This is a genomic window from Kitasatospora sp. NPDC051853, from assembly GCF_044452665.1.
In the GTDB taxonomy this organism is placed as follows: Bacteria; Actinomycetota; Actinomycetes; order Streptomycetales; family Streptomycetaceae; genus Kitasatospora.
In genome coordinates this window covers 53,350-109,947 of sequence record NZ_JBITBY010000017.1, presented here as the reverse complement: position 1 = coordinate 109,947, position 56,598 = coordinate 53,350, and the positions used below count along the sequence as shown (strand labels likewise).

Sequence of the window (56,598 nt, the reverse complement as noted above, 5' to 3'; positions counted from 1 at the left end):
GCTGCTGGACGCGGGCACCACCGACTACGACGACAGCGACAGCAAGCGCAGCTGACCGGTTGTCACGGCGGCGGTCACCCCGGGGAGGGGGTGGCCGCCGCTTGGTCGTGGGTGGGGACAGGCCGTTCCGGCCGGCCGGGTTCATCGGGATGGCCTCGGCATCCGTCACGGGCGTGGGCGTGGGCGTCGGTGCGGGTCCGGCGTGCTCGGGGGGATGCCGTGGTCGGCCGCGTAGGCGTGCAAGGCGCCCCATTCGGCTTTGGCGAGGGGTCGGCCGGTGCGGGTCCGAGGGGGTCGGCGGTGGTGATGCGGTTGCGTACGCGCCAGTGGACGCAGGAGGCGATCAGCCGTGTGTGCAGTTGCCTCTCTTGGGCGTTGCCCGCTTCGGGTGCGGGGATGGTGCTTGCCCAGAGGTACGGATCGGCATGGCGCGGCTGGGAGAAGCGATCGTTGACGGTGGCCTGGTGGCGAACTCCTTGGCCATGGTGGTGGCGCCGGTGCGCGTCGAAGCGTCCGGCCGGGCACGACGGAGCGATCCGGGTGCGGGCAGTCAGTCAGGCAGGGGACGCTCACGAGTGGTTGATGCCAGCCTCGTTCAGGTACGTGAGGCATGTGGGGTGGCGTCGGGCGGGTGTAACGGGTTGGTCGTTTGTCCGGCTTCTGGAGCGGGTTGGTGGGTAGCGTCCGGGACGGTGTCGTCGGCTGGTGGGGAGGGGTCGTCCGTGGACCGTGGCGCTGAGGGCGACGAGGCTTCCTCCTGTACGGGGGCGGGTCCGCACACCGGTGACCTCTCGGCGGTCGCGAGCGGCGACGGGTCGGTGGCGGCGGGCAGCATCCACGGACCCGTGACGATCAGCACCGGCCAGGTCGTCCACGCGGCGCCGCGCCAGCCGGCATCGTGGCCGCACCAGGTCGGCCGGATCCCGCCACGGGCTGGCTCGTTCCAGGACCGGGCGGAAGCCGCGCGGTTGGCCGCGGTGCTGGAGAGCGGCGGGACGGCGGTGGTCGGTTCCACCGGTCAGGTACGCGTGGGTGGGGTGCTGACGGGGTTGGGCGGGGTCGGCAAGACCCAGCTGGCCGCCGACTACGCCCGCACTGCCTGGACCAGTGGTCGGCTGGACGTGTTGGTGTGGATCACCGCCGCCAGCCGCGCCGCGATCGCGGACGGGTTGGCGCAGGCCGGCTCCGAACTCCTTGGCGCCGAACCGGAAGTGGCGGTGCAGGCGTTCTTGGCGTGGCTGGAACCCAAACCGAACGAGCGCCCCTGCCGCTGGCTCATCGTCCTGGACGACGTCGCTGACCCGCAGGACCTGCGGGGTTGGTGGCCGCCGCAGAGCCCGCACGGCCGGACCCTGGTGACGACCCGCCGCCGCGACGCCGTCCTGGCCGGTGGCGGGCGCCGGATGGTCGAGGTCGGCCTGTTCACCCCAGACGAAGCCCTCGCCTACCTCACCGACATCCTCGCCGACCACGGCCGCCACGAACCCGACCACGAGCTGCGCGCACTCGCCGCGGACCTCGGGCACCTGCCGCTCGCCCTGTCCCAGGCCGCCGCCTACCTCATCGACGCCGGCATCACCACCACCGCCTACCGGGCCCTGCTCGCCGACCGCACCCGCACCCTCGCCGACGTCATGGATGCGCTGCCCGACGACCAGCCCCGCCCCCTCGCCGCCACCTGGACCCTGTCCATCGAACGCGCCAACACCCTGGCCCCGGCGGGCCTGGCCGCCCCGATGCTGCGCCTGGCTTCGTTCCTCGACCCCAACGGCATCCCCGAGAGCGTCCTCACCACCGCTCCCGCCCTCGTCCACTTCGCGCTCTCGCGTGGCGTCCTGGCCGGGGTGCGCCGCCGGTGGTGGTGGCCGGGCCGGTGGCACACCGTCACCGCCGTCATGCCGGCCGAGGCCGCCGCGGCCCTGCGGGTCCTGCACCGGCTCGGCCTCATCACCCACGACCCCGACACACCCCACCAGGCGGTGCGCGTCCACCAGCTCGTCCAACGCGCCGTCCGCGACACCCTCACCCCGGCAGAACACGACCACACCGCCCACCGCGCCGCCGACGCCCTGCTCGCAGCCTGGCCCGACATCGAGACAGACACCGCTCTCGCCCAGGCCCTGCGTGCCAGCACCGACGCCCTCACCGGTCACGCCTTGGACGCCCTTCACCGGCCCGGCGCCCACGAAGTACTGTTCCGGGCCGGAAGCAGCCTCGGCGAGAGCGGCCAGGTCGCTGCCGCCCGCGACTACTTCCACCACCTGGCCAACAGCACCCACCACCACCTGGGCCCCGACCACCCCCACACCCTCGCTGCCCGGCACAACGGCACCTACTTGCGGGGGGAGGCGGGGGATGTGGCGGGCGCCGCGGCCGCGCTCGAAAGAGTGCTCGCCGACCAACTGCGGGTACTGGGCCCCGACCACCCCCAGACCCTCATCACCCGGCACAACCGCGCCCGCTGGCGGGGCCAAGCAGGGGATGCGGTGGGCGCCGCGGCCGCGTTCAAGGAACTGCTCGCCGACCAACTGCGGGTACTGGGCCCAGACCACCCCCAGACCCTCAACACCCGGCACAACCTCGCCCGCTGGCGGGTGGAGGCGGAGGATGCGGCGGGGGATGCGGCCGCGCTCGAAGGAGTGCTCGCCGACCAGCTGCGGGTACTGGGCCCAGACCACCCCGACACCCTCAACACCCGGCACAACCTTGCCGTTTGGCGAGGGAACACAGGGGACCTGCAGGGCGCCGCGGCCGCGTTCGAGGAACTGCTCGCCGACAGCCTGCGGGTACTCGGGCCCGACCACCCCGACACCCTCAATACCCGGCACAATCTCGCCACTTGGCAAGGGACCACGGGGGACCTGCAGGGCGCCGCGGCCGCGTTCGAGCAGCTGCTCGCCGACAGCCTGCGGGTACTCGGGCCCGACCACCCCGACACCCTCAATACCCGGCACAGCCTCATCTACTGGCAGACCCAGGCGGGAGAGGTGGCCGACGGGTAGTCACAGAGCTCGGCATCCAGAGCCAGACCGGTATCCCGACAAGCCCATTCGCCTGACTGAGCGGCCGACGCCGCCGTGTCCGCACGGGCGATCCGGTCGTTGGCCGGCCATGGCCGCACCTGAGCTGATGCCGCGGCCGCATCAGCTGGCCTACCGGCACCGACTCCTACCGCCTCGCCGGCCCCGGGCACGAACTGAAGCATCTGCCAAGGCCGACCGGCGGTTGCAGGCACCGGGTCGACGACCTGCCGGCAACCGCATCGAGGTCAACGCGCCTGAACAGGCCGCCGCTGTCCCCGCAGGCTGACGTACTCTCACCCCAAACGAACGGACGTGCGACGGGGGGATCGGCGAGTGCTGCGCAACATGACGGTGCGCCAGGCAGCGGTGTGGGGGCCGGCGGTCCTGGCCGGTGGCCTGGCGCTGGGGGCGGTGGCCGCCCATCTGGCCGCGCGGGACGGCGGGTTGGTCGTGGTGCGGTCGCTGGACCGGCCGTTCCTCGCCTTCGTCTTGGTGGCGGCCCTGACGGTGGCGGCCCTGCTGACCGGCGTGCGGAGCCTGCGCGGGCGGATCATCGTGGGGCTGGGCACCTTCGTGGTGGCCCTGCTCTGCGTCCCGGTCGCAATGATCGGGATCATGGACGGCGGCCGGACCGAGAGCCTGCGCCGGGCTGCCCCCGGCCAGGGCGACCGGACGCTCGTGGTGGAGACCGGACACGCGATGATCGACCCGCTCTGGTGGGTCTCGGTCGAGCAGGGCAGCGGGCTCACCGCCCGCCGCTGGCACGTGGGTTACTTCAACGGCGACGCGGTGGGCAACGAGATGGTCGAGGCGGCCTGGGACGGCCCGGGCCGGATCCGGCTGACCACCGGCGACGGTGCGGTGCACCTGGTCGAGCTGGCCACCAACGGCCGGCCCCGCACCACGGTCTCCCGGGGCTACTGAGCTCTTTCAGCGGTGCGGCTCCAGGGTGAGGACGGCTTCGGCTGCTGACGTGAGCCAGTTCGGGCTGCAGCGTGCGTGGCGAAGGATCCGCCATCGCTTGAGCGTCGCCATGCCTCGTTCGACGGGGTACCGGAGCCGGGCGTGGGCACGGTTGAGTGATCTCTGGCTGGCGGTGAGCTCCTTACCGGGCTTTCGCCTGGTCGAACGGCTCCACCACCTTCGCCGCCTGCGAGAAGACTCCGCAAGGCACTTGGAGAACGCCACCCTCACTCCGGTGCCCACCCGCACCGTCGACGCACGGATCGACACCGTCCACGCGGCCCTGCCCCTGCTCCTCGAAGGACTCGCCGGCGACCCGGCACGCTTGAGGGCACGGCGGACCGACGAGCGGACGGCGGTGGAGCAGGGCGCGTCCTCGGTCCGTGAACCTTTCCGGCCCGGACGCCGACTCTCATGGTGAGGGTGGGCGGACCGGGAGGTGCGGTGGACGAGGACAAGCACAGTGGGCTGCTGGTGGTGCGCTGTCGGCTCGGGGAGCGGGAGGCGTTCCGCGAGCTGGTGCAGCGGTGGCACACTCCGCTCTGGCGGTACGTACGGGGGATGGTGGGATCCGGGCACCTGGCGGACGACCTCGTCCAGGAGGCGTGGATCGCCGTGGTGCGGGGGCTGCCGCGGCTGCGGCAGCCGGAGCGGTTCGTGCCGTGGCTGTTCACCATCGCCCGGCGCACGGTGGCCGACCACCTGCGGCAGGCGTACGGCTCGGTCGACACCTCGGCGGTGGAGGGGGAGGACCTCGCCGACGACGAGGACGTGCTCGCCGCCGTCCTGACCACGATGGAGATCGAAGCGGGCCTCTCCGGGCTGCCGCCGCTGGAGCGCGAAGTGCTGATCCTGTTCCACTTGCAGGACCTGCACCTCGCCTCCTGCGCCCAGGTGCTGGGCGTACCGCCCGGGACGGTCAAGAGCAGGCTGCACCGCGCGCGCCGCATGCTGCGCGCCGTCCTGATCGAGAGGGGATACGAAGCATGAGCGAGCACGACCACGGGGCAGGCGGGGCAGGCAGGGCGGTTCCCGAGGGGCTGGAGCGCGCGCTGGCGGCGGAGGTCTCGCTGCGCTCCCGGATGCGCCAGGTGGTCACCGGGCTGGCGGGAGGGTGCGGAGCGGCGCTGATCGCCGTGCTGTGGGCGACCGAGCCGCATCCGCTGCCGGTGCGCACCCAGGCCGCCTTCGCGGGGCTGATCGCCATCGGGCTGGCCTGGGCCGTCCTGGCCGGCTGGGTGCTGTCCAGGCGGCGGCCGTTGTACGCCCGGGACCAGGTGCTGGGCGCCCGACTCGCCTTGGTGGCGGCCACGGTGACCGGTGCCGCCGGGACGGCCGTGGCCGCGGTACGCGGCACGGCGGCCGGGGCGCTGGCGGTCGCCCTGGCCGGCGCGGCTCTCGCCGCGGTGGCGGGACTGCTGCTGGCGCGGGCGCGGGCGCGCCGCCGGGAGCTGCTGCGGCTGCGCGACGCGTTGCGCGAGGAGATCTCGTGAGCTGGGGCCGGGCGGCCCGGTCCCCGGGCCGGGAAAGGGCGTTCGAGGGTCACGTGTTCTCGGTGGCCCGCTCGCCCCGGGTGGTCCAGCGGGAGATCTCGGCGAGCACGTGGTCCGCGTGCGGCCGTACCTGCGCCTGCAAAGCTTCGCTCCAACTCTCCTCGGAGTAGTGGCAGTTGAGGTAGAGGTGCTTGGCATGCCGGAGGACGGGTCGGTGCTCGGGCGGCAGGTGGGCGAGGGCCCAGTCGGCGGCGGCGTCCTTGGGCTCGATCCGGCCGGTGGCGAGTGTGGTCCAGATGCGGGCGAGGGTCAGCAGGACGTTGCGGGTGTCGCCGTCCAGGTCGTCGAGCAGGCCGGGGAGACCCCCGACACCGGCCCGGACCAGGTCGGCGTGCGGGACGGGGTCGAGGACCGCCGCCGGGGGAGGGCCGGTGAGGGGGTGGTCGCCTGCCAGGGCCATGGTGAGCAGCAGGGCCGGATCGGGCATCGGCTCCGGCCGGGGACCTCGCCCGCCTCGTACTCGGCGCGCAGCCACTCGCCGTACTGGAAGTCGGCGGTCGGCGGGTACCGCCAGGGCCGGACCTCGGCCTGGACGACGACGGTGAGTTCGACCGGGCGGGCGTGGTGCCGGGAGCCGGAGATGCCCAGCAGCCCGCCGAGGAGTGCCCGTCGCTGCCGCTCGTCCATCTGCCGCCGGGACACCACCGGCACGTCCACGTCGCCGGCCGGCCGGAGGCCGCCGAGCACCGACGACCCGTGCAGGTAGGCGCCGACGACGTCCTCGCCCAGCGCGCCGCCGACCGATGCCACGATCCGCTCGATCTGGTCCACCGTGCCGGTGTCGCCCACGCCCGAGGTCACGGAGCGAGGTCACGGGGCGAGGTCCGGGACGGCGAGTTGCCGGGCGAAGCGGCGGACCGCGTCGGTGAAAGCTGCTGGATCGTCGAAGTTCGCGAGGTGCCGGGCCCGGGGGATCAGTTCGATGCGGGCCTGCGGGTGGGCACGGGCGAAGTCCCTTTCGCCGGAGCGGAAGACGGTGTCCCTCTCGCCGTTCAGGATGAGCACCGGAGCCGCCACCCGGCGCATCGCACCGGCGTCGAAGCGGCCCAGCACCTCGCCCCAAGCGGCCGGGACGGTGTGGAAGGCGTAGCCGGATCGGATGGTCGCCTCCACCACCTCGGAGGGATAGAGCCGCCGCAGCAGCCGGTCGTTCCACCGCGTCAGGCGGTCGTGCGGCAGACGGGGGACGAGCCCGGCGGCCCACCGGTACGGCACCGCCCACGCGCCGCGGGTCGAGGCGCTGGCCCCGGCCAGGACCAGCCCGCGCAGCAGTTCCGGGCGGCGCCGGGCGAACTCCAGCGCGGCGTACCCGCCGAGCGAGTGCCCGACGACCAGCGCCGGGCCGCGGTCGAGCGAGTCCACGGCGGAGGCGATGACCTCCGTCGCCGCGGCCAGGCTCCACGGCTCGGCGGAGCGGGCGCCGTGGCCGGGCAGGTCGACCGCGGTGACCGGGAAGTCCGCTCGCAGCGCCGCGAGTTGGGGGCTCCACTGCCCCGCGCTGAACCGCGTCCCGTGCACCAGGACGATGGGCGGTACCCCCACTGCCGTCATGGATCCCCCGATCATGGTCGTCTCGTCGCGACTCTACCCGCAGGGCCGTCCCGGGGTTTCGCGCGAATCCGCCCGGCCCCGAACGGACCGCCCGTACGGTCGGCGTGACCAAGAACAGCGCGCCGGCCTCCGTCCACCGGGTGGAGTCGGGGAAGCGGATACCGGAGACCACCGAGGAGGTGCGGGGGCGTTTCGGCCGGGGCAGCTACGCCACCTGCATCCGGTACCCGATGGCGTTCTTCGGCGGCAGCAGAAGTTCCGCCCGGACCCGCTGGTCTGACGGTCCGCCGGCGAGCGCCCGCCCCGGCGCCGCCGGGGGGGTGAGGCGGCATCAACGGACCATCGGTTCGTATGACTTCCCTCGGAAGGCGCCCGGCTGGCGGGTCGTTCGTCCAGGGAGTGGATTCCGACGGGGACGATGGGTGCATCCGAACGGAGGTGCCGGGCAGCGTGCGGCTGCCGGTCCTCGCGTGCCCGAAATCCCCGTCGAGAGGGTGCCGTTGATGCTGCCAGCCATGTCCGTCGGCGAACGCGAACGCTTCCTGGCCGGACTCCACGTCGGCGTGCTGGGTGTGACCGACCACCGGGGGGACAGCGCGCCGCTGCTCGTCCCGGTCTGGTACCGGTACGAGCCCGGCGGCCAGGTCGTGGTGCAGACCGGGCGGGAGACCGTCAAGGCGGCCATGGTCCGGGCCGCCGGGCGGTTCAGCCTCTGTGTGCAGGACGAGAACCCGCCCTACCGCTACGTCAGTGTGGAGGGCCCGGTCAGCGCGATCGACGATCCGCTGGAGCCGGCCGAGCGCGAGGCGCTCGCCCACCGCTACCTGCCCCCGGCGGAGGCCCGCGCGTACCTGGCGGCGACCGCCGAGCAGCTCACGGCGGACGTCCTGCTCCGGATGACCCCGGAGCGGTGGCGCACCGCCGACTTCACCGCCTTCGCCGCCGAGTTCGGCGGCACGGAGCCGGGCGGGGCCGACGGCGCGGCCGCCGTCGCCGAGCCGGCCGGGGCGGGTGCGCATGCCTGACGTACGGCGAACCGCCGCGGACGGGTACGCGGCCGCCTACCCGCGTAACTCCCGCCTGCACACGGAATTCGAGCAGCAGGTGGCGGCCCGTCCGGACGCGGCCGCGGTCCGGTACCGGGACCGCACCGTCAGCTACGCCCAACTCAACGCCCACGCCGATCGGTTGGCGTCCCGGCTGACCGCCGCCGGAGTGCGGCCGGGCACGGCCGTGGGGGTCTGCGGCGGGCGCTCACCCGAGGCGGTGGCGGCCTTCCTCGGCATCCTCAAGGCGGGCTGCGCCTACGTGCCGCTCGACGAGGAGCAGCCCCCCGCCCGGCTGCGGGCGATGGCCGAGGACGCCGGGGTGCACACGGCCGTGCTGCTGCCCGGCAGCACGCGCCGGGTGCGGGGCCTGCGGACCGTCGTCGAGGCCGGTGAGCTGGAACGTATCTGCCCGGAACCGAGCCTCGTCCCGGTCCCCGGCGGCGAGCGCGGCGCCCCGGCCGCCACCACCGAGTGCGCGTACGTGATGTTCACCTCCGGCTCGACGGGACGTCCCAAACCGGTGGCGATCCCGCACCGGGGCGTGCTCCGGCTGGTGCGCTCCGACCGGGAGCTGACCCCGCCCGGACCGCAGGACCGGGTGCTGCACGCCTACGGCCTCTCCTCCGACGCCTCCACCATCGAGATCTGGGGCGCACTGCTCGGCGGAGCCTGCCTGGTGCTGATGGACCGTGAGGAACTGCTCGCCCCGCAGGCGTTCGCGGCCCGGCTCCGGGCCGAGCGGGTGACGGTGGCCTACCTCACCACCAGCGTGTTCCACCTGATGGCCCGGACCGACCCGGCCGCCCTGGGCGGGCTCCGGTTCGTCTCGGCGGGCGGCGAGGCCATGGACGCCGCGCTGGCCGCCGCCGTGGTGGCGGCCTGCCCCGGGACGACCGTGGTCAACTTCTACGGCCCGACCGAGAACACCGTCGTCTCCACCGCCCACGTGCTGTCCGGTCAGGCCGCGGGCGATGGCGTCGGCGACGGCGGCGCCGTTCCGATCGGCCGGCCGTTCGGCGCCACCAGCTGCCACGTCCTGGGCCCGGACCGGACCCCCGTCGCCCCCGGCGAGGAGGGCGAACTGTACGTCGGCGGTGACGGGTTGGCCCTGGGGTACCTCGGTGACCCCCGGCTGACCGCCGAACGGTTCGCCGACCTCCCGGCGGTGGAGCCGGGCGGGCGGCTCTACCGGACCGGCGACCGCGTCCTGCTGCGTGCGGACGGACTGCTGGAGTACCGCGGGCGCCTCGACCGGCAGGTGAAGCTGCGCGGCCACCGGATCGAACTCGACGAAGTGGAGGCCCGCCTGCGCTGCCACCCCGAGGTCGGCGAGGCCGTGGCCGAGCTGGTGGGGCAGCACCTCACCGCCTACCTCACCCCGGCGGCGGCCGGCCGCCGGCTCCCGCTCGCCGCGCTGCGCCGGTACTGCGCCCAGTGGCTGCCCGCGCAGGCCGTTCCGGTGCTGATCGCCCGTGAGCACTTCCCCGTCACCGGCGCCGGCAAGGTGGACCGCAGACGGCTGCTCGCGGAGAGCGCCGCCGCACCCGCGCGCGGGAGCCAGGTGCCCCGGCCGGCCCGGGCCGGGAACCTCGCGGACTCCGTCGCCGAGGTCTGGCAGGTGGTGCTGAAGGTCCGTCCGCAGGCCGGGGACGACTTCTTCCTGATCGGTGGCGATTCGCTGCTGGCCGCCGAGGTGGTGACCCGCACCCTCGTGGCACTGGGCCTGGAGGCCGGGCTCGGCAGCACCCTGGTCCGGCTGCTGCTGGAGCGCCGCACCCTGGCGGGCTTCACCGCCGCCGTACTCGGCCTGTGCGGCTCGCCGGTCCCGGCCGGACCGCTGCACCGGCACCGGGACCGGGACCGGGACCGCGACGAGGACCGGGAGCGCGATGAGGGCCGGGAACCGGACGCGGCGTCCGGGCCGCCGCCGGAGACCGACTTCGCCGCCGAGACCGCCCTCGGCTTCGAGCTGCCGCCCGCCGAGGGGCCGGCCCCCCGCCCTGACGACCCGTCGGACGTCCTGCTCACCGGCGCCACCGGCTTCGTCGGCGCCTTCCTGCTGGAGCGGCTGCTCCGCGCCACCTCCGCCCGGATCCACTGCCCCGTCCGGGCCGTCGATCCCGCCCACGCCGAACGCCGGGTGCTGGCCGCGATGGCCGGCTTCGGCCTGGAGCCCGGCCCCGCCGACCGCGACCGGCTGGTCTGCTTCCCCGCCGACCTCGCCCTCCCGGGCCTCGGTCTGCCCGAGGCCCACGCCGCCGAGCTGGCCGCCCGGCTCGACCTGGTGCTGCACAACGCCGCACAGGTCAACTTCCTGTATCCGTACCGCTCCCTGCGCGCCACCAACGTGGACGGCACGCGCGAAGTGATCCGGCTCGCCGCACGCCGGAGGGTGCCGGTGCACCTGATGTCCACCGTCGCGGTGGTGGCCGGCTTCGGCACCGCCGGGGTGGCCGAGGTCGGCGAAGACCTCCCGCTGGACCACGCCGACCGCCTGACCATGGGCTACGCGGAGAGCAAGTGGGTGGCCGAGGGCCTGCTCCGGCGGGCGGCCGAACTCGGCCTGCCGACCGCCGTGCACCGCCCCTACGAGGTGACCGGCGACCGGCGGCGGGGGGTCTGCAACACCGACACCGCGATCTGCTCGCTCTTCAAGACCATCGCCGAGACCGGCCTCGCGCCCGACATCGCACTGCCGATGGACTTCGTGCCGGTGGACCACCTGGCCGAGGCGGTGGTGCACATCGCCACCACCCGCCCGGCCGACGGACGGGTCTACCACCTCACCAACCCGCGCCCCGCGATGCTCGCCGACGTGCTGGAGCGGATGCGCGCCGCCGGGTGCGAGCTGACGGTGCTCCCGTACGACCGCTGGGTCGGCGAGCTGGTCCGGCACGTGGCCCGGCACCCCACCAGCCCCACCGCGCCGTTCGTCTCGCTCTGCGTGGACCGGGGGCGCCACACCGACATCTCGGTGAAGGAGATGTACCTGGCCGGCACCTTCCCCCGGCTCGGCCGCCGCAACACCGAGGCCGCGCTGGCCGGTTCGGGGTTCAGCTGCCCGCCGGTGGACACCGAACTGCTCGACCGGTACCTGGAGTACTTCTTCAGCTCCGGCTACATCCAGCGCCCCGCCCGCCGGCCGGTGGCCGCCGCACCCAGGACGGAGGCCCCGTGAACGAGACACTGGCCACGGCCGACGTACCGTCACCGGCCGTTCCGCCGGACCCGGTGACGGCCGACGCCGCGTTCCCGATCCCCGTGCCGCCCGCCGACCCGCCCTGCGCCTACGCCCGGCTGCGGGCGGAACGGCCCGTGGTGCTCGGCCGGCTGCCGAACGGCGAGACCGGCTGGCTGGTCACCCGTCACCAGGACGCCCGGGCCGCCTTCGCCGACCCCCGGCTCACCCGGCCGCTGCTCTCCGCCTGGCCGCCCCGCGACGGCCCGGGAGCGCCGCCGCCCTGCCCGCCCACCTTCCTGGAGATGACCGGCGAGCACCACGAGCGGGTCCGGCGCACGGTGCAGCCGCTGTTCACCCGCGCCCGGCTGGCCCGGGACGCCCCGCGCATCCGGGCCACCGCCGGAGCACTGGTCGACGCGATGACCGCGGGCGGACGCCGGGAAGCCGACCTGGTCGCCGAATTCGCCGAGCCCTTCCCGCTGAGGGTGCTCTGCGACACCACCGGCCTGCCGTACGAGGAGCGCGAGCGCTACCTGCCGCACACCCTCACCCTGCTGAGCGCCGCCGGACTCGGCACGGACGAGATCCTCGCCGCGCTCTACGCCCTGCTCGACTACGCGGAGGACCTGGTGCGGCGGCGCGAACGCGACCCCGGCGAGGACCACGTCAGCCTGCTGCTCGCGGAGAGCCGCCGCCCCGGCGGCGGGGTGACCCGGGACGACGTGCTCAGCTTCGTGGTCACCATGCTGATGGCCGGCTACAAGACCAACATCCAGCACACCGCCAACGCGCTGCTCCTGCTGCTGACCCACCCCGAGCAGCTCCGCCGCCTGCGCGAGGACCTGAGCGGCACCGGCACCGCCGTGGAGGAACTCCTCAGGTACGTCCCGCTGATGAACGCCATCAACGTGCTGGTCGCCCTGGAGGACCACAGCCTGCAGGGGCAGCCGATCCGGGCCGGGGACGCCGTCCTGCCGGTGATCGCCTCCGCCAACCGGGACGCCGCCGTCTTCGACGGCCCCGACCGCCTCGACCTCACCCGCACCCCGAACCCGCACCTCGCCTTCGGCCACGGACCGCACTACTGCACCGGGGCCCAGCTCACCAGGCTCCAACTGACCATCGCCGTCCAGGTGCTGACCGAGCGGCTGCCCGGCCTCGAACTGGCCGCCCCGGCCGAGTCCCTGGACTGGGACGAGACCACCCCGCTGCGCGCCCCGGCCCGGCTGCCCGTCCGCTGGTGACCACCCCCGAGAGGACCACCCACCCATGACCGACACGACCGTCACCCTCCCGCACTACCCCTTCAGCGACCGCGGCGACGCCCTCGCCCCCGAGCTCCGCAGCCTCCAGGACCACTGCCCGGTGGCCCGCGTCACCACCAACTCCGGCGGCGAGGCCTGGCTGGTCACCGGCTACCGGGAAGCCCAACACGTGCTGCGCGAACGGAAGTTCGCCCGATCCGTGCTGGCCGACCCGGGCGGTCCGACCCAGGACACCCCGATCCTGGCCCCCGAACTCCTCGACGCCATGGAGCACCTGAGGCGGGCCGGGCTCCGGGACGAGGTGCTGCGCGCCCTCAGCCGCGAGCAGCCCGACCTCCCGGCCGACTGGGTCGCCTCGGCGACCCGCGAGGGCCTGGACGCGATGGTGCGCGAGGGCACCCCCGGCGACCTGCAACGGCACTTCGCCGATTGGGTGGCGGCCCGCTGCATGTGCCGTCTGCTCGGCCTGCCCTTCGAGGACCGGGAGTGGCTCGCCGCCCGGGCCGACCTCGACCTCACCATGAAGACGCCCACCGCGCAGCAGCTCGCCGACAACTGGGAGGAACTGCGGCGCTACATGCACGACCACGCCCTCTCCCGCGATCCGGCCGCCCCACGCGGACTGCTGGACCGGCTGGCCGCGCTCAACACCGGCCCGGCCGCGCTCGACGAGCGTCAGTTCTCCAACATCTGCGCGCTGCTCTTCGTCACCGGCTACGAGGACTTCGCCTCCTTCCTCGGCGTCGCAGCCCTGAACCTCCTCCAACAGCCGGCGCTGATGGCCGAGTTGGCCGAGCACCCGGAGCGCATGACGCGCTGCGTGGAGGAACTCCTGCGCTGCAGCGTCGTGCTGGGCAATGCCATCCCCCGCTTCGTCACCGAAGACACCGAGCTGGCGGGTGCCCCGCTGCGGACCGGAGAGCTCCTCCTGCTCTCGCTGGACGCGGCCAACTTCGACCCGGCCGCCTTCGACGCCTCCGACACCTTCGACCCCGCCCGCTCGCCCAACCCCCACCTGCGCTTCGGCTACGGCCGCCACCACTGCCCCGGCGCCCACCTCGTCCGCCGCCACACCGAGACCGCCTTCCGCGTCCTCCTGGAGACCCTCCCCGGCGTCCGCCTCGCCGTCCCGGCGGCGGAAGTCCCCTGGCAGCCCAACCGCATGGCGATCATGCCCGCCGCCCTCCCCGTCACCTGGTGAGCACGCCGCCCGGGCCGGGCCAACTCCAGTGCTCTGACCGGTATGGTTCGCCGGGTTGGAGCGGAGGGCTGTGGTGTTCATCGAGATCGTCTTCGTAGGTCTGCCGATCGACCGGGAGGAGGTCGAGGAGGCGCTGGAGGCCGCGTTCGACTCCGATGGCGAGATCACGGGAGCCGGCAGCGGAACGGGGCGTTGCCATCTCGACTTGGAGATCGAGCCGAGTCTGGAGCGGGACGCGGCCTTGGAGCGGCTCCGGAGCGTGTTGGCCGGTCTCGGCGTCGAGGAGTGCGCGACGCTCAGCGTCGGCGATTGATCAGGCAGCGGCCGGCCTTCCACCCCAGCGGATGCCCTTCTCACTGCGGATGCGGGTGCGTCCCCGTGCTGGGCGGACTCAACCGGTCAGCGCAACAGGGCCAGCTCCTCGCGCTCGCCGGCGTCGGCCCGGGTCTGGTTCGCCCAGGCCCGCACGGTGGTCTCGGTCAGGTCGCAGTCCTTCGCCTGCGTCTCCTGGACCACCCCCGAAGACAACGCCGCCGTACTCCGGTGCAGCTGCAACGCCGCCTGGAGCGACCAGGTCTGGAGCATCTGACCCACCCTCACAACCGGCTCCACGCGGTCTGCCCCGTCCCACCTGGGCCGGAGCAGGTCATGCCACGCAGCCGGCTTCGAGCTGCGGCTCCTGCCAGTGCCCGAACCGCGTACGCCCTCGGCAGCAGCCCGCCGACCGCAGATCGACGCTTGGGAGCGGCGGGCTGAGCCTGGGTGTACGGGCAGGCAAACCGTTACCACGACAGTCGCGGGTCCTGCTCGTGCTCGGGGGAGTGCGGCGGCAGTGCCGTGGCGTTCGGTGTGTCCGTCCGCCACAGGTGCCCAGGCCGTGGACCGTCGTCGTACCAAGCGGGCGGCATGTGGAACCGCTGGGTGCCCGCTATCGGCACCTCGACCAGCACCCCGTCGTGGAACATCCACAGTCCGAAGCAGTCGTCCTCCTCGTCGTGGAGCATGACCTGGACGCACTGCGGCCGGTTCCACGGCAGCGCTTCCAGGTCCGCGAGCACCCCGTGACGCTGGTACCACCTGTGGAACTCGAGATGCCACCCTCCGACGAACCAGTCGGGTATCCGCGTGAAACTGCCACTCCAGGTGCGCGCTTCGTCGGGACGCGTCAGCGGCTCCATCACCTCGTCCTCGTACTGTGCCAGGACCAGGACCTGCGCCATTCTGCTCATGCGGGCATGCCACCCCATCGGGCAGGCCTTGTGCAAGTCGGTTTCGCACCGCGGCTCGTGGCCTCTTCCGTACTGCCCGAACCCTCGAAACGGCCCGGTCCTGTCGCTGATCTCTGTATCGGAGACCGTTGGCACCGACCCCAGCTCGCGCGGGGAGGACCGTCAGCGTCCGCTTCGGTCTGCACCCGCTGGAGCAACACTCCCACGTCCCATCCGTCGACCAGCGGCGATGTCGCTCATGAACGGTCTTCCACGGCCGGGACTGTCCGAAAGTTGGCTCTGTCCCGTAATCGGTGGTGACGGGGCGTCATGCGAGGAGGATGCGGTGGCGGAGGAGAGCGGAGCCCGCGCGGCCGTGCATCTTCCTCATGATTCGCTTGGTGCGGGTGTTGACGCCTTCGGCGCGGCCGTTGTGGAAGGGGAGGGTGAGGGCGGCGTCGACGGCGGCACGGTCGATTTCGAGGCCGTTCGCGAAGGAGTGCAGGTGGGGCAGGCCGACAGTACGGACCATGGTGATCCAGTCGGTGAGCTTGGCGTCGTTGCCCTCCGCCGGCGTCAGTAGCTGAGCGAACTTGCCGGTAAGACGTGCGAGTTCGCTCATCTCGGGGCAGGCTTCGGTGAGTTCCCGCAGGAGTGCGGCGTCCTTGTCCCGCAGGTTCTCGGGGCGGGTGAGCAGGAGGCGGGCGAAACGCTGCGGGGTGGTGACCGGTTTGTCGCCCTCGGCGCGGCGCCTGCGCAGGTGGTCGCGGTAGGGATCGACCAGTGTGGGCTTGTAGCTGGGTGCGCGGCGCTCGCCGGTGGGCTCTTCCGTGCTCTCGCTCGCCCGGGACCAGGAGGACGCCCAGCAGCGGGCCGCCCACTGGCTCCGCCGCGCCGGAGCCCAGCTGGCACGCCGTGCCCTCCGCTGAGCCGAACCCCGAGCACGCCGTCACCGCCCTCGCGGGCTCCGGCGGCCCGTCCTTCGAGACCGGGGCTTGCACCTGCCCCAGGGGCAGCCGCCACTGTGGTCCGGTGAACGAGAACCTGATCACCATCGGCGAGCTCGCGGCGAGAACCGGACTCGGCCTGAAGGCGTTGCGGCTCTACGGGGCCCGGGACCTGCTGCCGCCCGCCCAGGTGGACGAGCGCTCGGGTGCGCGCCGCTACGGCCCGGCGGAGACCCGGCGGGCCGGCCACATCGCGCTGCTCCGCGCGGCGGGCCTGCCGCTCGCCCGGATCGCCGAGGTGCTCGATGCGGACGGCGAGGACCTCGGCCATCTCCTCGACGTCTACCGGCGGGAGCAGGAAGCCACCCACGCGGCTCGGCTCACCGCACTGTCGTACGCCCGAGAAGTTCTGTCCGGAAGGACGCCCACCATGTTCACCGTCGCCGAACGCGACCTGCCCCGGAGACACGTGCTCTGCATCCGGCGGAGCGTGAGCGCCCACCTCCTCGCCGACTTCCTCGCGGAGGCGAGCGAGACGCTCTTCGGTCACCTGCTGAGGACACGGTCGCACCTGTCCGGGCCGGTCTTCGCGGTCTACCACTCCCTGGTGAGCGAGGACTGCGAGGGCACGGTCGAGGTCTGCGTCCCGACCGACGGCCCGGTCGACCCCGGCGGGTCGGTCGAGTCCCGCATCGAGTCGGCATCCCGGGAGGCGTACGTCGCGCTGCCGAAGCGACACGGGGGATACCAGGCGATGGCGGCCGCGCACGACGCGGTCGGTGCCTGGCTGATCGAGCGGGGTCATGCCCGTAGCGGCCCCAACCGGGAGGTCTACTACCCCCGTTGGGCGGATGCTGCCGACGGAGAACACGTCGTGGACGTCGCCGTGCCGTTCTGCCCGAGGGCGGCCTGAGACATGGTCTGCGCGTCCTCGTCCCCGGCTTCGGGCGCTGTGCCGGAGACACCGGGGAACGTGCCGCTCACCCCGGGACCGGGCAGGTGTCGGCGTGGGTGTCCCGTTCCATCACCGGAAGGGTCGGGGCGCGGGTGTGGCCCGGAGCGTGCTCCGGGCCACACGTCGGCGGTCTGTCGGATCTCAGGCGAAGCGGAACCAGTTGAGGTTCATGATGCCGTTGGTGCTGCCGGTCTTGCGGAAGACCAGGTAGAGGTCGTGGCGGCCGGTGACGGGGCTGACGGTCTGTGAGGTGGTGGTGTAGGTCTGCCAGGCTCCGGTGTCGGTGACGGTGGCGGTGCCCAGGAGCGGGCCGGTGGGGCTGTCGGTGCGGATCTCCACCTGACCGGAGGAGGCGGTGGTGGCGGCGCGCAGGTCGATGCGGGTGATGCCGGTGCCGAAGTCGAGACCGGTGTACCTGGTCCAGTTCCCGTCGGCGATGTAGCCGATGTTCTGGCCGCCCTCACTGCTCGGTTCGGCCTGCACGGTACCGGACTTGGCGTCGAAGGACTCGGCCTCGGTGGTGGCGCGGGCGTCCCGGGCCGGGGCGGACTCGTCGGCGTAGAGCTCGAACTCGTTGACGTTGACCACCCCGCTCATCCCGGTGACGTTCAGCCGGACGTACCGGGAGGTGACGGGGGTGAAGCGGACCGGCACGGTGTTGAGCGCGGAGCCGACCGGGCCGATGCCGTTGGCCGTCGTGCCGGGGATGTCGGTGAAGGTGACCCCGTCGTCGGAGCGCTGGAGCACGATTCCGGTGGCGTGGCCCGAGGTGGTCCTCGCCTTGAGCACCGCGCCGACGTAGGTCTTGGGGGTGCCGAGGTCGACTTGGAGCCAGGCGGTGCCGTTGGTGGTGTTGGGGGCCCAGAGAGTGGTGGTGTCACCGTCGAAGGCCTTGGCCGCCGCGTTGTCCGCGCTCCAGGCGGAGGAGGCCGAGTACGTCTTGCCGCGGGCCAGGTTGTCGCTGCCCGGCAGCGGCGGGGCGGTGGGGAGGGAGACGGTGGCGGTGCCGGGGGCGGACTGGTTCCCGGCGGTGTCGACGGACTTGACGGCGAGTTGGTAGGAGGCCGGGCCGGTGAGGTCGGTGCGGCCGTAGGAGGTGGCGGTGGTCGCGGTCCAGTCGGTGACCACCGCGCCGTCCTTGGTGAGCCGGACCAGGTAGGAGGAGGCGCCGCTGACGGCGGGCCAGGTCCACTGGGCGGGCTGGTACCAGGACGGGGTGTTGCCGGTGACCGTCGGCACGGCCGACGGGGTGGTGTCGACGGTGGCGGTCGCGGTGGCCGCGGCCGTCCAGGCGCCGTTGACGAAGGACTGGACGCTCAGGGTGTGGGTGCCGTCCGGCAGCGGGCTCGCCGGGGTGTACTGGTGCTGGGTGGTCTCGGTCCAGCTGGTCGGCGAACTGCCCGGTGCGTAGCGGTCCTTGGTGGCCCCGGCGGCGCTCAGCCAGGTCCAGGTGGGGGTGGTGTCGTTGGTGGTCCCGGCGCCGGTGACCACCGGCAGCGGGCGCTGGAAGGCGCCCGGGTCGACCAGCGGGTCGTCCTCCAGGTAGAGGTGGGCGTAGCTCGCCGCCGGGCCGGCCGCGTTGATCAGGCCGCTGACCGTGGCGGGCGGGTTGCCGACGGCGTAGGTCTGGCCGGGGACGTAGGACGGGCCGCCGTAGTTGGAGTTCGGGACGTAGCGGTTGTCGTACCAGTTCGTGCCCCAGGTGGCGGCGCTCATGCTGACGCCCGCACCGGCGTTGAAGTGCAGCGGGATGAACGGGACGGCGGCGGTGACGTTGTTCGCCACGTTCCAGCCGCCGGAGCCCTCGTCGAAGTAGACGCCGTTGGCCAGCCAGCCCTTGGCGTAGTGGTCCATCTTGATGTCGTGGAAGTAGTTGCCGGTCAGCTGGGAGCCCGGCTGGCTGCCGAGCATGTAGAGGCCGCCGCCGTCGGTGAGGGTGCGCATGACGTGGTGGACGTCGTTGTTCTCGATCCGGGTCCTCTTGGCGCCGATGTCGTTGGAGCGCCAGTTCCAGCCGGCGCTGATGCCGCTGTAGGGGCCGCCGGCGATCTCGTTGTTGGCGAGGGTGGTGGAGTCGGTGATGCCGACCCAGATGCCCACGCCGCCGACGTACATCGCGCCCACGTCGTGGATGTAGTTGTGCGAGACGGTGGTCGTGGTCGGCAGGTCGGAGGCGTTGGCCCAGGGCGCGCCGGGGGAGTGCTTGGCGGTGTCGCCCCACCAGCCGACGCTGACGGCGGTGCCGCCGATGTCGAAGAGCTCGCTCCCGTTGAGCGTGGTGTTCCGGGTGCCCGCCCCGAAGGCGATGCCGCCGCCCCCGGTGTGGGCCACCTTGAGGTCGGTGAGGGAGAGGCCGGAGGTGTTGGTGAACTGGAGGGCGTGGCCCATCTCGTAGGAGGCCCAGTCGTCGTTGCCGAGGGTGCCGTCCTCGACGTAGTGGGTGGCCTGCTGCTCGTTGTAGCCGCCGGCCGGCAGCTTCCACTCGGAGAAGCCGAAGTCGAGGCCGCTGAAGGTGAGGCCGGTGACCGGGTTGGCGGGGGAGGACCCCTGCACCACGATCAGCTTCTCGGCCACCGGGGCGACGGCGTTGGCCGCGTTCGGGTCCACGCCGCTCGGCAGCACCAGGTGCAGGCGGTTGGCGGCGGTGTCGAGGTACCACTCCTGCTTGGCGTCGAGGAACGCGTAGGCGTTCTCCAGGAAGGAGTTGTACGGCCAGAACCTCTTGCCGTTGAACTCCACTCCCTCGTCCTGGACGCGCAGGTACATGCTGTCCAGGCCGACCGCCATCCCGCCGGGCTTGGGCGCGAAGTTGAGGTTGTGGGCGTCGGAGGAGACCACCTTGTTGCGGAACTCGCTCCACACCGCGTGGACCACGAACTCCGCTCCGGTGCCTGCCAGGTTGGCCACCGGGATGTTCTCCGCGACGGTGATCCGGCTCTTGTCGGTGTTGGTGCCGGTCATGGTCAGGTACGGGTTGGTGGCGGCCTGGCCGAGGTCACCGACCGCGCGCGGCTCGTTGGGCCAACGGGCCCTGGTCATCCGCTGGTTGTTCAGCCAGAGCTCGCGGAAGTCCCAGGCGGCGGCGTTCGGCACCGGCACCGACCAGTGCACGCCGTTGCCCAGCGTGCCCTGGTTGCTCCAGGCGCCCGTGATCGACTTGCCGCCGCTGAGCAGCACCTTCTCGCCCTGGTAGGCGCGGTAGGCGGTGCCCGAGTCGCGGTTGTCGAAGGTCAGCGGGCCGGCCAGGGGGTAGGTGCCGCCGCGCAGGTAGACGGTGCCGCCACCGGCCGCGCGGGCGGCGTCCCGGGCCCTGGCGGGCGAGGCGAACGGTGCGGCCAGGGTGCCCGGGCCGGCGTCGTTGCCGTCGGTGGCGACGTAGAAGGTCCCGGCGGCCCAGGCCTTGGTCGGGGTGATCGCGGCCAGGGCCGCGAGCAGCAGGGCGAGGATCAGGGTCAGGGGCAGCGCGCGCCTGACGGTGGATCGGTCGGTGGACAACCGACTCTCCTTCGGGTGGGGGGAGTTGGGCCACGCGCACGCCGGAGCGGGGCCCGGTGAGCGGGCCCGGTGCGGGGCGTGGGTGTGACGGCCATGCTGCGACGGGGTGTCCGGCGGGTCAACGGCGGTGGCGGGCGTAACACGATCGGGCCCCGATGCCGCGCCGAACGTGTTTGCCGCGCTCCGCGGCACCTGCCGGGCAAGGAGGTTGACGGAGCGTCAGGAGACGGCGCCGCGCAGGCGGAGCAGGGCGCTGGTGAGGTGGGCGCGCATGGCGGCCCGGGCCGTCTCCGGCTCGCCCGCGACGACCGCGCGGGCGATCAGCAGGTGCTCCTGCGCGGTGCGGGTCAGGGCCTCGGGGGCCGCGTAGAGCTGGTACTCGCAGCTGCGGCCGAGCACCTGGGCCAGGGCGGCGGCCGTCACCCGGTTCCCTGCGCCCCGGGCCACCGCCAGGTGGAAGGCGACGTCGCGACGGGCCGGATCGGCGCCCGCCCCGGCCGGGTCGACGAGGGCGGGCAGCTCGCCGGCCCGGTGCGGGCCGGGACGGAGTGCGGCGGCCGCGGCGGTGGGCGGCTCGACCAGCAGCCGGTACTCGTAGAGCTCCTCTATGCTGCGGGCGTCCAGCAGTGGCGAGGCGCGGTAGCCCCGGTTCGGGAGACGGTCCGTCAGGCCCTCGGCGGTGAGGGCGGCGAGGGCCTGACGGACCGGGGTGTTGGAGACGTGCAGGCGGCGGGCGAGGCCGTCGAGGTTGAGCCGCTCGCCCGGGGCGATCCGGCCGTCCAGCAGGTCGGCCCGGAGGGTGCCGTAGACGTAGGCGGCCAGCACGCTCTGCGGGGGTACGGGTCGGCGGGTCGGCGGCCCGGCGGTGCGGTCGGCCATGGGGACTCCGGGACGGGAAGGTGCCGGGACGGAAAGGTGCCGGGGCGGGACGTGCGTCGGGGCGGCAGGCGTGGCGCCTGCCGCCCCGAGGGGAGCGCCGGTCAGGCCAGCGAGCCGAGCATCCGCTCCGCCGCCGCCTCCAGGTGGGCGGTCATCGCGGCGGCCGCGGCCGGGCCGTCGCCCTGCGAGACGGCGAGGATCACCGCCTCGTGTTCCAGGCGGGTGGTGTGCACCGCGCCCTCGCGGGTGTAGAAGGACCGGAACGAGCGGGAGCGGGCGAACAGCCGCTCCAGGGTGTCGGCCACCACCGTGTTCCCCGCCATGGTGGCGAGGCGGCCGTGCAGCAGTTCGTCCGCCTTGACCAGAGCGTCCAGGTCCGCGCTGTCCTGCGGGCGCTCGTCGGCCCCGGCGTGGGCGCGCAGGAAGGCCAGGTCCTCCTCGCGCACCGCGGCCGCCGCGCGGGCGGCGGTCGGGGGCTCCAGCAGCAGCCGGCACTCGTACATGTCGGCGATGGTCTTGCGGTCCGGGAGGCTGGCGGCGACGAAGCCCCGGTAGGGCTGCTTGTGCACCAGGCCGTCGGCCTCCAGGCGGCCGAGCGCCTGCCGGATCGGCGTGTTCGATATGGCCAGCCGGGCCGCCAGGGTGTCGATCTTGACCCGGCTCCCGGGCTCGATGTGACCGCTCTGCAGCCAGTCCTTGAGCACGTCGTACACGTCGTCCGCGAGCACCTGACGGCGCGGCAGCACGGAGTCTGCGGCAGAGGAATCACTCGTCGCGGTCATTCGAACCTCCTTCTCGGTCGATGCCCAATCTTGCTGGTTCCGGGGGTTGACGTCCAAGAAACATCCATGGAACATCAGACATCCAACATCGTACATGATTTTCCCTCTGGAGCCGACGATGCGCAGCACCCTCATTTCCGCCCGGCCGCTCACCCTCAGACGTGCGCTGACCTGCGCCGCAGCCTCTCTGGTGGTCCTCGTGGCCGGCTGCAGCAGTGGCACCGGCGGTACCAAGAGTGACGGCACGATCACCAGCGACTCCGGCGAAACGCTGCTGGTCTGGACCGACCCCACCCGTCAGGCGGGCTTCGAGCAGTTCCAGAAGTCCCACCCCGACGTGAAGATGAAGATCGAGACCTACGACGGCAACGCCCTGCTGACGAAGATGAAGCTGTTCAACCGCACCGGGAAGGGCTGGCCGGACATCCTGTTCGACGGCCGGACCACCCGGATCGCGCAGTGGACCGACCCGTCGATGGACTACGCGCAGCCGCTGGACGCGCTCGTCCCGCAGGACGTCCGCCAGCAGTTCGGCAGCAGCAACGACCCGTGCACCGAGAACGGCAAGCTCTACTGCCTGCGCAACGACCTGGCGCAGACCGTGACTTGGTACAACAAGCCGCTGATGGAGCAGTTCGGCTACCAGGTGCCGAAGACCTGGGACGAGTACAAGGCGCTCGGCGAGCGGGTCGCCAAGGAGCACCCCGGCTACATCATCGGCAGCGCCGGCAGCCTGTTCAGCTACTACGACTACTTCTGGGCCAGCGGCTGCCCGATCCAGCAGGTGACCGGGCCGAAGAAGGTCCACATCGACATGAAGGACCCGCGCTGCACCCGAGTGGCCGATCTGCTGGACCCGCTGATCAAGAACGGCTCGGTCACCGGCGTCGGCCTGTTCGACCCGGAGATGGCCGAACTCGGCAAGCAGGGCAAGGTGTTGATGCTGCCCGGCGCCTCCTGGCTGGGCGACTTCCTGTTCAAGCCGGACAACCTGTTCGCCACGCCGAAGGGGCAGATCGCGGCCGCGCCGTACCCGAGCTGGCAGGGTGAGAGCACCAACTGGTCCGGCAGCGTCGGCGGCGGCATCTACGTCGTCTCCAAGCACTCCAAGAACATGAAGGGGGCCGCCGAGGTCATCCAGTGGATGACCACCAGCAACGACTACCAGAAGACCGCCCCGACCTACCCGGCCTACGGCCCGGCGGCCAAGGCCTGGGCCGAGCGGCTGAAGGACGACCCGTTCTACGCGGCCGACCCGTTCCCGGCCATGGAGCAGCAGGCGTCGAAGGTCAACCCGGTGGAGTCCCCGACCAGTTACGACGTCGAGGGCGCGTTCACCGAGGTGGTGGTCCCCAGCGTGCGGTCCGGCGCGGGCATCGGCGCCAGCCTGGACGCCCTGCAGACCCGGCTGGTGAACCTCGCCAAGGCGGACGGCTATGTCGTCGAGTAACAGCGCCACCGAGACGCGCCCCAGAACCGGATCACCCCCGGCGGCGCCGAGCGCCGCCCCGACCCCTGGACGACCCGGCACCGTGACCACGTACTCCAAGGCCAGGCCAGCGCACCGATCCCAATGGTTCGGCTGGCTCTGCCTGGCCCCCTACCTCGTCCTCCTGCTCGCCTTCGGCATCGGCCCGGCCGGCTACGCCGTCTACGAGTCGCTGGCCGACCCGCAGGGGGTCGGCCCGGCGGGCGGCGACGCCTACCTGCGGGTGTTCTCCGACTTCCGCTTCCTGCCCGCGCTCGGCAACGTCGCCCTCTTCATGGCGCTCTACCTCCCGGTGATGGTGATCGGCGTCCTGCTGCTCGCCCTGGTGGTCCAGGAGCAGCGCCCGGCCTACGGGGCCGGCCTGCGGCTGGTCTACATGCTCCCCGGCGCGGTCACCGGCTCGGCCAGCGTGCTGCTCTGGTACGTGATGCTGCAACCCTCGCTCAGCCCCTTCGCCCCGGTCCTGGAGGCGATGGGCCAGGAGACCGGCACTGACGTCTTCCAGCAGTCCCACCTGGTGGTGATCTTCGCCCTGATGGCCTTCGCCACCGGCTTCGGCCAGTGGGTGGTGATCATGTACGGCGCGCTCCAGGGCGTCCCCCGGGAGCTGCTGGAGGCGGCCCGGGTGGACGGCGCCTCCTGGTGGCAGACCGCCTGGCGGGTGAAGCTGCCGCTGATCTCCAAGTACGTGGTCTACATGCTGATCCTGGCCTTCACGGCCGGCCTGCAGATCTTCATCGAGCCCCAACTCCTCTACGGCATCGCCTTCGTGGGCTCCCGCACCTGGTCGCTCAACCAGCTCGGCCTGGTGTTCGCCTTCGACAACGGCGACTTCGCGGCCGCCGCCGCGCTCTGCCTGATGATGCTGGCGGTCTGCGCCACCGGGGCGGCCCTGCTGGTCACCCGGGCCAAGTTCTTCGACACGGAGGTGGACTGATGTCCGCACCCGCCGCCACCGCCCGCCGGCGCTTCTCGGCCGGCCGGGCCACCGGATCCGTCCTGCTCGGCCTGCTGGCCGTGGCCTGCGCGGTCCCGATGCTCTGGCTGCTGCTGGCCCCCACCAAGACCGACGCCCAGCTGGTGGACGGGCACCCGCTCTCCTTCGGCTCGCTCGGCGGCTACGCGAACGCCTGGCACAACCTCACCACCTACAACGACGGCGTGGTCTACCGGTGGATCGTCAACTCGGTGCTCTACACCGGCGGAGCGGTGCTGATCTCGGTCACCACCTCGCTGCTGGCCGGCTACGCGCTGGCCGCCACCCGGATCGCCGGGCGCCGCACCGTCCTGGTGGCCACCCTGCTGGCGATGATCGTGCCGCCCGCCGCCCTGGTGCTGCCGCTCTTCCTGGAGGTCAACGCGGTCGGACTGACCGGCACCGCCTGGTCGGTGATCCTGCCCGCCAGCCTCTACCCGTTCGGCGTCTACCTGGCCTTCATCCACTTCTCCACGGTGCTGCCGAAGGAGGTGCTGGAGGCGGCCCGGATCGACGGCTGCTCGGAGCGCCAGCTGTTCACCAAGATCGCACTGCCGCTCGCCCGGCCGCTGATCGGCCTGCTCACCTTCTTCGCCTTCGTCGGGAACTGGAACAACTACTTCCTGCCCTACGTGATGCTCGGCGAGGACGCCACCTTCAACCTCCCCGTCGGCCTCGGTGCGCTGATCTCCGGCACCCCGGCCCTCAACCCCGCGCTCGGCGGCAGCTTCCTGCCGATCCACCGGCCGGAGGCCGCGATCGCGGGCGTGCTCACCATCGTGCCGGTGGCCGTGGTGTTCCTGTTCGCCCAGCGCTTCCTGGTCCGCGGCCTGCTCGAAGGCTCGGTCAAGAGTTGAGCCGCCGTCAGCCCGCACCACCCGCCCTCACCCGCCCCTCCTCCCGGGAGACCCCGTGAAGATCACCACCGTCGACGTCGTCCTCCAGGAGAGGCCCGCCGTCAGCCCGGCCTTCCGCTGGCGCGACGGACTGCCCGGCTCCGAAGGCGCGCACACCGGCGGCTGGCTCGTCCTCGGCACCGACGAGGGCCACACCGGCTTCGCCTACTGCCACCGCGGCGCGATCCTGGCCGACATCACCGACCGCCGGCTGCGCGCCGAACTCCTCGGCGCCGACCCGCTCCAGCGCGAGTGGCTCTGGCACCGGATGTGGGAGATCGACCGGATAGAGGAACTCCCGCTCTACCTGCTCGGCCTGGTCGACGTCGCCCTGTGGGACATCGGCGGCAAGGCGGCCGGTCTGCCGGTGCACCAGTTGCTCGGCGGCTTCCGCACCTCGATCCCCGCCTACGCCTCCACCGCCACCTTCGACAGCGTCGAGCAGTACCTGGACGTCGCCGACCAGTGCCTCGAACTCGGCTACCCCGCCATCAAGCTGCACGCCTGGGGCGACGTCGACCGGGACATCGAGCTGTGCACCAGGCTGCGCGAGCACGTCGGCGACAAGGTCCCGCTGATGTACGACGGCTCGGCCGGCTTCGACCTGCTGGACGCCATCCGGCTCGGCCGGGTGCTGTCGGCGGCGGACTACCTCTGGTACGAGGAGCCGATGCGGGAGTTCAGCACCACCGCCTACCGCCGCCTCGCGGAGAAGGTGGACGTGCCGCTGATCGTCGCCGAGACCAGCGACGGCGCCCACATGAACACCGCCGACTTCATCGCCAACGGCTCCGCCACCGCCGTGCGCACCAGTGCCGGCCTGCGCGGCGGCATCACCGGCGCCATGCGCACCGCCCACCTGGCCGACGCCCACCTGATGCGGGCCGAGGTGCACGGCGGCGGGGTGGTCCACACCCACCTGTGCATGGCCATCTCCAACACCACGTACTACGAGTCCTTCGTCCCGGCCGACCCCGTGCAGCGGGAGCCGGCCGTGGACGCCTCGGGACTCGTGCACGCCGGGACCGCTCCCGGCATCGGCTACGAGGCCGAATGGGACCGTGACGGGGCACCCGAGGAGCTGAGCCGCTTCCTGGGCTGACCCTCCCTGACGCACCGTCACGGACCGACCTTCCTCCCCCCACCCCCCACCCGAAGGAAGCCGGAACCATGCACCGCACGAACCCCCACCGCAAGGGCGCCACCCCCACCCGCCGCAGCGTGCTGGCCGTGCTGGCCGCCACGGTGGCGGCCGCCGTCCTCCCGGCGGTCGCCACCGCACCCCCCGCCGCTGCCACCACCGGCTGGAGCTGGCAGCTGTTCACCTACAACGGCGACGTCTGGCAGCGCAGTTCGTACAACGGCACGGCCCAGTTCGACTTCCGGCTCGGGGCCGGTGGCAGCATCGCCGAGATGCGCTACTGCCCGGCCGGCTACCGAGCCCTGCTCTCCCCGAGCTACGCCGGGGAGGAGACCGACCGGGTGGTCCAGTCGGTGCTCTGGGGCATGTCCACCGCCGACAAGGCGCACTACTACGACCGGTGGAACATCGACCAGGCCGGGAATATGGCCGGCGAGTTCACCCGGACCGTCGCGGTGGAGCAGCCGAACGCCACCACCACCGACGTCTGGACCATCGCGGACAAGCAGTGGATCGACGGCCTGACGAGTCGTTACGCGGGCTCCGACACCGTGCCCCAGCTCACCCGCTACACCCGGCTGGACAACGGTGCGCTGCAGATCCGCCGGGTGGTCCGGATACCCAAGATCGTGGACGGCGGCGTCACCCAGGCCAACCAGGCGTTCTACCTGGAGAACTGGGTGCCCTTCATGAACTCCTCCGACACCTTCGACGCGCTCGCCACCAGCCTGGACGCCAACGGCAACCCCGCCACCTGGTACCCGGCCGCCTCGGTGCCCGACTACCCGGAGACCCCGGTCACCGGCACCACCGGCTACTCGGTGGTCTTCAAGCAGGGCGCCACCGCCACCAGCCCCAACGTGGCCGTCGTCCAGTCCACCGGCAACGGCACCACCAGCGGCACCTCCGCCACCCTCACCCACGTCCGCAACTCGCTCCCGTGGGTGAACGGCATCGGCGCCCTGCCGGGCGTCCACATCACCAACAGCCAGACCGACAGCATCATCGACTACACCGTCCGGATCGTGCCCAACGGCGCGCTCAACGCGGCGGTGGCCGCCGACCTCGCGGCCCAGGTGGGCCAGGTACCGGCCCCCGCCCTCTACGGGCCCAGCGCCACCCTCCCGGGCGACCTGCCCGGCATCGCGAGCCGCCTGCGCGGCTACCTCACCTCCCCGGCCGGCACCCGCACCGCCCACCTGGCCGGCCTGTAACCCACCGCCCACGGGGCCGGTCCCGCCCGGGGCCGGCCCCGCCCGACCGTCTGGAACACCGATGCGAATCGCCCTGCACACCCGGGTCCGCCCCGACCGGATCGCCGAGTACGAGGAGGCCCACCGCGCCGTCCCGACCGAGCTCACCGACGCCATGCGGGCGGCCGGCGCCACGGAGTGGACCATCTGGCGCAGCGGCACCGAGCTGTTCCACGTCCTCGACTGCGAGGACTACGCGGCCCTGATCGCCGCCCTCGAGGAGCTTCCGGTCAACGCCGCCTGGCAGCTGCGGATGGCCGAACTCCTCGACGTCGCCCACGACTACTCGGCGGGTGGCTCGGCCGCCGCGCTCCCGGTGGTGTGGCAGCTGTGAGCATCGACGCCCACCACCACGTGTGGGACCCGGTGGAGCGCGAGCACCCCTGGCTGGACGCCCCCGTCCTCGACCCGCTCCGCCGCGCCTTCGACACCGACGAGCTGCGCCCGCAGGCCCACGCCGCGGGGGTGCACGCCACCGTCGTGGTGCAGACCGTCACCGAGGACTGGGAGACCCCGGAGCTGCTCCGGCTCGCCGCCCGCGACCCGCTGGTGGCCGGGGTGGTCGGCTGGACCGACCTCACCGACCCGGCGGTGGCCGACCGGCTCGCCGCCCTGGCCGCGGGGCCGGGCGGGGAGCGGCTGGTGGGCATCCGCCACCAGGTCCAGCTGGAGCCCGACCCCGGGTGGATCCTGCGGCCCGACGTCCTGCGGGGGCTCGCGGCGGTGGCCGCCGCCGGGCTCGCCTACGACCTGGTGATCACCCCCGGGCAGCTCCCGGCCGCGACGGAGGCCGCCGCCCGCCTGCCGCAGCTGGCGTTCGTCCTCGACCACCTCGGCAAGCCGCCGGTCGCGGCCGGGGGAACGGATCCCTGGGCCTCGGCGCTGCGGGACTTCGCCCGGCTGCCGAACACCTCCGCCAAACTCTCCGGCCTGGTCACCGAGGCCGACTGGGCGCACTGGACGGTCGAGCAGCTGAGGCCGTACGCCGAGACCGCGCTGGACGCCTTCGGACCGGACCACCTGATGTTCGGCTCCGACTGGCCGGTCTGCACGCTCGCCGCCGGGTACGCCGAAGTCCTGCAAACCGCCGAGCAGTTGACGGAGCGGCTGACCATCGCCGAGCGGACCGAGGTGTTCGAGGGCACCGCCGCCCGCATCTACCGGCTCCGCCCGGACGACCGGGGCTGAGCACCGGCCGCCACGCGCCGCTTCCGGGCGGCGCCGGGCGCGAAACCTACAATGGATGGCACCGACCGACCGCCCGGGGGGATCGCGAGGGGACGACCCGCATGGACACCCCCGGCACCGACCGACCGTCCCCCGGGGCCGACGCCCCGGCCGACCTCGCCGAGGTGGTGGCCCTCGCGGCCGACCCGGCCGGCCGGGTCTCCTGGTGGAGCCGGCAGGCCGAGCGGCTGTTCGGCCACCCCGCGGCCTCGGCCGTCGGCCGTCCGCTGACCGACTTCGTCGCCCTGCCCGAGGGCCTGGCCGAGGACTGGACCGGCCCCGCCGAGGGCCGGCACCGGGACGGCCGGAGCATCCCGCTCGGCGTCCGGGTCACCCCGCTGGAGGGCCCCGGCGGTGACCGCTGCACCGTGGTCTCGGCGATCGGGCTGGAGGGCGCCCCCTGGTGGACCGTCAGCCGCTCGGTGCTGGACCGCTTCCTGACCGAGCTGCCGTACGGGATCGCCGTGCTCGACGCCGACCTGCGCTACGTCTGGCTGAACCGGACCCTGGAGCGGATGGCCGGAGTGCCGCAGGCCGACCGCCTCGGCCGGCGGGTCACCGAGGTGCTGCCCGGGTTGCAGCCGGAGGCGATGGAGGCACAGCTGCGGCACGCCCTGGTGACCGGGGAACCGGTGCTCGGCTTCGAGTACCGGGGCCACACCCCCGCCGACGCCGAGCGGGAACGGGTCTACGCCACCTCGTTCTTCCGGCTGGACGACCGGGACGGCCGGGTGCTGGGCGTCTGCTACATGGGCACCGACGTGACGGAGCGTCAGCGGGCCCAGGACCGGCTGTCGCTGCTCACCGACTCCGGGGCCAGGATCGGCCGCAGCCTCGACCTCACCCGCACCGCCGAGGAGCTGACGGCCTGTGGGGTCCCCGCCCTGGCCGACTTCGTCTCCGTGGACCTGTTCCCCGAGGTGCTGCGCGGCGAGGAGCCGCCAGCCGGGCAGGTGCGGGTCCCCACCCTGGTCAGGGTCGCCCACCGGTCGGTGCGGGCCGGTACGCCGGAGGCTGCCGTCGCGGTGGGGGAGCCGTCCGGCTTCACCGCGGACTCGCCGGTGGCGCGGTGCGTCGCCGGCGGGACACCGGTGTTCCAGGCGGTGGTGGACCCGGACGGGGACGGCTGGCCGTCCGGCGAGGTGGTCCGGAGCGAGCGGGTGCGGGAGTTCGGCCTGCGCTCGGCGATGGCGGTGCCGATCCTGGCCCGCGGCACCTGCCTGGGGGTGGCGCTGCTGCTGCGTGGCGAGGGCAGCGAACGGTTCGAGGCGGCCGACCTGCCGCTGGCCGAGGAGTTCGTCGGCCGGGCCGCGCTGGCCCTGGACAACGCCCGCCGCTACTTCCGCGAGCGGCTGGCCTCGGTGACGCTCCAGCGCAGCCTGCTGCCCAAGCTCGCCGACGGCGCCACCACCATGGAGGTGGCCGCCCGCTACCGCCCGGCGTCCGGGCCGGGCGGCGCGGGCGGTGACTGGTTCGACGTCATCCCGCTCTCCGGGGCCCGGGTCGCCCTGGTGGTCGGCGACGTGGTCGGCCACGGACTGGCGGCGGCCGCCGCGATGGGCCGGCTGCGGATGGCGGTGCGCACGTTGGCCGGGACCGACCTCCCGCCGGAGGAGCTGCTGGCCCACCTGGACGACCTGGTGCTGCGGCTGATCGAGGAGGAGGCGTTGGACCCGGCCGCGGCCGACGACTCCCCGGCCGCCGCCGCGGTGCTCGGCGCCCGCTGCCTCTACCTGGTGTACGACCCGGTCGACCGCAGCTGTGTGATGGCCAGGGCGGGACACCCGGGCCCGGCCCTGGTCACCCCCGAGGGGACCGTCACCTTCGCCGAACTGCCGGGCGGCCCGCCGCTCGGCCTCGGCTCGCTGCCCTTCGAGTCGCACCGCACCACCCTGCCGGAGGGTTCGCTGATCGCGCTGTGCACCGACGGCCTGCTGGCCGGCCCGGACCGCGACCCGGAGGCGGGCCAACGGGTGCTGGGCGAGCTGCTCGCCGCCGGCCCGGGCGGTGCGCTGGACGAGCTGTGCGAGCGGGTGATGGCCGCCCTGCCGCCCGGCCCGGCCGCCGACGACGCGGCGCTGCTGGTGGCCCGCACCCATGTGCTCGGGCCGGACAAGGTGGCCTCCTGGGACCTGCCGGCCGACCCGGCGGCGGTCTCCCGGGCGCGGGGGTTCGCCTCCCGGACGCTGGGTCAGTGGGGCCTGGAGGAGCTGGAGTTCACCACCGAGCTGGTGGTCAGCGAGCTGGTCACCAACGCCATCCGCTACGGCGCCGAGCCGATCCGGCTGCGGCTGATCCACGACACGGCGCTGATCTGCGAGGTCTTCGACGGCTCCAGCACCGCCCCGCGCCTGCGGCACGCCCGGATCACCGACGAGGGCGGCCGCGGCCTGTTCATGATCGCCCAGATGACCCGCCGCTGGGGCACCCGCTACACGGACCGCGGCAAGGTCATCTGGGCCGAGCAGATGCCGGGCGCGGTGCCGGACTGGGGGATCTGACGGGGGATCCGCACGGAGGCTAGCGGAGGGTGCGGTTGCCCCACAGGGCCGGGTCGTCGGCGTTCTGACGGGTCACCAGGGTGGCCGGGAGCTGGTCCTCCAGGCCGTTGGGGATGGCGACGATGGTCGAGCCGTGATCGGTGGGGCCGGGCTCGAAGCGCCGGCCGGTGGCGGCGGCGTGGGCGTAGAAGAGGGCGTAGTGGGCGTAGAGGTCGACGGGCTGGGAGACGGTGGCGTCGATCAGGCCGGTGCGGATGGCGGCCAGCTCGGGCGGGGTGCCGTCGTTGGAGACCACGGTGAGGTGGCCGGGCCGGCCGGCCGGGACCAGTCGGCCGCGGGCCTGGAGGGTGGTGAGGACGGGCTCCAGGAAGGGGCTGCCGCCCTGGAGGTAGACGCCGTCCAGGCCGGGGTCGGTGACGAGGAGCTCCTTGAGGGCTGCTGCCGCCTTCTCGGTGCTCCCGCCGGTGTCCACCCGGTGCACGGTGATCTTGGGGAAGGAGGACTGCATGCAGCGGGCGAAGGCCTGGGAGCGCTCGTAGCTGTTCAGGGAGTCCAGGGAGTCCTGGAGCACCACCAGGCTGCCCTTGCCGCCGAGCTTTCCGCCGAGGAACTCGCAGGCCTTGGTGCCGTGCGCCCGATTGTCGGCCCGCACCACCATGTAGACCCAGCCGGACTCCGGGCGGGTGTCGACGCTGACCACGCCGATGTCGGCGGCCGCCAGCCGGTCGAGGTCGGCCGCCGCGGCCCGGGTGTCCTGGGGCGCGATGACCACGCCCTTGGCGCCGGCCCGGCGGAACGCGCCGAGGTGGTCGATCAGCCGCTGCACGTCGCCGTCGGAGAAGGTGACCGGCAGCAGTTCGGTGTCGGCGGCGGTGGTGCGGTCCTCCGCGAGCCGCGCGCCGAAGCTGTTCCAGAAGTCCGAGTCGCTCCGAGGTATGTCCACCGCGATCCGGGGCGCGCGGGAGGGTGACGGCTCGTCACCCGTGCCGGTGCAGCCGGCCAGGAGGAGGGCCGTGGCCAGGGCACAGAGCGAGAGGGGACGGCGGACGGCGGGCACGGTACCTCCTGGGGGCGGGCGGGGCATACTGGGGCAGACATCGGATCTATCGAGGGGTGTGCCGGGTGGCCGTCACCGACGAGGCAATCGGGAAGATCAAGGGGATGATCGTCTCCGGTGCGTTGCGGCCGGGGGACCGGCTGCCGAAGGAGGCCGACCTGGCGGCCGAGCTGGGGCTCTCCCGGAACTCGCTGCGCGAGGCGGTCAAGGCGTTGTCGCTGCTGAACATCCTGGACGTGCGCCAGGGCGACGGCACCTACGTGAGCAGTCTGGAACCGGCGGCGCTGCTGGAGGCGGTCTCCTTCGTGCTGGACTTCCACCGCGACGACACCGTGCTCCAGGCGTTCCAGGTGCGCGGCATCCTGGAGCCCGCCGCGACCGCGATGGCGGCCCGGCTGATCGACCCGGAGCAGCTGGCCGGGCTGCGGGAGCTGCTGGCCGGACTGGGGGAGCGTCCGAGCGTGGAGGCACTGGTCGCCTCCGACCTGGAGTTCCACCGCCGGATCGCCGAAGCGGCCGGCATCCCGCTGCTCTGCTCGCTGCTGGACACCATCTCGGCGCCCACCGTGCGGGCCCGGCTCTGGCGGGGGATCACCCAGCAGGACGCGGTGGCCCGCACCCTGGCCGAGCACACCGCGATCCTGGAGGCGCTCGAGGAGGGCGACCCCGAGACGGCCCGGGCCTGGGCCACCGTGCACGTCGCGAGCATCACCCGCTGGCTGAGCACGGCACTCTGACGCACCGTCGGATCGGTGCCGGCCGCGGCTGGGAGCCCTCACACCCAGGGGCGGCCGGCACCGGACGGTGCGGCCCCCTCCTCCGGATGATCGGAGGGGTTGGGTGCGGGCCGCTGCGAGCAGGCTAGGCGGGTGGGACGGGCCTGACAAGGAGCTCTGAGTCTTTTCATCGGATCTCATGGCGTTCTTATCGCCATTTTAGGGGGATTTGCGGTTATTGGTCAGTGGCCGAGCGTCCAGACATCGGATGAATGCTTGTTCTTCGCACGGGGTCGTGCGTATGGTTCGAGCTGTCGAGACATCCGATGAAAGGGGATGCCGTGAAGCTGCTGAGGATCGGACCGCCAGGCGCCGAGCGCCCCGCTGTCCGGACGGAGGACGGCCGGACGCTGGACCTCACCTCCGTCACCGCTGACCTCGACGGCCCCTTCCTGGCGGGCGGTGGCGTCGACCGGGCCCGGGCCGCCGTGGCAGCCGGAGCGCTGCCGGAGCTGGCCGGGGCCGGTGCCGAGCGGGTCGGGCCGCCGGTGGCCCGACCCGGCAAGGTGGTCTGCATCGGGCTCAACTACCGTGACCACGCCGAGGAGACCGGCGCGTCGATCCCCACCCGCCCGGTGGTCTTCATGAAGGACCCGGCCACCGTGATCGGCCCGTACGACGAGGTCCGGATCCCCCGGGGCTCGGTCAAGACGGACTGGGAGGTGGAGCTGGCCGTGGTGATCGGAGCTCCCGCCCACTACCTGGCGACGCCCGAGGACGCGGCGGCGGTGATCGCCGGGTACGCGATCAGCCACGACGTGTCCGAGCGCGAGTACCAGCTGGAGTACTCCGGCCAGTGGGACCTGGGCAAGTCCTGCCCGACCTTCAATCCGCTCGGGCCGTGGCTGGTCACCGCCGACGAGGTCGGCGACCCGCAGTCGCTCGGCCTCCGGCTGTCCGTCAACGGACAGGTGCGGCAGCAGGGTTCGACCAAGGACATGATCTTCGACGTGGCCCACGTCGTGTGGTACCTGAGCCAGTACATGGCACTCAACCCCGGCGACGTGATCAACACCGGCACCCCCGCCGGCGTCGCCCTCGGCCTCCCCGGCACCCCCTACCTGCGCGCCGGCGACACCGTCGAACTCACCGTCGACGGCCTCGGCAGCCAGCGCCAGACCTTCACCCCCGCCTGAAAGGCCGTGAGTTGAGCACCGGCACCGCACGGATCACCTCCGTGGACACCTACGACATCCGCTTCCCGACCTCCCGCGAGCTGGACGGCTCGGACGCGATGAACCCCGACCCGGACTACTCCGCGGCCTACCTGGTCCTGCGCACCGACCGGCCCGGCGGCCCCGAGGGCCACGGCTTCACCTTCACCATCGGACGCGGCAACGACGTACAGGTCGCCGCCCTGGACGCGCTCCGCCCCTACCTGCTCGGCCGCTCGCTGGACGAGCTGTGCGCCGACCCCGGGAGCCTGCACCAGGAGCTGGTCGGAGACAGCCAACTCCGCTGGCTGGGGCCGGAGAAGGGCGTGATGCACATGGCGATCGGCGCCGTCGTCAACGCCGTCTGGGACTTGGCCGCCAAGTGCGAGGGCAAGCCGCTCTGGCAACTGCTGGCCGACGCCGAGCCCGAATGGCTGGTCTCCCAGGTCGACTTCCGCTACCTCTCCGAGGAGCTCACCCCGGCCGAGGCCCTGGAGCTGCTCCGCCGGGGCCGGGCCGGGAGGCCGGAGCGGGAGGCCCGGCTGCGCGCCGGGGGCTACCCCGCCTACACCACCTCGCCCGGCTGGCTGGGCTACTCGGACGAGAAGCTGACCAGGCTGGCGAAGGAGGCGGTGGCCGAGGGCTTCACCCAGATCAAGCTGAAGGTCGGCGCCGACCTGGCCGACGACGTCCGCCGCTGCCGCGCCGCCCGCGCCGCGGTGGGCCCCGGCATCCGGATCGCGATCGACGCCAACCAGCGCTGGGACGTCCCGGAGGCGATCGAGTGGACCAAGGCCCTGGCCGGGTTCGACCCGTACTGGATCGAGGAGCCGACCAGCCCCGACGACGTGCTCGGCCACGCCGCCGTCCGACGCGGCGTCAGCCCGGTCAAGGTGGCCACCGGCGAGCACGTGCAGAACCGGATCGTCTTCAAGCAGCTGCTCCAGGCCGGCGCCATCGACGTGCTGCAGCTGGACGCGGCCCGGGTCGGCGGGGTGAACGAGAACCTGGCGATCCTGCTGCTCGCCGCCAAGTACGGCGTCCCGGTCTGCCCGCACGCGGGCGGTGTGGGTCTGTGCGAACTCGTCCAGCACCTCTCCATGTTCGACTACCTGGCGCTCTCCGGGACCACCGAGGACCGCGTCATCGAGTACGTCGACCACCTGCACGAGCACTTCCTCGACCCGGTGGTGATCGACCGCGGCCACTACCGCGCCCCCACCGCGCCCGGCTTCTCCGCCGAGCTGCACCCCGGGTCCATCGCCACCTACCACTACCCCGACGGCACCTTCTGGGCCGCCGACCTCGCCCGGACGGAGCCCGACGCATGACCACCGACCTGGACGGACTGAACGCCGTGGTCACCGGCGGAGCCTCCGGCATCGGACTGGCCACCGCCCAGCTGCTCAGCGAACTCGGCGCCAACGTGGCGGTCCTGGACCTCGAACCGGACGGCCTGGCCCGCCCGCTGCTCGGCCTGCGGGCCGACGTCTCCGACGACCGCTCGGTGCGCGAGGCCGTGGACACCGCCGCCCGCACCTTCGGCGGCCTGGACATCCTGGTGAACAACGCCGGGATCGGCGCGGCCGGCACCGTGGAGCAGAACGACGACCAGCAGTGGCACCGGGTACTGGACATCAACGTGCTCGGCCTGGTGCGCACCACCCGGGCCGCCCTGCCGCACCTGCGCCGCTCCGCGCACGCCTCGATCGTCAACACCTGCTCGATCGCCGCCACCGCCGGGCTGCCGCAGCGCGCCCTGTACTCGGCGAGCAAGGGCGCGGTCCTCTCGCTCACCCTGGCGATGGCGGCCGACCACGTCCGCGAAGGCATCCGGGTGAACTGCGTCAACCCCGGGACGGTGGACACCCCGTGGGTGGACCGCCTGCTCGACGCGGCACCCGACCCGGCGGCCGAGCGCGCCGCCCTGAACGCCCGCCAGCCCACCGGCCGCCTGGTCAGCGCACGCGAAGTCGCGGCCGCCATCGTCTACTTGGCGGGCCCCGGGGCCGGATCGGTGACCGGCACCGCGATCGCCGTGGACGGCGGGATGGCCGGCCTGCGGATGCGGCCCGAGGCCAAGTGAACGACGAGTGAGCCAGAGGACCACCATGATCAGCACACATCCCCTGGGGCGTACGGCCGTCCAGGTCAGCGAGCTCTCCTTCGGCGCCGCCGGGATCGGCAACCTGGCCACCCCGGTCACGGACCGGGAGGCCGCGGAGACCCTGGCGGCCGCCTGGGCCGGCGGCATCCGTACCTTCGACACCGCTCCGCACTACGGCCTCGGCCTCTCCGAACGCAGGCTGGGCGCCGCGCTCCGCGAACACCCGCGGACCGCCTACACCGTCTCGACCAAGGTCGGCCGACTGCTGGAGCCCGTCGACGACCCGGTCGGCGACGACCTGGCCACCGGCGGCTTCGCCGTCCCCGCCACCCACCGCCGGGTCTGGGACTTCAGCGCCGACGGCGTGCTGCGCAGCCTGGAGGCCAGCCTCGGCCGGCTCGGCCTGGACCAGGTCGACATCGTCTACCTGCACGACCCCGACGACCACGCCGAACAGGCCCTCACCGAGGCCTACCCCGCACTCGAACGGCTCCGCGGCGAAGGCGTGGTGGGCGCGATCGGGGTCGGCATGAACCAGAGCGCGCTGCCCGCCCGGTTCGTCCGCGAGACCGACCTCGACGTCGTCCTGCTGGCAGGTCGTTACACCCTCCTCGACCACAGCGGCCTGGCCGACCTGCTGCCCGAAGCCGAACGGCGCGGCGTCTCCGTCGTGGCCGCCGGCGTCTTCAACTCCGGCCTGCTCGCCAACCCCCGGCCCGGAGCCAGCTACGACTACCGGGCCGCGCCCGAGGACGTGCTGCACCGGGCCCTGCGGCTCCAGGACGTCTGCGCCCTGCACGGCCTGCCGCTGCGCGCCGCCGCCGCCCGCTTCCCCCTCGGACACCCCGCCGTCGCCTCCGTCCTGCTCGGCCTGCGCACCGCCGACCAGGTCCGCGACGCCGTCGCCCAGTACGGCCGGCACGTCCCGGCCGCCCTGTGGGACGACCTGCGCGCCGAGGGGCTGCTCCCGCACGACGTCCCGACGCCCATCGACCCTCACCACCAAGGGAGTTGACGGATGCGCATCGCCCTCTTCCTGACCTGCTTCAACGACACGCTCTTCCCCGGCACCGGCCGCGCCGTGGTCGAGGTCCTCGAACGGCTCGGCCACACGGTCGACTTCCCGCTCAGCCAGACCTGCTGCGGCCAGATGCACTTCAACACCGGCTACCGCACCGACGCCATGCCGCTGGTGCGCCGCTTCGCCGACACCTTCGCCGGCTACGACGCCGTGGTGACCCCGTCCGCCTCCTGCGCGGGCATGGTCCGCCACCACCACCCGGGCCTCGCCGCGCAGTACGCTCCACCGGCGTTGCAGGCCAAGGTGGCCGACGTGGTCCCCAAGGTCCACGAGTTCACCGAGTTCCTGACCGACGTGCTCGGCGTCGAGGACGTCGGCGCGGTCTTCCCGCACCGGGTCACCTACCACCCCACCTGCCACTCACTGCGCGGACTGCGGCTCGAAGACCGGCCGTTGCGGCTGCTGCGCGCCGTCCAGGGCATCGACCTGGTCGAGCTGCCCGGCTCGGACTCCTGCTGCGGCTTCGGCGGCACCTTCGCCATGAAGAACGCCGCCACCTCCACCGCGATGCTCGCCGACAAGATGCGCGGCGTGCTGGACACCGGGGCCGAGGTGCTCTGCGCCGCCGACAACTCCTGCCTGATGCACATCGGCGGCGGCCTGTCCCGGCTCAACTCCGGGGTCCGCACCCTGCACCTGGCCGAGATCCTGGCCGGCACCGGCAGCGCGGGGGGCATCCGATGAAGGACACCAACGGCCTGGTCTGGCTCGGCACCCCGGCCTTCCCCGAGGCCGCCGCCACCGCGCTGGCCGACACCCGGCAGCGGCGCAACCTGCGGCTGGCCACCACCACCATCCGCGACAAGCGCCTGGAGGCCACCGGCGAGCTCGACGACTGGGAGCAGCTCCGGGCGGCCGGAGCCGCGATCAAACGCCGCACCCTGCGCCATCTCGACCACTACCTGGGGGAGTTGGAGAAGAAGGTCACGGCGGCGGGGGGCGTCGTGCACTGGGCCGCCGACGCGGCCGAAGCCAACCGGATCGTCGTCGACCTGGTCCGGGCCACCGGCCGGACCGAGGTGGTCAAGGTCAAGTCGATGGCCACCCAGGAGATCGGGCTGAACGAGGCGCTGGCGGCGGAGGGGATCGCCGGCTACGAGACCGATCTCGCCGAACTGATCGTCCAGTTGGGCGAGGACCGCCCCTCCCACATCCTGGTGCCGGCCATCCACCGGGGCCGGGCCGAGATCCGGGACATCTTCGAGCAGCGGATGGCCGACTGGGGGCGGCCCGCGCCGGAGGGTCTGCGCGACGACCCGGCCGAACTCGCCGAGGCGGCCCGGCTCCACCTGCGGGAGAAGTTCCTGCGGGCCGAGGTCGCCGTCTCCGGCGCCAACTTCGCCTGCGCCGACACCGGGACGGTGGTGGTGGTCGAGTCCGAGGGCAACGGCCGGATGTGCCTGACCCTGCCCCGGACCCTGATCACCGTGATGGGCATCGAGAAGGTGATCCCCGCCTTCACCGACCTGGAGGTGTACCTCCAGCTGCTCCCGCGTTCCTCCACCGGCGAGCGGATGAACCCCTACACCTCGCTCTGGACCGGCGTCACCCCCGGCGACGGCCCGCAGGAGTTCCACCTGGTCCTGCTGGACAACGGCCGCACCGCCACCCTCGCGGACGAGGTCGGACGCCAGACCCTCCAGTGCATCCGCTGCTCCGCCTGCCTCAACGTCTGCCCGGTGTACGAGCGCACCGGCGGACGCGCCTACGGCTCGGTCTACCCCGGCCCGATCGGCGCCGTCCTCACCCCGCAGCTGGCGGGTGTGGAGAACGCGGCCTCGCTGCCGTTCGCCTCCACCCTGTGCGGCGCCTGCTACGACGCCTGCCCGGTGATGATCGACATCCCCGAAGTGCTGGCCCACCTACGGGCCGAGGCGGTCGAGTCCAAGCGCCGCTCGCACCGCCTCCCCGGTGCCGAGGCCCTCGCCATGAAGGCGGCCACCACCGTCTTCTCCTCGCCGGGCCGGTTCGCGGCCGTCCAGAAGGCCGCCGCCCTCGGCGGTCGGCTGCTCGGCCGCAACGGCAGGATCGGCCCGCTGCCCGGGCCCGCCCGCGGCTGGTCCGACGCCCGCGACACCGCCGTCCCGCCCGCCGAGTCCTTCCGGGCCTGGTGGCGCAAGAACCGGGAGACACCGTGAACAGCCGCACCCTGGTCCTGGACCGCATCCGCGCGGCGCTCGCCGACGTACCGGCGACCGAGCGGCCCGAGGACGTCCCGGTGCCGCGCGAGTACCGGCACAGCCACGCGGACGGGGACCTGGTCGAGCTGTTCGCCGAACGGGTGGCCGACTACCGCGCCACCGTGCTGCGCTGCTCGCCGGCCGAGGCGGCGGCCACCATCCGGCGGACGCTCGCCGGCCACGGCCACACCCGGCTGGTCGTGCCGCCGGGCTTCCCGGGAGAGATCCACCCGGGGCCGGACACAGGGCCGGAGCCCGAGCCGGGGGTGGCCGAGCTCGAAGCGGCCGACGCGGTGGTCACCACCGCTGCCGCCGCCATCGCACTGACCGGCACCATCGTGCTCGACGCCGGCCCGGGACAGGGCCGCCGGGTCCTCAGCCTGCTGCCCGACCACCACCTCTGCGTGGTGCGGGCGAGCCAGATCCTCGCCGACCTCCCCGAGGCCCTGAGCGCCCTCGACCCCACCCGGCCGCTCACCTTCATCTCCGGCCCCTCCGCCACCAGCGACATCGAACTCGACCGGGTCGAGGGCGTCCACGGCCCCCGCGTCCTGGAAGTGCTGATCGTCGACGACCGTCGATGACCACGGCGGTCCGATTCCGGCACTCCCGTCGGCGAGGCGGGTGACCGAACAGGTCTGCGGGTGCGCTCCGTTCGCGTCGCCCGGTGGGGGCCCGGTCATCGGCGAAGCCCCGGTGGGCCGGACCGGCGTTGTGGATCCGTAAGATCCGCAGCAGGGTGTCACTGTCCGATTGGTCCGGATCCGTGGCTATGGTGCGGCCATGACTTCCGTGGGCGGTGCCCGTCAGTCCTGGTCGGTGCGGTGGTCCCGGACGTTCGTCTCGAAGCTGCGTTCCCCTCGTCTGACCAGTCAGCTGGGCGTGGCGCTGGGGATCGCGTTCGGGGTGTGCTTCGTGACCGGGTACGTCAGCCACGCGATCCAGCACCCGCCGTGGTGGTTCGCCTGGCCGTCGCGGCCGGTCAGCCTGTACCGGGTCACCCAGGGCACCCACGTCGCGACCGGCCTGGCCGCCCTCGCCGTACTCGCCGCCAAGGTGTGGGCCGTGGCCCCGCGGCTGCTGAGGTGGCCGTCGTGGCGGGACGTGCCGGGGCTGCTGGAGCGGGCCGGCGTGCTGCTGCTGGTCGCGGCGTCGGTCTTCCAACTGACCACCGGGGTGCTGAACATCGCCCGGTGGTACGACGCGATGGGATTCTCCTTCACCGTCGCCCACTACTGGACGGCGTGGCTGGCGATCGGGACGCTGCTGGTGCACGTCGGCGTGAAGCTGCCCGTCGTCCGGCGTGCGCTGACCGCGCCGGTGCGGCCGGTGCGCGGCCTGACGGGACTGTCCCGGCGCGGGTTGCTGGGCGGGGTGGCCGCCACCGCGGGGGTGGTGACCGTCGCGACCGTCGGGCAGACGGTACGTCCGCTCGCGGCGCTGTCGGTGCTGGCCCCGCGCGACCCCCGGGTCGGCCCGCAGGGCCTGCCGGTGAACAAGTCGGCCGTCGGCGCCGGAGTCGTCGCGGTCGCGGGCGATCCCGGCTACCGGCTGGAGGTCGTCGGCCCGGGCGGCACCCTGTCCCTGAGCCTGGCGGACCTCGCCGCCCGGCCCCAGCACACCGTCGACCTGCCGATCACCTGCGTCGAGGGGTGGAGCGCGGGCGCGCGTTGGAGCGGCCCGCGCCTGCGCGAGCTGGTGGCCGAGGTCGGAGCGGACGCGCGCTCGCAGGTCACCGTCGTCTCGCTCGAACAGGGCAGCCCGTACGCGAGCTCGGTGGTCGACCCCGACCACCTGCAGGACCCGCTGACCCTGCTCGCACTGCGGCTGCGCGGAGAGCCGCTGCACCTCGACCACGGCTACCCCTGCCGGCTGATCGCCCCGAGCCGGCCTGGTGTGCTGCAGACCAAGTGGGTGCACCGCCTCCTGGTGGAGCGTGCCCGGTGAACGGGATGCGCTGGACGCGCGGTGCCCTGGTCGCCGTCGGGACCGCCGCAGTCGGCTACGGGACCGCCGGGGCGGTCTCGGCCGGACTGTTCGGCGACCGGCCCTGGACGGACTTCCTGCTGGCCTCCCTGCTGTGGCCGCTGCTGGCGGCCGTGCCGCTCGTGCTGGTGATCGGCGCGGTCATCGTCAGGGTCGTCCCGGCGGGTGCCAGGCCGGTGCTGCAGGCCGTCCTGTTCGCCACCGGCATCGTCCTGGTGGTCGCCCTGCCGCTGCTGGTCGGCACCGGTCACGACCCGGCCATGCCCTCCGCGCTGCCGCGCGACTACCGCCGCGGACTGACGCTGGTCCTGTCGGCCCTGTGGGCCGCCGCAACCCTCGCGCTCACCGTCCGGGTACTGCGCCGACGCGCGGCACCACCGGGCACCTGAGCCGCCGGCCCCGCCCGCCCCCAGCACTCCATCCCGTCCACGACCGTCCTGTCCGAGGAGCCGAACCACGATGACCGACACCGCTGCCACGCCTGTGAGGGTCTGCGCCGACACCGAGCTCGCCGACGGACAGGCCGTCACGGTGCCCGCCGGCGCGACCGGTTGGAGCGACACCATCGCCGTCTTCCGCGAGAACGGCGCCCTCTTCGCGCTCGACGACACCTGCCCGCACGAGCAGGCGTCGCTGGCCGAAGGCTGGCTGGAGGACGGCGAGATCGAATGCCCGCTGCACCAGAGCCGCTTCTCGCTGCGCACCGGCGAGGCCACCTGCCTGCCCGCCACCTCCCCGGCCCGCACCCACCGCGTCGAGGTACGGGACGGCGCGATCTGGCTGACCGCCGGCACCCCGCCCCAGGCGGGCTGAACGGTGACGTCCCACGTCGTCGTCATCGGCGCCGGCCTCGCCGCCGTGAGCCTGTGCGGCGCGCTGCGCGCCGAGGGCCACCGAGGACCGATCACCGTCGTCGGCGACGAGCCCGGCCTGCCCTACGACCGGCCACCCCTGAGCAAGGGCTTCCTGACCGGCACCGTCGGCGACGAGCGGCTGCCGCTACGGCCGGCGGCCTGGTACGAGCAGCAGCGCATCACCCTGCGCACCGGGACGCCGGTCACCCACCTGGATCCGCGGGCGGGTCGGGTCGAACTCGCCGACGGGACGCGGCTGGAGGCCGATGCCGTCGTCCTGGCCACCGGCGGCACACCCCGGACCCTCCCGGCCGCGGTCGCACCGCCCCACGAGGCCGTCCGCACCCTGCGCACCCACGCGGACGCGACGGCGCTGCGCGCCCGGCTCGTACCGGGGACCCGGCTGCTGGTGGTCGGCGCCGGGCTGATCGGCGCCGAGAGCGCCGCCTGCGCGGCGCAGCTGGGATGCCGGGTGACGCTGGTGGACCCCGCCGCGCTGCCGCTGGCGGGCGCGGTCGGCCCGCACGCCGCCACCTTCCTGCACGCGCAGCACGCCGCCCACGGTGTCACCACCGTGACGGCCGGTCTGCGCGCACTGACCGCCGACGGAGCCGGCGTACGGGCCGTCCTGACCACCGGCGCGAGCGTCGACGCCGACCTGGTCCTGGTCGGCATCGGCATCCGCCCCACCACCCGACTCGCCGAGGAGGCGGGAGCGGCCGTCGACCACGGCGTCCTGGTCGACGCCGGCATGCGCAGTTCGCTGCCCGGCCTGTTCGCCGTCGGCGACGCCGCCCGGCCGCTGGGCCCCGACGGGCCGCTGCCGCGCGTGGAGCACTGGGACAACGCCAGGACCAGCGGCGAGCGCGCGGCCCGCGCCATCCTCGGCCTCCCCGAACCGGCGCCCAGGGCACCCTGGTTCTGGACCGACCGCTACGGCCACCACCTGGAGATGGCCGGCCACTACGACCCGCAGGCCGAGCCAGCCTTCCGCGGCGACCTGACCGCGGGCGACGGCAGCGTCCTCTACCTGCGCGAAGGACGCTGCGTCGGAGCGGTCGCCGTCGGCCGCCCCAACGACGTCAAGGCCGCCCAGCGCCTGATCGACCGTCAGATCCCCGTCGACGTGCACGCGGTGGAGAGCGGATCGCTGCGCTCCCTGCTCGGCTGAACCCCGGCCCCGGTGGAGGCCCCGGCCCCGGCCCCGGTGGAGGCCCCGGCCCCGGCCCCGGTGGAGGGCAGGGGTCTGGTGGTGGCGAGTTCCCGTCGAAGGCGGACGAGGGCGTCGCGGATGCGGGTCTTGGCGGTGCCCAACGGAATCCCGAGGTGGCCGGCGACCTGCGGGTAGGAGCGGTCGTCGTAGAAGGCGAGGTGGACCGCCTCGAACTGAAGGGCCGTCAGGGTACCGAGGGCGAGCTCGACGGCTTCGTCGTCACACGGACGCTCATCCGGGTCCGCGTCGCCCTCCCCCTGGTGCAGGCTGTGCTCCTCCGCCGCCCACCGCTGCTCGCACCGGCGTTGCACGCCGAGGTGCCGGACCCGGTCGATGGCGCGGCGGCGGGCGATGGTGGCCACCCAGGAGCGAACGCCACCAGCGGCGGCACGGTAACGGCCGGCGTGGAGCCACACCTCGATCATCACTTCCTGGCTGACCTCCTCGGCCTGCGCCCGGTCGCGCAGCACGCCGGTGACCACCGCCTCGACGAAGGGCAGGAGTTCGCCGTACAGGAGGTGGAACGCTTCCCCGTCGCCCTCCGCGGCGGCCACCAGACGCAGTTCGAGGGCGTCTCCCCGGGCGGGCTGCGGCTCGGCGTTTCGCGACGGGCGTGTCATGTCTCCCACTACGGCCCTCCCGTCCCCTTCGGTCGGTGAACGGCGGCGGAGCCGAGAACTGTCTGTGCCTCTGCTTCTTCCGGAGCGGGGCCGGCTACCTGACGGTGAGGGTGCCGGTCATGCCGGGATGGATGTCGCAGACGTAGGGGTAGCTGCCCGGGGTGGTGGGGGCGGTGAAGGTGGCGCTCTGGCCGGCGTCGATGCGGCCGGTGTCGAAGGCCCTGCCGGTGGAGGTGAGGGTGTGCGGGGTGGTGTCCTGGTTGGTGACGGTGATCCGGGTGCCGGGGGCGACGGTGAGGTCGGCGGGCGCGAACGCGAAGTCCTCGACGGTGATGTTCACGGCCGACGTGGGGTTGTCGGTGCCGGATCCGGCCGGTCCGGTGGTGGCGGGTGCGGACGAGGGGGATGCCGGGGTGGCCGGACCGGTGGAACCGGAGCAGCCGACCGCGATCATCAGCAGGGCGACGGCCGTGGTGGCGGCCAGGGCGCGGGAGGGGGACAGGTGCACGGGCGGCGTTCTCCTGGATGGGTGGGCGGGGGAGCCGGGGCAGGGGCGCGGGATCCTCGTCCGCGTCCCCGCCCCGGGATGTGTCAGACCGTCAGGAGGCTGGGCTTGGCGGCCTTGTCGACGGGCAGGAAGTCGTCCGGGACGGGGTACTGGCCCAGGACGTAGTGGAGGATCGCGGCGTGCATCGCCTCCACGGGGGCGATGGTGGCGGCGGTGGCGATGCCGGCCGGGCTGGTGACGTTGTAGGTCGCGAACAGGTAGGTCTGCGCGGCCTGGTCCTCCAGCTGGAGGGCCAGCTCGGCGACCCCGCCGACGTCGGTGACCTTGCCGAGCGCCGCGGTGACGTCGGCCTGGTTGGACAGGGGGACGTCGGTGATGGCCGGCTTGCCCGCGCCGGTGAGCACCGCGTTCCAGGCCTTGGCGTGGTCGGCGTGCTGGGCCATCGCGGTGGTGACGAAGGTGGCCACCGCCGGCGGGACGGTGCCGAGCTTGCCGGCGGTCGCCGCGTCCAGCGCCGCCTGGTAGGCGCCGACGGCCTGGTTCTCCAGCGCGGTGGCCAGCGCGACGACCTTCAGGTCACCGGTGTACTGGCCGGACGCGGACGCGGACGCGGACGCCGACGCCTTCGCCGAACCGCCCGAGGCCGACGGCGAAGTCACCGCGTTGGTGGTCTTCGGGTCGCTGGAGCAGGCGGCCAGCACCAGGGCGGCGCCGACTCCGCCCAGGCCCATCAGGAAGCGGCGCCGGCCCTGGTCGGCCTCGCCGCACTCGGCACGGCGGGTGCGGATCTCCTCCGCCAGGTCGACCGCACTCGCCCGCATCGCGGGGAGCGTGTCCCGGTGGGCCTGCTCCATGTCCCGGGTGAGGCGGGCGAGTTGGGCCTCGGTGATCGGCAGCTCCCAGCCGCCCTTGGTGGTGCCGGTGCCGGTCACTTGACGGCTCCTTCGCTGATCGGGGAGGCGTCCTTGGTCGGGTAGAACGCGTCGGGGAAGCCGAAGCTGCCGGCCGCCGCCGGCAGCTTCGCCGGGTCGACCGGGATGGTGACGAGGTCGGCGGCGTTGCCCGCCAGCAGCGCCTGCACCGCGAGCAGGGTGGCCCGGTGCTGCGCCTCCACCGGCGCCACCGAGGCGAACAGCTTGCGCAGGTCGGCGTTGGAGACCTGCCCGACGTTCTTGGTGTAGGTCTGGGCGGCCACGTCCTCCAGCGTGATGGCCAGCTTCACCACGTCCGCCGGGCCCTTGATGGTCGGCAGCGTCTGGTCGACCACCGCCTTGTACTTCGGGTCCGGACCGGTCTGCGCCTTCCCGCCCGCCTGGGTCGCGGCCGCGTTGAACGCCTTGGCGTGCGCCTGGTGCTGCTCGGTGGTCTTGGCGATGAACGCCGCCACCGTCTTGTTGCCGTCCTTGATGAACGGCAGCGTGGCGGCGGTCTGGTAGACGCTCACCGCCAGGTTCTCCAGCGACGCCGCGGTCTGCAGCGCCATGATGTCGTCCGCCGTCGCGGTGGCCGCGAAGGCCCGGGACGAGCCGAACAGCGCGGCCGCCCCGGCCACGCCCGCCAGGACGCTGCCGCGCTGCCACCAGCGGCGCCCGGCGGGCTCGGCCGCCTGCCCGAAGTCGGCCAGCGCGCCGCGGGTGATCCGCAGCGCGTCGCTGTTCAGGTCCTGCGACTGCTCCGTCAACTCGTCCAACGCACGGGTGTCGATGCGCTCTGCGGCCATCACGCCCCTCATCTCCTCCGATGCCCGCACCACGCGGACACATCGCAGGCACTTCGGGGCGCCGCTCCGCCCGGCTTGGTGCCGGATCCCCGCACCCCTCGAAGTTCACCAGGGAGAGTTGACGCACGGTCAGCCCGTTGACGGCAGGCACTGTCGAGCGCAGCCGGTCCTCGTCAGCAGCCCCCCGCGCGGACGATGGCCGGCGGCGCCACGGCGCTCTCCGCAGCCGGGGCCATGTAGGGCAGGAGATCGGGAACCAGCCGGTCCGGCACGAACACCACCACCGCGCCCGGACGCAGCAGCACGTCCAGCTCCAGGTCCAGGAGCAGCAGGTCGCCCGCGCGTGTGGTGACGTGCGGCCCCGTACCGCCGGTGGGTGGCGAGTACGAGGACGGGGCTGTGGCGTTCGGCCAGTTGGTGGCCTCGCTGGCCGCGTGGCGCAGTCGGAGGGCGCGCTGCTGGCGTGGTGCCCGGGGCTTCGAAGTGGTGGCGTGCGCGCCGTTCGCAGTCGTCCCCCCCTGCCAGTGGCCGCCGTTCCAGTCGGTGAACCGGCGGCCGGGACGGCGACGGACCGAGGGGCCGTCAGGGGAATCCGTACGGCCGCGCCGGGTGCACCTGCCACGGGACGGGCGGCGGTCGCAATTGGACGGATCCGGCCCGGGAAATTGAGGATGGCATCGGCGGAGATTTGGTCATACATTTGGAAGCGGGAAATCATCTGACCCTTTTCCGAGGTGACAGAAAATGACCAGGAAAATCGCTCGGTCCATTGCGGCATGCTCGCTCGCTGTGACGGCGGTGGCCGTCCCGATCGCCGCGGCCTCCGGCGCCGGCGCGGCTCAGGCGCGTTCGGTCAGCGTCTCCAGCGGCTCCTCGGTGTCCTTCTCCGCCGGGCACCACAACCAGTCGTTCACCGCCCACACCAGCCACATCAGCGTCAACGTGACCACCCACGGGCACTGGGGTTACTACCCCGGCTGGGGCTGGGGCTGGTACTACGGCGGCCTGTGGTACGGCGTTGGGGGGATCGTCATCCTCCTCTGAACGGCCGCATTCTCGCGACTGAGGGTGACCCTGGAAAGGGCCACCCTCAGTCGCGAAAAAGAATCTTCCAGGCGAGACCAATCCGCACCCTCTCCAGCTTCGAATGGCCGCTTCAAATTCACTTCGGTGGATTCTTTCGAAGCGTTCACGCATTCTCTGGGGATGCAATGCGCCGACCGCGGCCGAGCTGCCGTCGGCCGCGTCGGTGCCGCGCGGGGCGGCCACGGCCGGGCCCGACATGACGGGCTGTCATGCGCTGGGCGCGTCGCCGGACGGGCTCCGCAGGCCCAGCAGGTACAGGGCCGGCCCGTCAGCCGGAGAGGGACTTCTGCAGCACGTCGGCCGGTTGGTGTCCGAGCGGCCACGAGCCCACGGTCTCCAGGCGTCCGACTGCCCACGTCAGCCACTCGGCGTCGCCGAGCCGGTGGGCGTCGCCTTCGGAGACGGCGTGGGTCAGCAACTCCGCCAGGAGCAGGACGTGTGCCGTTCTGTACCACGTGGGATGCCGGTCGAAGGTGAGCTTTCGGTACTCGTACGGATGGCGGAGCGTCATGCTGAGGTGCCCGCCACCGCGCCCCTGGAAGGGTCCGGGCAGACCGCCGAGCAGGCCGGTCAACCCGACGTCACCCCAGTACCCCGACCCCTTGGTCCCGTGCCCGATCTGCAGCCCGACACCAGGCATGATCCGTGACCAGGGGATCAACTCGCCCTGTGTGCCTTCGGCGTGGTGCACCAGACCATCCGGCTCGAATCCCACCCAGCGGCCGCCCGGCCGCTGGGCGTCGCCCAACACCCAGCGACCGTCGACGAGTTCGAGTGGACCGTAGATCATCTGAGCTCCCAAGATTCACGAACGGACGAGGGACCTGCGCCCTCATGGCCGGCACGCCCCCACAGGTCGCGCCTTCCGCTGCTGGGGCGGGCGGCGGAGCGCGGGTCGTCAGGCGGTGACCTCGATGGCGGTGCTCACCGGCTGACCTGCCGGGGCCGGGGTCGGGGACGGCGCCGGGTTCGGGGTGGTGCGTCCGACGATGCCGCCCAGCAGCTCGGTCAGGTCGACGCCGGTGGTGGAGTTGAGCAGTTCGAGACCCTGGGTGACGTTGTCGGTGACCGTCCTGGTGAGCCGGCTCGCGCCGTCGGTGGAGATCACCGTCAGCTTGTCGATCGCGCCCAGCGGCTCGGCGGCCTTGCCGACGACCTGGGGCAGTGCCTCGACCAGCATCTGTATCACCGCCGCGTCGCCGTACTGGGCGAGGGCCTCGGCCTTCTTGCGCATCGCCTCGGCCTCGGCGAGGCCCCGGGCGGTGATCGCGGACGCGCCGGCCTCGCCCTCGATCCGCACCGCCTCCGCGAGTGCGGCGCGGTGCGCCTGCTCGCCGAGCCCGGTGAGCCGCGCGCGCTCGGCCTCCGCCTCGGCCTCCTTGACCAGCGCGACCTTGCGGGCTTCGGCCTGCTGTTCGGCCTGGTAGCGGGCCGCGTCGGCGGGCTTGCGGACCTGGGTGTCGAGCTGACGGTCGGTCAGGGCCGCCTGCCGTTCGGCGACCTTCTCCTGCTCGGTGAGCACCTCCTGCTGGCGGGCGGCCTCGGCGAGCGGCCCGGCGGCGTTCGCCTTGGCGGTCGCGGCCTCGGTCTCGACCCGGATCTCGGCCTGCTTCAGGTAGAAGGTGCGCTCGGCGACGGCGATCTCCTCGGCGGCCTTGAGCCGGGCCTGTTCGGAGGCGCGCCGGGCGTTGGACTCGGCGATGTCGGCCTCCTGCTTGGCGCGGGCCGCCTCGGGCCGGCCGAGGTCCTCCAGGTAGGTGCCCTCGGTGGTGATGTCCTGGATCTGGAAGGCGTCCAGGACCAGGCCCTGGCCGGAGAGGCTGGCCTCCGCCTCCTCGGCGACCTGGCCGGCGAAGGCGGCGCGGTCGCGGATGACGTCCTCCACCGACATCCGCCCCACGATGGCGCGCAGTGCGCCGGAGAGGACCTCCTGGGTGAAGCGGACGATGCCGTCCTGCTGCTGGAGGAAGCGCTGGGCGGCGGCCCGGATGGCGTCCTCGTTGCCGCCGACCTTGACGATCGCCACCCCGTCGAGGTTGGCCTTCACCCCGCGCAGGGTGACGGCACCGCGTACCGCGATCGGGATGTGCCGGCTGGACAGGTCGAGGGTGAACTTCTGCTGCACGAACGGCACGACGAAGACACCGCCGCCGACGACGACCTTCTGACCGCTGTTGTCCGTGCTGACGCGGCCCGTCTCGGGGTTGGTCGAGGTCCTGCCGCGGCGGCCGGTGATGATGAAGGCCTCGCTCGGGCCCGCGACCTTGTAGCGGGTGACGACGACGAGGACGAGCAGCAGCAGGAGGACGAACGCTCCGGCGGCGGCGGTGACTACTGGACTCATGAGGTGTCCCCCTTCGCCCCGTGGAGGGCGGCTGTCGGTTCGCTCCGGGTGCTCCGGAGATGTGCGCGGGTCGGTCAGGGATGGGCAGGGCGGACCGTGACGGCGGTGGGCGACAGGACCGCGTCGACCCACACCTGCTCACCCCGCTCGACCGCGACGGTGCTGCGGGCCGCGACCTTCACCGGCTGCCCGCCGGCGCGCAGCAGGACCTCGCCGAAGCCGTCGGCCCGGATCGCGGTGACCACGGTGCCCATCGCGCCCACCAGGTCCTCGGACCTGGGCGTGGCGGCGGTGCGCCCGTGCGTCAGTGCCCGGGTGAAACTCCGGGTGAGCCAGCCGGTCGCGGTGCCCGCCAGACAGCCGGCCGCCACGGCCGCGGCCGTGCCCAGGGAGGTGGCCCCCAGGACGAGGGCGCCGGCGAAGCCGAACATCGAGACGAACCCGGAGACCACCGGTGCCGACAGCAGCCCGGCGAGCGCACCGTCGAAGAGACCGTCGAGCAGCCCGTCCAGCAGCCCGTCCAGCACCAGGGAGAGGGCGAGGACGACGACGCCCGCCAGGCCCAGCCCGAGGAACATCGCCATGCCCCGCCCCCTCCGTGTGGTGCTCCCCCGTCGGGCTGAATCGTCGCAGGCGTGACCCGTGGAGTTCATTGCCGTATCCCGGCAGTCTTTACGCGTTCTTGATGCCGCTCCACGGCAGCTTCCGGCACGGGCGGGTCCGGGTCGATGAGCAGCGTGGTTTCCCCAAGCTCCGGAGACACCGGCGGGTGGTGCCGGCAGCGGGCGATCACCGATACTTCCGGGAAACGGAAGACAGGAGCGCAGCGTGACCCAGGCGGTACCGGACAGCCATCTCGACGAGTACACGCGTGTCCTGGCGCAGGTCGCCGCCACCGGCCGCAGGCTGAGCCGGGACGAACTCGAGGCCTGTCGGCTGGCCGGCGAGCGCGCCGCCGAGGCGGGCCACGGCCTGCGCGCCGCCGTCCGCGCCCACCTGGCCGCCACCCGTACCGCCTGGCCCGCTGGGGCACTTGAGCGCACCGCCACGGTGCTGGCGGCCGTGGAGCAGGCGGTGGACGCCTTCGCGGAAGGTCACGAGCGCGCCCAGCGCCTGGCGGTGCGTCAGGAGGAGACCGCCCGCCGCGAGTTCATCGACGACCTGCTGTACGGGCGCAGCGACCTGGGCAGGCTGGCGGAGCGGGCCAAGCACTTCGGGCTCCTGCTCTCCCACGCGCACGCGGTCGCCGTCGCCCAGGGGCCCGTCGCGTACTCCGACGGCGACCCGGTCACCCGGCAGGTGGACAGCGCGCTGATCCACCGCTTCGGCGACCGCCGGATCCTGCTCACGACCAAGGAAGGCCGCTTGGTGTGCGTCGCGCCGGGGGACGAGGACGACGTGCTCGCCTACTTCGTCCGGCAGACGTGCACCGCCACCGGCTCCGCCCTGGTGGCGATCGGCCGCCCCCACCCGGGCGCGGGCGGCGTCGTCCACTCGTACGAGGAAGCGCTCGGCGCACTGGACCTGGCCGGGAGGATGGACCTGCCGGGACCCGTTCTGCGTGTCTCCGACCTGTTGGTCTTCCCGGTCCTGACCCGGGACCGGGAGGCACTGGCCGACCTCGTGGCCGGCGTCCTGGGCCCGCTCCGCAGGGCCCGCGGCGGACCCGCCGTGCTGGTGGAGACGCTGTCGGCGTACTTCGACTCGGGATGCGTCTCGGCCGAGGCGGCGCGGCGCCTGCGGCTGAGCGTGCGGGCCCTGACCTACCGCCTCGACCGGGTCCGGCAGCTCACCGGCTCCGACCCGGCCGACCCGGTGCACCGCTACACCCTGCAGACCGCCGTCATCGGAGCCCGCCTGCTGGACTGGCCCGCCTCCGGACTCTGACCGCGGCTCCCCGGCAGGTTGGCCGGAGCGGGGTGCGTCAACTGCCTTCCCCCGCCGGGGGAGTGAAGTGGACGGGGGCCTCGAAGTTGGCCCGGCGGGCGGCGCGGCGGAAGACGGTGAGCAGTGCCGGGCCGGTCAGCAGGATGCACACACCGGTGGTGACGGCGCGTCCGGTGTCCCAGCCGAGGGAGGTGGTGAGGTCGAAGAGCAGGTAGCGGTGCCACTGCTCGGTGAAGGGCAGGCCCGGCAGGTAGGCGATGGAGCTGTTCGGGTCGAGGCTGAAGGGCCAGAAGGAGAGGTTGAGCAGGAACCCGAACAGGTAGCCGGAGAAGGCCCCGTAGAGCGCGAGCATCGCCGCCTCGGCCCTGCCGCGCAGTGGGGGCAGCAGACCGGCCAGCAGGCCGACGAAGGCGCAGCCGAACATCTGGTACGGCATCCACGGTCCGACGCCGCCGGTGAGCAGCGCGGAGGCGAACAGCGAGGTGCAGCCCAGCACGAAGCCGAAGCCGGGGCCGAAGACCCGGCCCGCGATCACCAGGACGAAGAAGACCGTCTCGACCCCGGCGGTGCCGGCGCCGAGCGGACGGAGTCCGGCGTTGACGGCGGAGAGCACGCCGAGCATGGCGAGGGCCTTGGCGTCGATGCCGCCGGCGGAGATCTCGGCGATCACCACGGCCAGCACCAGGGCCAGCAGGGCGCCGAAGATCAGCGGCGGCGCGTAGGCGGAGCCGAACTTCCCCGGGGCGACCACGAAGGGCCAGAGGAAGGCGACCAGACCGATGAAGGCGGCCAGCGTCACCGCGATCCTGGCCCGGCCGGGGACCCGGACGGCGGCGGGCAGGGCGAGGGCGGGCAGGGTCATCGGGCGGCCTCTGCGGGGGTGAGTGCCCGGGCCACCTGACCGGTGGTCAGGTAGGGGAGCGGAGCGAGGACCTTGGCGGTCTGCGGGGCGAAGGTCGGCGAGGCGACGATGACCTCGTCGGTCGGGCCGTCGGCGACGATCTCGCCCTCGGCCATCACCACCACCCGGTCGGCGGAGGCGGCGACGAACTCCACGTCATGCGTGCAGACCACCACCGCCCGCCCGTCGTCGGCCAGTTGGTCGACGACGGCGGTGAGCGCGGCCTTGGCGCGGTAGTCCAGGCCGCGGGTGGGTTCGTCCAGCAGGACGACCGGCGGGGCGGCGGCCAGTTGGATCGCCAGCACCAGGGCCAGCTTCTGCCCCTCGGAGAGGTCGCGGGGGTGGCCGTGGTCCGGGATGCCCGGGGCGAGCCGGTCCAGGATCTGCCGGGCGGTCGGGCCCTCGCGCTCCCGGGCCGCGTCGCGGTCGGCCTGGTCGAGCTCCTGGGCCACGGTCTCCAGGTAGAGCAGGTCGGTGGGCGTCTGCGGGACCAGGCCGACCAGACGGCGGGCTTCGGCGGCGGACACCTTCCTGGGGTCGGCCGGGCCCGCGCCGTCCCGGGTGACCCGGACGGTGCCGCCGTGGCGCGGGCCGGATCCCTGGAGGGCCCAGAGCAGGGAGGACTTGCCGGAGCCGTTGCGGCCCATCAGGGCCGTCACCTCGCCGGTGCGCAGTTCCAGCGAGGCCTCCCGGACGGCGACCACCCGGCCGTGCCTGACCACGACCTGATCGGCGGTCAGCACCGGCGCTCCCTCTCCGGGCCGGTCGCGCACCGGTGGGACGGGGAGCCCGGTCAGCCGTTCGCGCAGCGGGGCGGCGGCCCGGCGGGCGTCGCGGACCGAGAGCGGCAGCGGCCGCCAGCCGGCCAGCCGGCCCAGCTCGACCACCGGCGGCGCGATCTCGGTCTCCTCGAAGACCTCGGCCGGTGCGCCGTGGCGGACGGTGCCGTCGCCCGGCAGGTGGATCACCCGGTCCGCGTACTGGACCACGCGCTCCAGCCGGTGCTCGGCGAGCAGGACGGTGACGCCGAGGTCGTGCACCAGCCGGGTGACCGCGGCGAGCACCTCCTCGGCGGCGGTCGGGTCGAGCGCGGAGGTGGGCTCGTCCAGGACCAGCACCCGGGGGTGGGCGGTGAACACCGAGCCGATGGCGACCCGCTGCTGCTGGCCGCCGGAGAGCTCGCTGAGGGCCCGGTGGCGCAGGTCGGCGAGGCCGAGCAGGTCCAGGGTCTCCTCCACCCGCTTGCGCATCACGGCCGGCTCGATGGCCAACTGTTCCATCGCGTAGGCGAGTTCCTCCTCGACCGTGTCGGTGACGAAGCCGGCGAGCGGGTCCTGGCCCACCACGCCCACCACGTCGGCGAGTTCGCGTGGCGGGTGGTGGGCGGTGTCCCGGCCGTCGACGGTGACCCGGCCGCTGAGGGTGCCGCCGGTGAAGTGCGGGACGAGGCCGTTCACGGCGCCGAGCAGGGTGGACTTGCCGCTGCCGGTGCGGCCCACCACGAGGCAGAGCTCGCCCTCCGGGACGGTGAGGTCGACCCCGTGCAGGACGGGGCGGTCGGCGCCGTGGTAGCGGACGCCGACCCGGTCGAAGCGGATCACTCGGTCACCTCGGAGGGCGTGCGACCGGTACCGGTGGCGGTCGCGGTGGCGGTGGTGGGCGCGGTGGTGGCGGTCACCGGAGGGCGGCCGGGCGGCGGGGAGAGCACCCCGGCCGAGGCGGCGAGCAGCAGGGCGACCACCGGGACGACCGGGAGGGCGGGCCAACTGAGCGGGTGGAGCGAGGGGTTGAGCTCGGCGGCGTCGTAGCCCACGCTGACACAGAGCAGCACCGCGGCGGCCACCCCGCAGAGGCTGACGGCCCATTCGGCCGCTCGCCAGGGGTCCGGCCGGTAGGTGGTGCGCCGGATCCGGCGTCCTCCCAGCAGAAGGCCGCCGACGCAGAGCACCGAACCGGCCGCCAGGGCGGGCAGGCCGAGCAGGGCCGGGGCGGTGCCGTCGAGCAGCCCGTACATCCCGGCGCACAGACCGCACATGCCCAGCAGCATCAGGGCCCCGGTCGCCCGCCGGGAGGCCCGGGTGGCGGTGCCGGCCCGGCCGTAGCCCCGGGAGTCCATCGCGGCGGCGAGGTGCATCGAGCGCTCCAGCGCGTCCTCCAGCACCGGTACGGCGATCCCCCGCAGGGCCCGCAGGCCCTTGCTCCGCCCGGCCCGCAACCGCCGTGCCCGGAAGACCCGTTGCACGCTCTGCACCAACTGGGGCGCGACGCTGAGCGAGACCGTGACGGCGACCCCGAGCTCGTACAGCGCGCCGGGCAGCACGCGCAGGGCGCGCTTGGGGTTGGCCAAGGTGTTGGCGGCTCCGATGCAGCAGAGCAGACAGGCCAGCCGCAGCCCGTCGGTGGCGGCCGAGAGGACGGCCTCCAAGGAGACCGGCCCGCCGATCCGGATGCCCGCGTACCAGTCCGGGGTGGGGATGTGCGGGAGCGAGAAGAGCAGGTGGTCGCGCGGGGTGACGCCGGTGGCGAAGACGCAGCGGAAGGTGACCCGGACGGCGACCACGGTCAGCGCCAGCCAGAGGTAGTACGTGAAACCGCGGGCCCACGGTGCGTCGGTGCGCCGGGAGGTGACCACGAAGCCGAGCACGCCCAGCACCAGGAACAGCAGCAGCGGATTGGTGGTGCGGCTGGCGGCGGTGGCGAGCGCGAGGGCCCAGATCCACCAGGCGACGGGGTGCAGGTCCCGGGGGACCCGCCCGGCGACCGAGGCGAACCCCTCGGTGGACTTGACGAGTTGAGCCACCACGATCACTCCGCCCGGCGCCGGCGGCGCAGCGCGGTGACGGCGGTGGCGACGCCGAGGACGAGCACGATGGCGGCGCCGACGGCGGCCGGGGCCATCGAGCCCGCAGCGTGCGGGGCGTCGGCGACCGGAGCCGCGTCGACCGGGGTGAGGCCGGAGGCCGACGGGGACGGGGAGGCCGGCGGTGTCCCGGTGGACGTCCCGCTCGTATCCGGTGACGGTGGCGGTGTCGGAGTGGGTGGCGGTTCGGTGGGGCTCGGAGCGGCGGAACCCTCCTGCGGGGTGGCTTCGGGCGGGGCGGTGCCGGTCGACGTGCCGGCGGGGGCAGGGCTGCCGGCACCGCGCGTGGTGGTCCCCGGCGGTGAGGACGGCCTGCTGCCGGCCCCGCCACTGGTGGAGCTGTTGGTGGTGCCCCCTACGGTCCCCCCGGTGCCGGTGCCCCCGCCGGTGGAGCCGCCGGGCGGTGGTGTCGGGTTCGACGCGTTGCCGCCCGGCGTGGTGTTGTGGGCGCGGAGGCTGTCGGGGGACACGGTCGGCCGGCCCTCGGCGCCCCCGATGTCGGTGCCGCCGAAGATCCACAGGTCGACGCTGCCGGGCACCGGCTGGTAGCTCATGGCGCCCAACTGGCTGTAGGACCAGGAGTCCTGGCCCGGGTCGGCGTGCCAGTACGACCAGTAGGCGGTGGCGGGTGGGGTCTTGACGCACTTGTCCTGCTCGGGCGTCGGGTACTGCTTGCCGCCCTGGTGGCCGCTGTAGCCGATCCGGCAGATGAAGGCCGGACCGTCGTGC

53 protein-coding genes and 3 pseudogenes (2 of these 56 cut by a window edge) are annotated in these 56,598 nt (G+C 73.3%); 33 read left to right on the top strand and 23 right to left on the bottom strand.

Going from position 1 to position 56,598, the window contains the following annotated elements; translation table 11 throughout:
* From ACIA8O_RS36620 to ACIA8O_RS36610, 3 genes are all read left to right on the top strand, one after another.
* On the top strand, positions 1-55 hold the 3' end of the coding sequence (locus tag ACIA8O_RS36620) for a uracil-xanthine permease family protein (RefSeq protein WP_396298383.1). Its footprint begins 1,337 nt before the window's first position; the window shows 55 of its 1,392 coding nt (coding positions 1,338-1,392); the start codon falls outside the window, past its left edge; its stop codon occupies positions 53-55.
* A 790-nt stretch (positions 56-845) separates the two neighbouring features.
* Complete coding sequence (fxsT, locus tag ACIA8O_RS36615) at positions 846-3,002, top strand: FxSxx-COOH system tetratricopeptide repeat protein (protein WP_396298382.1); 2,157 nt, start codon at positions 846-848, stop codon at positions 3,000-3,002.
* A gap of 354 nt (positions 3,003-3,356) precedes the next feature.
* Positions 3,357-3,947 (top strand): hypothetical protein, encoded by a 591-nt coding sequence (locus ACIA8O_RS36610; protein ID WP_396298381.1) that lies wholly within the window; start codon positions 3,357-3,359, stop codon positions 3,945-3,947.
* A gap of 6 nt (positions 3,948-3,953) precedes the next feature.
* Here ACIA8O_RS36610 and ACIA8O_RS36605 read toward each other — a convergent pair whose 3' ends face one another.
* Positions 3,954-4,211 (bottom strand): transposase family protein, encoded by a 258-nt coding sequence (locus ACIA8O_RS36605; RefSeq protein WP_396298380.1) that lies wholly within the window; start codon positions 4,209-4,211, stop codon positions 3,954-3,956.
* A gap of 219 nt (positions 4,212-4,430) precedes the next feature.
* Here ACIA8O_RS36605 and ACIA8O_RS36600 point away from each other — a divergent pair, with 219 nt between their 5' ends.
* Together ACIA8O_RS36600 and ACIA8O_RS36595 are read left to right on the top strand one after the other, a co-directional pair.
* Complete coding sequence (locus ACIA8O_RS36600) at positions 4,431-4,976, top strand: RNA polymerase sigma factor (protein ID WP_396298379.1); 546 nt, start codon at positions 4,431-4,433, stop codon at positions 4,974-4,976.
* Positions 4,973-5,479: a transmembrane transport protein gene (locus tag ACIA8O_RS36595; RefSeq protein WP_396298378.1), complete on the top strand. Its 507-nt coding sequence runs from the start codon at positions 4,973-4,975 to the stop codon at positions 5,477-5,479. The genes ACIA8O_RS36600 and ACIA8O_RS36595 overlap by 4 nt, the downstream gene beginning before the upstream one ends.
* Before the next feature lie 49 nt (positions 5,480-5,528).
* On the opposite strand, the pseudogene ACIA8O_RS36590 reads toward ACIA8O_RS36595, so the two are convergent.
* Both ACIA8O_RS36590 and ACIA8O_RS36585 read right to left on the bottom strand, forming a co-directional pair.
* A pseudogene (locus ACIA8O_RS36590) lies at positions 5,529-6,310 on the bottom strand (aminoglycoside adenylyltransferase family protein).
* A 39-nt stretch (positions 6,311-6,349) separates the two neighbouring features.
* Positions 6,350-7,090: an alpha/beta fold hydrolase gene (locus ACIA8O_RS36585; protein ID WP_396298377.1), complete on the bottom strand. Its 741-nt coding sequence runs from the start codon at positions 7,088-7,090 to the stop codon at positions 6,350-6,352.
* Between the two features lie 515 nt (positions 7,091-7,605).
* Between ACIA8O_RS36585 and ACIA8O_RS36580 the strand changes: the two genes are divergently transcribed.
* The 5 genes from ACIA8O_RS36580 to ACIA8O_RS36560 all read left to right on the top strand — a co-directional run bounded on the left by ACIA8O_RS36580 (position 7,606) and on the right by ACIA8O_RS36560 (position 14,099).
* Complete coding sequence (locus ACIA8O_RS36580) at positions 7,606-8,115, top strand: pyridoxamine 5'-phosphate oxidase family protein (protein ID WP_396298376.1); 510 nt, start codon at positions 7,606-7,608, stop codon at positions 8,113-8,115.
* On the top strand, positions 8,108-11,317 hold the full coding sequence (locus ACIA8O_RS36575) for an amino acid adenylation domain-containing protein (RefSeq protein WP_396298375.1): 3,210 nt from the start codon (positions 8,108-8,110) through the stop codon (positions 11,315-11,317). Before ACIA8O_RS36580 ends, ACIA8O_RS36575 begins: the two co-directional genes overlap by 8 nt.
* Positions 11,314-12,564 carry a cytochrome P450 gene (locus ACIA8O_RS36570; RefSeq protein WP_396298374.1) on the top strand — a complete coding sequence of 417 codons (1,251 nt, stop codon included), beginning with the start codon at positions 11,314-11,316 and terminating at the stop codon, positions 12,562-12,564. Before ACIA8O_RS36575 ends, ACIA8O_RS36570 begins: the two co-directional genes overlap by 4 nt.
* A 25-nt stretch (positions 12,565-12,589) precedes the next feature.
* Positions 12,590-13,786, top strand: coding sequence for a cytochrome P450 (locus tag ACIA8O_RS36565; RefSeq protein ID WP_396298373.1), 1,197 nt, complete (start codon positions 12,590-12,592; stop codon positions 13,784-13,786).
* A 73-nt stretch (positions 13,787-13,859) separates the two neighbouring features.
* Positions 13,860-14,099 carry a hypothetical protein gene (locus ACIA8O_RS36560; protein WP_396298372.1) on the top strand — a complete coding sequence of 80 codons (240 nt, stop codon included), beginning with the start codon at positions 13,860-13,862 and terminating at the stop codon, positions 14,097-14,099.
* An 86-nt stretch (positions 14,100-14,185) separates the two neighbouring features.
* On the opposite strand, the gene ACIA8O_RS36555 is transcribed toward ACIA8O_RS36560, so the two are convergent.
* The 4 genes and pseudogenes from ACIA8O_RS36555 to ACIA8O_RS36540 all read right to left on the bottom strand — a co-directional run.
* Positions 14,186-14,371: a hypothetical protein gene (locus tag ACIA8O_RS36555; RefSeq protein ID WP_396298371.1), complete on the bottom strand. Its 186-nt coding sequence runs from the start codon at positions 14,369-14,371 to the stop codon at positions 14,186-14,188.
* 197 nt (positions 14,372-14,568) lie between these two features.
* Complete coding sequence (locus tag ACIA8O_RS36550; protein WP_396298370.1) at positions 14,569-15,015, bottom strand: hypothetical protein; 447 nt, start codon at positions 15,013-15,015, stop codon at positions 14,569-14,571.
* 140 nt (positions 15,016-15,155) lie between these two features.
* Positions 15,156-15,268, bottom strand: a pseudogene (locus ACIA8O_RS36545) (IS5/IS1182 family transposase); the annotation flags it as partial.
* 54 nt (positions 15,269-15,322) lie between these two features.
* Positions 15,323-15,820: pseudogene (locus tag ACIA8O_RS36540) on the bottom strand (transposase); the annotation flags it as partial.
* Positions 15,821-16,026: 206 nt separating this feature from the next.
* Here ACIA8O_RS36540 and ACIA8O_RS36535 point away from each other — a divergent pair.
* Positions 16,027-16,854, top strand: a complete 828-nt coding sequence (locus ACIA8O_RS36535; RefSeq protein WP_396298369.1) for a MerR family transcriptional regulator — start codon at positions 16,027-16,029, stop codon at positions 16,852-16,854.
* 183 nt (positions 16,855-17,037) lie between these two features.
* On the opposite strand, the gene ACIA8O_RS36530 is transcribed toward ACIA8O_RS36535, so the two are convergent.
* The 3 genes from ACIA8O_RS36530 to ACIA8O_RS36520 all read right to left on the bottom strand — a co-directional run bounded on the left by ACIA8O_RS36530 (position 17,038) and on the right by ACIA8O_RS36520 (position 22,052).
* A complete protein-coding gene (locus ACIA8O_RS36530) occupies positions 17,038-20,391 on the bottom strand; it encodes a carbohydrate-binding protein (protein ID WP_396298368.1) in 3,354 nt (1,117 codons plus the stop codon).
* A gap of 219 nt (positions 20,392-20,610) precedes the next feature.
* On the bottom strand, positions 20,611-21,270 hold the full coding sequence (locus ACIA8O_RS36525; RefSeq protein ID WP_396298367.1) for a GntR family transcriptional regulator: 660 nt from the start codon (positions 21,268-21,270) through the stop codon (positions 20,611-20,613).
* Positions 21,271-21,371: 101 nt separating this feature from the next.
* Complete coding sequence (locus tag ACIA8O_RS36520) at positions 21,372-22,052, bottom strand: GntR family transcriptional regulator (protein ID WP_396298366.1); 681 nt, start codon at positions 22,050-22,052, stop codon at positions 21,372-21,374.
* Between the two features lie 118 nt (positions 22,053-22,170).
* Here ACIA8O_RS36520 and ACIA8O_RS36515 point away from each other — a divergent pair, with 118 nt between their 5' ends.
* From ACIA8O_RS36515 to ACIA8O_RS36480, 8 genes are all read left to right on the top strand, one after another.
* A complete protein-coding gene (locus ACIA8O_RS36515; RefSeq protein ID WP_396298365.1) occupies positions 22,171-23,502 on the top strand; it encodes an ABC transporter substrate-binding protein in 1,332 nt (443 codons plus the stop codon).
* 82 nt (positions 23,503-23,584) lie between these two features.
* A complete protein-coding gene (locus tag ACIA8O_RS36510) occupies positions 23,585-24,478 on the top strand; it encodes a carbohydrate ABC transporter permease (protein WP_396298364.1) in 894 nt (297 codons plus the stop codon).
* Positions 24,478-25,374 carry a carbohydrate ABC transporter permease gene (locus ACIA8O_RS36505; protein ID WP_396298363.1) on the top strand — a complete coding sequence of 299 codons (897 nt, stop codon included), beginning with the start codon at positions 24,478-24,480 and terminating at the stop codon, positions 25,372-25,374. The genes ACIA8O_RS36510 and ACIA8O_RS36505 overlap by 1 nt, the downstream gene beginning before the upstream one ends.
* Positions 25,375-25,429: 55 nt before the next feature.
* A complete protein-coding gene (locus ACIA8O_RS36500) occupies positions 25,430-26,515 on the top strand; it encodes an enolase C-terminal domain-like protein (RefSeq protein ID WP_396298362.1) in 1,086 nt (361 codons plus the stop codon).
* 68 nt (positions 26,516-26,583) lie between these two features.
* Complete coding sequence (locus ACIA8O_RS36495; protein ID WP_396298361.1) at positions 26,584-27,768, top strand: hypothetical protein; 1,185 nt, start codon at positions 26,584-26,586, stop codon at positions 27,766-27,768.
* Between the two features lie 61 nt (positions 27,769-27,829).
* On the top strand, positions 27,830-28,141 hold the full coding sequence (locus ACIA8O_RS36490; protein ID WP_396298360.1) for an L-rhamnose mutarotase: 312 nt from the start codon (positions 27,830-27,832) through the stop codon (positions 28,139-28,141).
* Complete coding sequence (locus ACIA8O_RS36485) at positions 28,138-28,995, top strand: amidohydrolase family protein (RefSeq protein WP_396298359.1); 858 nt, start codon at positions 28,138-28,140, stop codon at positions 28,993-28,995. Before ACIA8O_RS36490 ends, ACIA8O_RS36485 begins: the two co-directional genes overlap by 4 nt.
* A 101-nt stretch (positions 28,996-29,096) precedes the next feature.
* On the top strand, positions 29,097-31,535 hold the full coding sequence (locus tag ACIA8O_RS36480; protein ID WP_396298358.1) for a SpoIIE family protein phosphatase: 2,439 nt from the start codon (positions 29,097-29,099) through the stop codon (positions 31,533-31,535).
* 19 nt (positions 31,536-31,554) lie between these two features.
* On the opposite strand, the gene ACIA8O_RS36475 is transcribed toward ACIA8O_RS36480, so the two are convergent.
* Positions 31,555-32,592: a sugar ABC transporter substrate-binding protein gene (locus ACIA8O_RS36475; protein WP_396298357.1), complete on the bottom strand. Its 1,038-nt coding sequence runs from the start codon at positions 32,590-32,592 to the stop codon at positions 31,555-31,557.
* A 65-nt stretch (positions 32,593-32,657) separates the two neighbouring features.
* On the opposite strand from ACIA8O_RS36475, the gene ACIA8O_RS36470 reads away from it, so the two are divergent.
* From ACIA8O_RS36470 to ACIA8O_RS36415, 12 genes are all read left to right on the top strand, one after another.
* A complete protein-coding gene (locus tag ACIA8O_RS36470) occupies positions 32,658-33,329 on the top strand; it encodes a FadR/GntR family transcriptional regulator (protein ID WP_396298356.1) in 672 nt (223 codons plus the stop codon).
* A gap of 320 nt (positions 33,330-33,649) precedes the next feature.
* A complete protein-coding gene (locus ACIA8O_RS36465; protein ID WP_396298355.1) occupies positions 33,650-34,504 on the top strand; it encodes a fumarylacetoacetate hydrolase family protein in 855 nt (284 codons plus the stop codon).
* 11 nt (positions 34,505-34,515) lie between these two features.
* Complete coding sequence (locus ACIA8O_RS36460; protein ID WP_396298354.1) at positions 34,516-35,853, top strand: L-fuconate dehydratase; 1,338 nt, start codon at positions 34,516-34,518, stop codon at positions 35,851-35,853.
* Entirely contained in the window at positions 35,850-36,608 is a 759-nt protein-coding gene (locus tag ACIA8O_RS36455; protein ID WP_396298353.1) for an SDR family NAD(P)-dependent oxidoreductase, read from the top strand. The genes ACIA8O_RS36460 and ACIA8O_RS36455 overlap by 4 nt, the downstream gene beginning before the upstream one ends.
* Before the next feature lie 28 nt (positions 36,609-36,636).
* Positions 36,637-37,644: an aldo/keto reductase gene (locus ACIA8O_RS36450; protein WP_396298406.1), complete on the top strand. Its 1,008-nt coding sequence runs from the start codon at positions 36,637-36,639 to the stop codon at positions 37,642-37,644.
* A 3-nt stretch (positions 37,645-37,647) separates the two neighbouring features.
* Positions 37,648-38,394, top strand: a complete 747-nt coding sequence (locus tag ACIA8O_RS36445; RefSeq protein WP_396298352.1) for a (Fe-S)-binding protein — start codon at positions 37,648-37,650, stop codon at positions 38,392-38,394.
* On the top strand, positions 38,391-39,848 hold the full coding sequence (locus tag ACIA8O_RS36440) for a LutB/LldF family L-lactate oxidation iron-sulfur protein (protein ID WP_396298351.1): 1,458 nt from the start codon (positions 38,391-38,393) through the stop codon (positions 39,846-39,848). The genes ACIA8O_RS36445 and ACIA8O_RS36440 overlap by 4 nt, the downstream gene beginning before the upstream one ends.
* Complete coding sequence (locus tag ACIA8O_RS36435) at positions 39,845-40,474, top strand: lactate utilization protein C (protein ID WP_396298350.1); 630 nt, start codon at positions 39,845-39,847, stop codon at positions 40,472-40,474. The genes ACIA8O_RS36440 and ACIA8O_RS36435 overlap by 4 nt, the downstream gene beginning before the upstream one ends.
* Positions 40,475-40,673: 199 nt before the next feature.
* Positions 40,674-41,837 carry a molybdopterin-dependent oxidoreductase gene (locus ACIA8O_RS36430; protein ID WP_396298349.1) on the top strand — a complete coding sequence of 388 codons (1,164 nt, stop codon included), beginning with the start codon at positions 40,674-40,676 and terminating at the stop codon, positions 41,835-41,837.
* Positions 41,834-42,265, top strand: a complete 432-nt coding sequence (locus ACIA8O_RS36425; protein ID WP_396298348.1) for a hypothetical protein — start codon at positions 41,834-41,836, stop codon at positions 42,263-42,265. Before ACIA8O_RS36430 ends, ACIA8O_RS36425 begins: the two co-directional genes overlap by 4 nt.
* A gap of 70 nt (positions 42,266-42,335) precedes the next feature.
* Positions 42,336-42,689 carry a bifunctional 3-phenylpropionate/cinnamic acid dioxygenase ferredoxin subunit gene (locus ACIA8O_RS36420; RefSeq protein WP_396298347.1) on the top strand — a complete coding sequence of 118 codons (354 nt, stop codon included), beginning with the start codon at positions 42,336-42,338 and terminating at the stop codon, positions 42,687-42,689.
* Between the two features lie 3 nt (positions 42,690-42,692).
* Positions 42,693-43,901, top strand: coding sequence for an NAD(P)/FAD-dependent oxidoreductase (locus ACIA8O_RS36415; RefSeq protein ID WP_396298346.1), 1,209 nt, complete (start codon positions 42,693-42,695; stop codon positions 43,899-43,901).
* On the opposite strand, the gene ACIA8O_RS36410 is transcribed toward ACIA8O_RS36415, so the two are convergent.
* The 5 genes from ACIA8O_RS36410 to ACIA8O_RS36390 all read right to left on the bottom strand — a co-directional run bounded on the left by ACIA8O_RS36410 (position 43,841) and on the right by ACIA8O_RS36390 (position 47,096).
* Positions 43,841-44,563, bottom strand: coding sequence for a sigma-70 family RNA polymerase sigma factor (locus ACIA8O_RS36410; RefSeq protein ID WP_396298345.1), 723 nt, complete (start codon positions 44,561-44,563; stop codon positions 43,841-43,843). The genes ACIA8O_RS36415 and ACIA8O_RS36410 overlap by 61 nt on opposite strands.
* A 94-nt stretch (positions 44,564-44,657) precedes the next feature.
* A complete protein-coding gene (locus tag ACIA8O_RS36405) occupies positions 44,658-45,071 on the bottom strand; it encodes a cupredoxin domain-containing protein (RefSeq protein ID WP_396298344.1) in 414 nt (137 codons plus the stop codon).
* Positions 45,072-45,154: 83 nt separating this feature from the next.
* Entirely contained in the window at positions 45,155-46,003 is an 849-nt protein-coding gene (locus ACIA8O_RS36400; RefSeq protein ID WP_396298343.1) for a ferritin-like domain-containing protein, read from the bottom strand.
* Complete coding sequence (locus ACIA8O_RS36395; protein ID WP_396298342.1) at positions 46,000-46,791, bottom strand: ferritin-like domain-containing protein; 792 nt, start codon at positions 46,789-46,791, stop codon at positions 46,000-46,002. Before ACIA8O_RS36395 ends, ACIA8O_RS36400 begins: the two co-directional genes overlap by 4 nt.
* Positions 46,792-46,964: 173 nt before the next feature.
* The gene (locus tag ACIA8O_RS36390) at positions 46,965-47,096 is read right to left on the bottom strand and encodes a hypothetical protein (protein ID WP_396298341.1); all 132 of its coding nucleotides are present in this window, start codon (positions 47,094-47,096) and stop codon (positions 46,965-46,967) included.
* Positions 47,097-47,580: 484 nt separating this feature from the next.
* On the opposite strand from ACIA8O_RS36390, the gene ACIA8O_RS36385 reads away from it, so the two are divergent.
* Positions 47,581-47,835: a hypothetical protein gene (locus ACIA8O_RS36385; RefSeq protein WP_396298340.1), complete on the top strand. Its 255-nt coding sequence runs from the start codon at positions 47,581-47,583 to the stop codon at positions 47,833-47,835.
* A 310-nt stretch (positions 47,836-48,145) separates the two neighbouring features.
* Here ACIA8O_RS36385 and ACIA8O_RS36380 read toward each other — a convergent pair whose 3' ends face one another.
* From ACIA8O_RS36380 to ACIA8O_RS36370, 3 genes are all read right to left on the bottom strand, one after another.
* A complete protein-coding gene (locus ACIA8O_RS36380; RefSeq protein ID WP_396298339.1) occupies positions 48,146-48,667 on the bottom strand; it encodes a hypothetical protein in 522 nt (173 codons plus the stop codon).
* A gap of 108 nt (positions 48,668-48,775) precedes the next feature.
* On the bottom strand, positions 48,776-50,221 hold the full coding sequence (locus ACIA8O_RS36375) for a flotillin family protein (RefSeq protein WP_396298338.1): 1,446 nt from the start codon (positions 50,219-50,221) through the stop codon (positions 48,776-48,778).
* A 74-nt stretch (positions 50,222-50,295) separates the two neighbouring features.
* Positions 50,296-50,805 carry a hypothetical protein gene (locus ACIA8O_RS36370; protein WP_396298337.1) on the bottom strand — a complete coding sequence of 170 codons (510 nt, stop codon included), beginning with the start codon at positions 50,803-50,805 and terminating at the stop codon, positions 50,296-50,298.
* Positions 50,806-51,049: 244 nt separating this feature from the next.
* On the opposite strand from ACIA8O_RS36370, the gene ACIA8O_RS36365 reads away from it, so the two are divergent.
* The gene (locus tag ACIA8O_RS36365; RefSeq protein WP_396298336.1) at positions 51,050-52,108 is read left to right on the top strand and encodes a PucR family transcriptional regulator; all 1,059 of its coding nucleotides are present in this window, start codon (positions 51,050-51,052) and stop codon (positions 52,106-52,108) included.
* 37 nt (positions 52,109-52,145) lie between these two features.
* On the opposite strand, the gene ACIA8O_RS36360 is transcribed toward ACIA8O_RS36365, so the two are convergent.
* The 4 genes in view from ACIA8O_RS36360 to ACIA8O_RS36345 are tightly spaced (at most 2 nt apart) and all read right to left on the bottom strand, a layout consistent with a single transcriptional unit that may run on beyond the window.
* Positions 52,146-52,970 carry an ECF transporter S component gene (locus ACIA8O_RS36360; RefSeq protein WP_396298335.1) on the bottom strand — a complete coding sequence of 275 codons (825 nt, stop codon included), beginning with the start codon at positions 52,968-52,970 and terminating at the stop codon, positions 52,146-52,148.
* Positions 52,967-54,610, bottom strand: coding sequence for an ABC transporter ATP-binding protein (locus tag ACIA8O_RS36355; RefSeq protein ID WP_396298334.1), 1,644 nt, complete (start codon positions 54,608-54,610; stop codon positions 52,967-52,969). Before ACIA8O_RS36355 ends, ACIA8O_RS36360 begins: the two co-directional genes overlap by 4 nt.
* Positions 54,607-55,812 carry an energy-coupling factor transporter transmembrane component T gene (locus ACIA8O_RS36350; protein WP_396298333.1) on the bottom strand — a complete coding sequence of 402 codons (1,206 nt, stop codon included), beginning with the start codon at positions 55,810-55,812 and terminating at the stop codon, positions 54,607-54,609. Before ACIA8O_RS36350 ends, ACIA8O_RS36355 begins: the two co-directional genes overlap by 4 nt.
* 2 nt (positions 55,813-55,814) lie before the next feature.
* A protein-coding gene (locus ACIA8O_RS36345; protein WP_396298332.1) for a hypothetical protein crosses the window boundary here: on the bottom strand, positions 55,815-56,598 show its 3' portion. It continues 227 nt past the right edge of the window; 784 of the gene's 1,011 nt are visible here — the last part of the coding sequence; its start codon lies off the right edge, out of view; the stop codon is at positions 55,815-55,817.

Coding starts and splice junctions, on each gene's coding strand:
- ACIA8O_RS36520 (WP_396298366.1), bottom strand. CDS start 22,052: ATGACCGCGACGAGTGATTCCTCTGCCGCAGACTCCGTGCTGCCGCGC.
- ACIA8O_RS36585 (WP_396298377.1), bottom strand. CDS start 7,090: ATGACGGCAGTGGGGGTACCGCCCATCGTCCTGGTGCACGGGACGCGG.
- ACIA8O_RS36550 (WP_396298370.1), bottom strand. CDS start 15,015: ATGAGCAGAATGGCGCAGGTCCTGGTCCTGGCACAGTACGAGGACGAG.
- ACIA8O_RS36445 (WP_396298352.1), top strand. CDS start 37,648: ATGCGCATCGCCCTCTTCCTGACCTGCTTCAACGACACGCTCTTCCCC.
- ACIA8O_RS36360 (WP_396298335.1), bottom strand. CDS start 52,970: ATGACCCTGCCCGCCCTCGCCCTGCCCGCCGCCGTCCGGGTCCCCGGC.
- ACIA8O_RS36555 (WP_396298371.1), bottom strand. CDS start 14,371: ATGCTCCAGACCTGGTCGCTCCAGGCGGCGTTGCAGCTGCACCGGAGT.
- ACIA8O_RS36480 (WP_396298358.1), top strand. CDS start 29,097: ATGGACACCCCCGGCACCGACCGACCGTCCCCCGGGGCCGACGCCCCG.
- ACIA8O_RS36565 (WP_396298373.1), top strand. CDS start 12,590: ATGACCGACACGACCGTCACCCTCCCGCACTACCCCTTCAGCGACCGC.
- ACIA8O_RS36580 (WP_396298376.1), top strand. CDS start 7,606: ATGTCCGTCGGCGAACGCGAACGCTTCCTGGCCGGACTCCACGTCGGC.
- ACIA8O_RS36515 (WP_396298365.1), top strand. CDS start 22,171: ATGCGCAGCACCCTCATTTCCGCCCGGCCGCTCACCCTCAGACGTGCG.
- ACIA8O_RS36505 (WP_396298363.1), top strand. CDS start 24,478: ATGTCCGCACCCGCCGCCACCGCCCGCCGGCGCTTCTCGGCCGGCCGG.
- ACIA8O_RS36430 (WP_396298349.1), top strand. CDS start 40,674: ATGACTTCCGTGGGCGGTGCCCGTCAGTCCTGGTCGGTGCGGTGGTCC.
- ACIA8O_RS36455 (WP_396298353.1), top strand. CDS start 35,850: ATGACCACCGACCTGGACGGACTGAACGCCGTGGTCACCGGCGGAGCC.
- ACIA8O_RS36525 (WP_396298367.1), bottom strand. CDS start 21,270: ATGGCCGACCGCACCGCCGGGCCGCCGACCCGCCGACCCGTACCCCCG.
- ACIA8O_RS36410 (WP_396298345.1), bottom strand. CDS start 44,563: ATGACACGCCCGTCGCGAAACGCCGAGCCGCAGCCCGCCCGGGGAGAC.
- ACIA8O_RS36395 (WP_396298342.1), bottom strand. CDS start 46,791: ATGGCCGCAGAGCGCATCGACACCCGTGCGTTGGACGAGTTGACGGAG.
- ACIA8O_RS36380 (WP_396298339.1), bottom strand. CDS start 48,667: ATGATCTACGGTCCACTCGAACTCGTCGACGGTCGCTGGGTGTTGGGC.
- ACIA8O_RS36375 (WP_396298338.1), bottom strand. CDS start 50,221: ATGAGTCCAGTAGTCACCGCCGCCGCCGGAGCGTTCGTCCTCCTGCTG.
- ACIA8O_RS36420 (WP_396298347.1), top strand. CDS start 42,336: ATGACCGACACCGCTGCCACGCCTGTGAGGGTCTGCGCCGACACCGAG.
- ACIA8O_RS36495 (WP_396298361.1), top strand. CDS start 26,584: ATGCACCGCACGAACCCCCACCGCAAGGGCGCCACCCCCACCCGCCGC.
- ACIA8O_RS36595 (WP_396298378.1), top strand. CDS start 4,973: ATGAGCGAGCACGACCACGGGGCAGGCGGGGCAGGCAGGGCGGTTCCC.
- ACIA8O_RS36575 (WP_396298375.1), top strand. CDS start 8,108: ATGCCTGACGTACGGCGAACCGCCGCGGACGGGTACGCGGCCGCCTAC.
- ACIA8O_RS36440 (WP_396298351.1), top strand. CDS start 38,391: ATGAAGGACACCAACGGCCTGGTCTGGCTCGGCACCCCGGCCTTCCCC.
- ACIA8O_RS36370 (WP_396298337.1), bottom strand. CDS start 50,805: ATGGCGATGTTCCTCGGGCTGGGCCTGGCGGGCGTCGTCGTCCTCGCC.
- ACIA8O_RS36490 (WP_396298360.1), top strand. CDS start 27,830: ATGCGAATCGCCCTGCACACCCGGGTCCGCCCCGACCGGATCGCCGAG.